Annotated in this window: 52 protein-coding genes, 1 tRNA gene and 1 pseudogene (2 of these 54 cut by a window edge); 32 read left to right on the top strand and 22 right to left on the bottom strand. The window is 63.4% G+C overall.

Annotated elements, in window-relative coordinates; translation table 11 throughout:
* Positions 1 to 847 carry the beginning of a DNA topoisomerase IV subunit A gene (locus tag PSAL_RS10310; RefSeq protein ID WP_119837809.1) on the bottom strand. The gene continues 1523 nt to the left of window position 1, outside the view, so the window shows 847 of its 2370 coding nt (coding positions 1-847); its start codon is at positions 845 to 847; its stop codon lies off the left edge, out of view.
* Positions 848 to 1089: 242 nt separating this feature from the next.
* Here PSAL_RS10310 and PSAL_RS10315 point away from each other — a divergent pair, with 242 nt between their 5' ends.
* From PSAL_RS10315 to PSAL_RS10330, 4 genes are all read left to right on the top strand, one after another.
* A complete protein-coding gene (locus PSAL_RS10315; RefSeq protein ID WP_196222691.1) occupies positions 1090 to 1761 on the top strand; it encodes an SH3 domain-containing protein in 672 nt (223 codons plus the stop codon).
* A 73-nt stretch (positions 1762 to 1834) separates the two neighbouring features.
* Positions 1835 to 2686 carry an SDR family NAD(P)-dependent oxidoreductase gene (locus PSAL_RS10320; RefSeq protein WP_119837807.1) on the top strand — a complete coding sequence of 284 codons (852 nt, stop codon included), beginning with the start codon at positions 1835 to 1837 and terminating at the stop codon, positions 2684 to 2686.
* Between the two features lie 94 nt (positions 2687 to 2780).
* On the top strand, positions 2781 to 2978 hold the full coding sequence (locus PSAL_RS10325) for a twin transmembrane helix small protein (protein WP_119837806.1): 198 nt from the start codon (positions 2781 to 2783) through the stop codon (positions 2976 to 2978).
* A 1-nt stretch (position 2979) separates the two neighbouring features.
* Positions 2980 to 3552, top strand: a complete 573-nt coding sequence (locus PSAL_RS10330) for a cob(I)yrinic acid a,c-diamide adenosyltransferase (RefSeq protein ID WP_119837805.1) — start codon at positions 2980 to 2982, stop codon at positions 3550 to 3552.
* A 15-nt stretch (positions 3553 to 3567) separates the two neighbouring features.
* Here the strand turns inward: PSAL_RS10330 and PSAL_RS10335 are convergent, their stop codons facing one another.
* Both PSAL_RS10335 and PSAL_RS10340 read right to left on the bottom strand, forming a co-directional pair.
* A complete protein-coding gene (locus PSAL_RS10335; RefSeq protein ID WP_119837804.1) occupies positions 3568 to 4374 on the bottom strand; it encodes a hypothetical protein in 807 nt (268 codons plus the stop codon).
* Positions 4371 to 5357, bottom strand: a complete 987-nt coding sequence (locus tag PSAL_RS10340; protein ID WP_119837803.1) for a 2-hydroxyacid dehydrogenase — start codon at positions 5355 to 5357, stop codon at positions 4371 to 4373. Before PSAL_RS10340 ends, PSAL_RS10335 begins: the two co-directional genes overlap by 4 nt.
* A 105-nt stretch (positions 5358 to 5462) precedes the next feature.
* Here PSAL_RS10340 and PSAL_RS10345 point away from each other — a divergent pair, with 105 nt between their 5' ends.
* The 4 genes and pseudogenes from PSAL_RS10345 (at position 5463) to PSAL_RS10355 (ending at position 8513) form a co-directional block, all read left to right on the top strand.
* A complete protein-coding gene (locus PSAL_RS10345) occupies positions 5463 to 6110 on the top strand; it encodes an SH3 domain-containing protein (protein ID WP_408004182.1) in 648 nt (215 codons plus the stop codon).
* A 128-nt stretch (positions 6111 to 6238) separates the two neighbouring features.
* A tRNA-Gln gene (locus PSAL_RS10350) sits at positions 6239 to 6313 on the top strand.
* 166 nt (positions 6314 to 6479) lie between these two features.
* A pseudogene (locus tag PSAL_RS19370) lies at positions 6480 to 6644 on the top strand (DUF6538 domain-containing protein); the annotation flags it as partial.
* On the top strand, positions 6645 to 8513 hold the full coding sequence (locus PSAL_RS10355; RefSeq protein ID WP_196941843.1) for a site-specific integrase: 1869 nt from the start codon (positions 6645 to 6647) through the stop codon (positions 8511 to 8513). It abuts the pseudogene before it with no gap.
* A gap of 9 nt (positions 8514 to 8522) precedes the next feature.
* On the opposite strand, the gene PSAL_RS10360 is transcribed toward PSAL_RS10355, so the two are convergent.
* The 3 genes from PSAL_RS10360 to PSAL_RS10370 form a co-directional block, all read right to left on the bottom strand.
* Positions 8523 to 8774 carry a helix-turn-helix domain-containing protein gene (locus PSAL_RS10360; protein WP_231388483.1) on the bottom strand — a complete coding sequence of 84 codons (252 nt, stop codon included), beginning with the start codon at positions 8772 to 8774 and terminating at the stop codon, positions 8523 to 8525.
* A 401-nt stretch (positions 8775 to 9175) separates the two neighbouring features.
* The gene (locus PSAL_RS10365; protein ID WP_119837801.1) at positions 9176 to 10135 is read right to left on the bottom strand and encodes a hypothetical protein; all 960 of its coding nucleotides are present in this window, start codon (positions 10133 to 10135) and stop codon (positions 9176 to 9178) included.
* Between the two features lie 2 nt (positions 10136 to 10137).
* Positions 10138 to 10878 (bottom strand): hypothetical protein, encoded by a 741-nt coding sequence (locus tag PSAL_RS10370; protein WP_119837800.1) that lies wholly within the window; start codon positions 10876 to 10878, stop codon positions 10138 to 10140.
* Between PSAL_RS10370 and PSAL_RS10375 the strand changes: the two genes are divergently transcribed.
* Positions 10865 to 11944 carry a hypothetical protein gene (locus tag PSAL_RS10375; RefSeq protein ID WP_119837799.1) on the top strand — a complete coding sequence of 360 codons (1080 nt, stop codon included), beginning with the start codon at positions 10865 to 10867 and terminating at the stop codon, positions 11942 to 11944. The two genes, PSAL_RS10370 and PSAL_RS10375, sit on opposite strands and share 14 nt — an antisense overlap.
* A 2-nt stretch (positions 11945 to 11946) precedes the next feature.
* On the opposite strand, the gene PSAL_RS10380 is transcribed toward PSAL_RS10375, so the two are convergent.
* From PSAL_RS10380 to PSAL_RS10390, 3 genes are all read right to left on the bottom strand, one after another.
* Entirely contained in the window at positions 11947 to 12603 is a 657-nt protein-coding gene (locus PSAL_RS10380; RefSeq protein ID WP_231388484.1) for a hypothetical protein, read from the bottom strand.
* A 383-nt stretch (positions 12604 to 12986) separates the two neighbouring features.
* Positions 12987 to 13646 (bottom strand): uracil-DNA glycosylase family protein, encoded by a 660-nt coding sequence (locus PSAL_RS10385; RefSeq protein WP_119837798.1) that lies wholly within the window; start codon positions 13644 to 13646, stop codon positions 12987 to 12989.
* A gap of 65 nt (positions 13647 to 13711) precedes the next feature.
* Entirely contained in the window at positions 13712 to 16846 is a 3135-nt protein-coding gene (locus PSAL_RS10390; protein ID WP_196222689.1) for an AAA domain-containing protein, read from the bottom strand.
* Between the two features lie 1205 nt (positions 16847 to 18051).
* Between PSAL_RS10390 and PSAL_RS10395 the strand changes: the two genes are divergently transcribed.
* A complete protein-coding gene (locus PSAL_RS10395) occupies positions 18052 to 18486 on the top strand; it encodes a hypothetical protein (RefSeq protein WP_119837796.1) in 435 nt (144 codons plus the stop codon).
* 56 nt (positions 18487 to 18542) lie between these two features.
* Here PSAL_RS10395 and PSAL_RS10400 read toward each other — a convergent pair whose 3' ends face one another.
* The 7 genes from PSAL_RS10400 to PSAL_RS10430 form a co-directional block, all read right to left on the bottom strand.
* Positions 18543 to 19556, bottom strand: coding sequence for a YHYH protein (locus PSAL_RS10400; RefSeq protein WP_196222688.1), 1014 nt, complete (start codon positions 19554 to 19556; stop codon positions 18543 to 18545).
* 163 nt (positions 19557 to 19719) lie between these two features.
* Positions 19720 to 20241, bottom strand: a complete 522-nt coding sequence (locus tag PSAL_RS10405) for a metallophosphoesterase (protein WP_119837794.1) — start codon at positions 20239 to 20241, stop codon at positions 19720 to 19722.
* A gap of 84 nt (positions 20242 to 20325) precedes the next feature.
* Positions 20326 to 21261 (bottom strand): LysR family transcriptional regulator, encoded by a 936-nt coding sequence (locus PSAL_RS10410; protein ID WP_119837793.1) that lies wholly within the window; start codon positions 21259 to 21261, stop codon positions 20326 to 20328.
* Positions 21262 to 21275: 14 nt separating this feature from the next.
* Positions 21276 to 22262: an ABC transporter ATP-binding protein gene (locus PSAL_RS10415; protein WP_119837792.1), complete on the bottom strand. Its 987-nt coding sequence runs from the start codon at positions 22260 to 22262 to the stop codon at positions 21276 to 21278.
* A gap of 3 nt (positions 22263 to 22265) precedes the next feature.
* A complete protein-coding gene (locus PSAL_RS10420) occupies positions 22266 to 23957 on the bottom strand; it encodes an ABC transporter permease (RefSeq protein WP_119837791.1) in 1692 nt (563 codons plus the stop codon).
* 5 nt (positions 23958 to 23962) lie between these two features.
* Entirely contained in the window at positions 23963 to 24916 is a 954-nt protein-coding gene (locus PSAL_RS10425) for an ABC transporter substrate-binding protein (RefSeq protein WP_119837790.1), read from the bottom strand.
* 493 nt (positions 24917 to 25409) lie between these two features.
* The gene (locus PSAL_RS10430; protein WP_119837789.1) at positions 25410 to 26327 is read right to left on the bottom strand and encodes a LysR family transcriptional regulator; all 918 of its coding nucleotides are present in this window, start codon (positions 26325 to 26327) and stop codon (positions 25410 to 25412) included.
* 163 nt (positions 26328 to 26490) lie between these two features.
* On the opposite strand from PSAL_RS10430, the gene chvE reads away from it, so the two are divergent.
* The 11 genes from chvE to PSAL_RS10485 all read left to right on the top strand — a co-directional run bounded on the left by chvE (position 26491) and on the right by PSAL_RS10485 (position 39066).
* Positions 26491 to 27537, top strand: coding sequence for a multiple monosaccharide ABC transporter substrate-binding protein (chvE, locus tag PSAL_RS10435; protein WP_119837788.1), 1047 nt, complete (start codon positions 26491 to 26493; stop codon positions 27535 to 27537).
* Positions 27538 to 27631: 94 nt separating this feature from the next.
* Entirely contained in the window at positions 27632 to 29152 is a 1521-nt protein-coding gene (gene mmsA / locus PSAL_RS10440; RefSeq protein ID WP_119837787.1) for a multiple monosaccharide ABC transporter ATP-binding protein, read from the top strand.
* 12 nt (positions 29153 to 29164) lie between these two features.
* Entirely contained in the window at positions 29165 to 30352 is a 1188-nt protein-coding gene (mmsB, locus tag PSAL_RS10445; protein ID WP_119837786.1) for a multiple monosaccharide ABC transporter permease, read from the top strand.
* A gap of 183 nt (positions 30353 to 30535) precedes the next feature.
* Positions 30536 to 32281: an L-arabinonate dehydratase gene (araD, locus tag PSAL_RS10450; protein ID WP_119837785.1), complete on the top strand. Its 1746-nt coding sequence runs from the start codon at positions 30536 to 30538 to the stop codon at positions 32279 to 32281.
* Positions 32281 to 33207, top strand: coding sequence for a Gfo/Idh/MocA family protein (locus tag PSAL_RS10455; protein WP_119837784.1), 927 nt, complete (start codon positions 32281 to 32283; stop codon positions 33205 to 33207). The genes araD and PSAL_RS10455 overlap by 1 nt, the downstream gene beginning before the upstream one ends.
* A 16-nt stretch (positions 33208 to 33223) precedes the next feature.
* Entirely contained in the window at positions 33224 to 34141 is a 918-nt protein-coding gene (locus tag PSAL_RS10460; RefSeq protein WP_119837783.1) for a dihydrodipicolinate synthase family protein, read from the top strand.
* A 13-nt stretch (positions 34142 to 34154) separates the two neighbouring features.
* Positions 34155 to 35672, top strand: a complete 1518-nt coding sequence (locus PSAL_RS10465) for an aldehyde dehydrogenase (NADP(+)) (RefSeq protein WP_119837782.1) — start codon at positions 34155 to 34157, stop codon at positions 35670 to 35672.
* 4 nt (positions 35673 to 35676) lie between these two features.
* On the top strand, positions 35677 to 36585 hold the full coding sequence (locus tag PSAL_RS10470; protein ID WP_119837781.1) for a 2-dehydro-3-deoxygalactonokinase: 909 nt from the start codon (positions 35677 to 35679) through the stop codon (positions 36583 to 36585).
* Positions 36582 to 37190, top strand: a complete 609-nt coding sequence (locus PSAL_RS10475; protein ID WP_119837780.1) for a 2-dehydro-3-deoxy-6-phosphogalactonate aldolase — start codon at positions 36582 to 36584, stop codon at positions 37188 to 37190. Before PSAL_RS10470 ends, PSAL_RS10475 begins: the two co-directional genes overlap by 4 nt.
* Entirely contained in the window at positions 37187 to 38095 is a 909-nt protein-coding gene (locus tag PSAL_RS10480; RefSeq protein WP_119837779.1) for an SMP-30/gluconolactonase/LRE family protein, read from the top strand. Before PSAL_RS10475 ends, PSAL_RS10480 begins: the two co-directional genes overlap by 4 nt.
* On the top strand, positions 38092 to 39066 hold the full coding sequence (locus PSAL_RS10485; RefSeq protein ID WP_231388485.1) for an aldose epimerase family protein: 975 nt from the start codon (positions 38092 to 38094) through the stop codon (positions 39064 to 39066). Before PSAL_RS10480 ends, PSAL_RS10485 begins: the two co-directional genes overlap by 4 nt.
* 361 nt (positions 39067 to 39427) lie before the next feature.
* On the opposite strand, the gene PSAL_RS10490 is transcribed toward PSAL_RS10485, so the two are convergent.
* Complete coding sequence (locus PSAL_RS10490; protein ID WP_231388486.1) at positions 39428 to 40345, bottom strand: aromatic ring-hydroxylating oxygenase subunit alpha; 918 nt, start codon at positions 40343 to 40345, stop codon at positions 39428 to 39430.
* 226 nt (positions 40346 to 40571) lie between these two features.
* Between PSAL_RS10490 and PSAL_RS10495 the strand changes: the two genes are divergently transcribed.
* Positions 40572 to 42776, top strand: coding sequence for an NADP-dependent isocitrate dehydrogenase (locus tag PSAL_RS10495; protein WP_119837778.1), 2205 nt, complete (start codon positions 40572 to 40574; stop codon positions 42774 to 42776).
* Positions 42777 to 43035: 259 nt separating this feature from the next.
* Entirely contained in the window at positions 43036 to 43797 is a 762-nt protein-coding gene (locus PSAL_RS10500) for a GntR family transcriptional regulator (RefSeq protein ID WP_196222686.1), read from the top strand.
* A 60-nt stretch (positions 43798 to 43857) separates the two neighbouring features.
* Here the strand turns inward: PSAL_RS10500 and PSAL_RS10505 are convergent, their stop codons facing one another.
* Positions 43858 to 44544: a GntR family transcriptional regulator gene (locus PSAL_RS10505; RefSeq protein WP_119837776.1), complete on the bottom strand. Its 687-nt coding sequence runs from the start codon at positions 44542 to 44544 to the stop codon at positions 43858 to 43860.
* A 253-nt stretch (positions 44545 to 44797) separates the two neighbouring features.
* Between PSAL_RS10505 and PSAL_RS10510 the strand changes: the two genes are divergently transcribed.
* The 9 genes from PSAL_RS10510 (at position 44798) to PSAL_RS10550 (ending at position 53079) form a co-directional block, all read left to right on the top strand.
* Positions 44798 to 45793 carry an ABC transporter ATP-binding protein gene (locus PSAL_RS10510; RefSeq protein ID WP_119837775.1) on the top strand — a complete coding sequence of 332 codons (996 nt, stop codon included), beginning with the start codon at positions 44798 to 44800 and terminating at the stop codon, positions 45791 to 45793.
* Positions 45794 to 45862: 69 nt separating this feature from the next.
* Positions 45863 to 47134, top strand: a complete 1272-nt coding sequence (locus tag PSAL_RS10515) for an ABC transporter substrate-binding protein (protein WP_119837774.1) — start codon at positions 45863 to 45865, stop codon at positions 47132 to 47134.
* 92 nt (positions 47135 to 47226) lie between these two features.
* Positions 47227 to 48084 carry an ABC transporter permease gene (locus tag PSAL_RS10520; protein WP_119837773.1) on the top strand — a complete coding sequence of 286 codons (858 nt, stop codon included), beginning with the start codon at positions 47227 to 47229 and terminating at the stop codon, positions 48082 to 48084.
* 1 nt (position 48085) lies between these two features.
* A complete protein-coding gene (locus PSAL_RS10525) occupies positions 48086 to 48922 on the top strand; it encodes an ABC transporter permease (RefSeq protein WP_119837772.1) in 837 nt (278 codons plus the stop codon).
* Positions 48922 to 49584 carry an aspartate/glutamate racemase family protein gene (locus PSAL_RS10530; protein ID WP_119837771.1) on the top strand — a complete coding sequence of 221 codons (663 nt, stop codon included), beginning with the start codon at positions 48922 to 48924 and terminating at the stop codon, positions 49582 to 49584. The genes PSAL_RS10525 and PSAL_RS10530 overlap by 1 nt, the downstream gene beginning before the upstream one ends.
* Positions 49581 to 50465, top strand: coding sequence for a polysaccharide deacetylase family protein (locus tag PSAL_RS10535; protein ID WP_119837770.1), 885 nt, complete (start codon positions 49581 to 49583; stop codon positions 50463 to 50465). The genes PSAL_RS10530 and PSAL_RS10535 overlap by 4 nt, the downstream gene beginning before the upstream one ends.
* A gap of 149 nt (positions 50466 to 50614) precedes the next feature.
* The gene (locus tag PSAL_RS10540) at positions 50615 to 51700 is read left to right on the top strand and encodes an NAD(P)/FAD-dependent oxidoreductase (protein ID WP_119837769.1); all 1086 of its coding nucleotides are present in this window, start codon (positions 50615 to 50617) and stop codon (positions 51698 to 51700) included.
* 164 nt (positions 51701 to 51864) lie between these two features.
* Complete coding sequence (locus PSAL_RS10545) at positions 51865 to 52509, top strand: PEBP family protein (RefSeq protein ID WP_119837768.1); 645 nt, start codon at positions 51865 to 51867, stop codon at positions 52507 to 52509.
* Between the two features lie 39 nt (positions 52510 to 52548).
* Positions 52549 to 53079, top strand: coding sequence for a ricin-type beta-trefoil lectin domain protein (locus PSAL_RS10550; RefSeq protein ID WP_119837767.1), 531 nt, complete (start codon positions 52549 to 52551; stop codon positions 53077 to 53079).
* A gap of 57 nt (positions 53080 to 53136) precedes the next feature.
* Here the strand turns inward: PSAL_RS10550 and PSAL_RS10555 are convergent, their stop codons facing one another.
* The 4 genes in view from PSAL_RS10555 to PSAL_RS10570 are tightly spaced (at most 15 nt apart) and all read right to left on the bottom strand, a layout consistent with a single transcriptional unit that may run on beyond the window.
* Positions 53137 to 55368, bottom strand: a complete 2232-nt coding sequence (locus PSAL_RS10555) for an arylsulfatase (protein ID WP_119837766.1) — start codon at positions 55366 to 55368, stop codon at positions 53137 to 53139.
* 15 nt (positions 55369 to 55383) lie between these two features.
* Positions 55384 to 56145 (bottom strand): ABC transporter permease, encoded by a 762-nt coding sequence (locus PSAL_RS10560; protein ID WP_119837765.1) that lies wholly within the window; start codon positions 56143 to 56145, stop codon positions 55384 to 55386.
* A gap of 2 nt (positions 56146 to 56147) precedes the next feature.
* Positions 56148 to 56969 (bottom strand): ABC transporter ATP-binding protein, encoded by an 822-nt coding sequence (locus PSAL_RS10565; RefSeq protein ID WP_119837832.1) that lies wholly within the window; start codon positions 56967 to 56969, stop codon positions 56148 to 56150.
* Positions 56970 to 56973: 4 nt separating this feature from the next.
* On the bottom strand, positions 56974 to 57221 hold the final stretch of the coding sequence (locus PSAL_RS10570; RefSeq protein ID WP_119837764.1) for an ABC transporter substrate-binding protein. It continues 730 nt past the right edge of the window; the window shows 248 of its 978 coding nt (coding positions 731-978); the start codon falls outside the window, past its right edge — the gene reads right to left on this strand; it ends in the stop codon at positions 56974 to 56976.

Raw genomic sequence — 57221 nt, forward strand, 5'->3', positions numbered from 1 at the left:
TCTGCCATGTGCCGCGGCCAAGGTCCTCTTTTTCCCACTTGGCGCGCAGCCGCATGGAGCCGCGCCCCGTGGCATAGGCCCTGGCAATGTTCTCGGGCGCCTCGACCAGCACGCCGCCAGTGGGGAAATCAGGGCCGGGCACGTATTGCAACAGGGTCTCGTCCCGCGCATCCGGGGTCTTGATCAGATGCAGGCAGGCATTGCACAGCTCGGCGATGTTATGGGGCGGGATATTGGTCGCCATCCCCACCGCGATCCCAGAGGAGCCGTTGGCCAGCAGGTTCGGGAAGGACGCGGGCAGCACCACCGGCTCTGTCAGGGTACCGTCGTAATTGTCGCGGAAATCAACCGCGTTTTCGGTCAGCCCCTCCATCAGGGCCTCGGCGACGGCGGTCAGTCGCGCCTCGGTGTAGCGCGAGGCCGCCGGGTTGTCCCCGTCGATATTGCCGAAGTTCCCCTGCCCGTCGACCAGCGGGTAGCGGACGTTGAAATCCTGCGCCAGCCGGGCCATCGCGTCATAGATCGCCGTGTCGCCATGGGGGTGGTAGTTCCCCATCACGTCGCCCGAGATCTTGGAGCTTTTGCGGAACCGCCCGTTCGGCGCCAGCTTCAGCTCTCGCATCGCGTATAGGATGCGCCGATGCACCGGCTTCAGCCCGTCGCGGGCATCGGGCAGGGCGCGGTGCATGATCGTCGACAGCGCATAGGTCAGGTAGCGGTCGCCAATGGCACGGCGCAGCGGTTCGGCCAGCAAGGCTTCGCCACCTCCGGAACCTGAACCGGAGTCGGGGCTGGAACCGGGGCCGCTTGCGGGGCCGATCTTGGGGTCTTCGGGCGTATCCGTCATAGATGGTGTGATACCTGCGGCGTCGGGGCGGGTAAAGCGGCGAGATGGGCCCAACGGGTCTTGCGCCGCATTTTCCGTAGCCATCCCGCCCCGGTGCCGCAACGCGGGCCTTTGCCGGCCTGTGAACCATCGCCTTGAGGCCCCCAGCCCGCAATCGGCGCGCGATGCAGGCGCATTTCCTACGTACTGGCGGGAACCAGCCGAGCCCCAACCGGTTATGTTCACAATCAAGGGAGCCAAATATGCCGCAATTCGCCATCCTCGCTACAGTCGCCTTGTTCGCCGCCTTCTACCAACTGAGCGGAGGATCGGATTTCCAGCCCGGATGGCCCGAAGGCACAGGTCCCGGTTCCATCGGTCCCGCATCCCTCAATCCGGCGGTCGAGACCTTGGCGCAGGCCGATTCTCCGTCCCCGGAAGTCTCCCAGCCCATTAGGGCCGCTACCGCCGCTCCGGTCGCAACCCCGGCCGCCGAACCGGCGATGGTCCAGACCGTTGGCTTCGCCGCTGCGTCCGGCAATGCACAGGTAGTGCAGGCGGTTCAGCACAGCGAAGGGGCTGCACCGGAACAACCCACACTGCAGATTTCGGCCCGCACGCAGGCGATCATCGAACGCCAGAGCCTGGCACGCCGCCAATCCGTGGAACGCGTGCAGGCCGCCGCCGAAGCGGCGCATGAGGCCAAGCTTGCTTCCCAACAAGACGCACCGCAGGGCGCGGACATGCGGCAGGTCAGCGGCGACCGGGTGAACCTGCGCTACGGGCCGGGCACACGGTTTTCGATCCTCACCACGCTTGAAGAAGGCGACAAGGTCGAGGTCATCGCCTCGGAAGGCGATTGGGTGCAGTTGCGCGTGCCGGAAACCGGGCGCACGGGCTGGATGGCCAATTCCCTGGTGACCGACGCGGGCTGACCATAGCGCCCCGCGCCCGCCCTCTTGCCCCTCTCCCCCTTGCCCCGTCGTTCATCGCCATGCACAACGGGGCATGACCCATACCCCCCGGAAGACGATCCTCATCACCGGCTGTTCGTCGGGCATCGGGCACGACGCTGCCCGCGGGCTGAAAGCTCAGGGCTGGCGGGTCTTTGCCTCGGCCCGCAAGGCGGAAGATGTCACGCAGCTGGCCGAAGCGGGGTTCGAAGCTTTGCGCCTCGATTACGCCGATCAGCCGAGCATCGAAGCCGCCGTTGCCGAAGTGCTGAAGCGTTGCGACGGCGCGCTGGATGCTGTGTTCAACAATGGCGCCTATGCGATCCCCGGCCCGGTCGAGGATATCAGCCGCGTCGCCATGCGCGCCCAGTTCGAGACCAATTTCCTGGGCCCCCACGCCCTTACCCGGGCGGTCCTGCCCGCCATGCGGCGGCGTGGGACAGGCCGGATCGTCAATTGTTCTTCTGTCCTGGGGCTGGTCGCCGCCCCGTGGCGCGGACCGTACAATGCGTCGAAATTCGCGCTCGAGGGGCTGACGGATACGCTGCGGGTCGAACTGGAAGGCTCCGGCATCCATGCGATCCTGATAGAACCGGGGCCGATCCGCACCGATTTCCGCAAGAACGCCATCGCCGCCTTTGAAAAATGGGTGGATTGGGAGGCTTCGGAACGGGTGGAGGAATACCGCAACGGTTTGCTCGACAAGCTCTACAAGCGGGGCCCGGGCAGCGAAAAGGCCGATCGGTTCGAACTGGGCCCCGAGGCGGTCACCGCCAAGCTGATCCGCGCGCTGGAAGACCCCCGGCCCCGCGCGCGCTATATGGTCACCACGCCGACCTACGCCGCTGCGGCGATGCGCCGCCTGTTGCCCGCGCGCATGATCGACAGGCTGGTCCGCAACGCCTGAGAGGCGCCGAAAGCCGATCGGACCGGATTTTCCGGTTCGCTTTCACCGCCCGCCCCCTTACATCCGGGGGCAGAGAAAAACCAAGGAGACCGCCATGGGCAATGATCCGCTTTTCCTGGTTGCCGGGGCCGCCGTGCTTCTGGTGGCCGTGATCCTTGTCATGGGGATCGCCAATTTCGCCCGCAGCGGAGACCCCAAGCGGTCCAACAAGCTGATGCAGGCGCGGATCATCGCGCAATTCGCTGCCGTGGCGGGAATCCTGCTGTTCGTGCTGCTGCGCAAAGGGGGCTGACATGGTCGTTCTGTCGAAAATCTACACCCGTACCGGCGACGCCGGGGATACCGCGCTTGGCGATGGCAGCCGGGTGCCCAAACCGTCGCTGCGGGTCGAGGCCTATGGCACGGTGGATGAAACCAATGCGACCCTGGGGCTGGCCCGACTGCATGCCGATGGCGACATGGATGCGGCCCTGGCGCGCATCCAGAACGATCTGTTCGACCTCGGCGCCGACCTGTGCCGCCCGGATATGGCCAGCGACGCCGCCGCCGAATACACGCCGCTGCGCATGGTGGCCTCGCAGGTTGACCGCCTGGAAGCCGAGATCGACGCGATGAACGCCGACCTGTCCCCCCTGCGCAGCTTCGTCCTGCCCGGCGGGTCTGCGCTGGCGGCGCATCTGCACCTGTGCCGTACAGTCTGCCGCCGCGCCGAACGCCTGTCGGTGGCGCTGATGGGCGAAGGCGATTGCAACCCGGCGGCGGTCAAGTACCTGAACCGCCTCAGCGACTGGTTCTTCGTCGCCTCGCGCGCGGCCAATGACGGCGGCGCGGGCGATGTCCTGTGGGTGCCGGGGGCGACGCGCTAGGCGTCCCCCCCCTTTTCAGGCGCCCAGGATACGGCGGGTGATCGCGACCAGCGCCAGCAACAGCACCAGCGGCAGCACCACCATGCGCAGCACGAAGATCCCGACCAGGGTCAGCGAGGCCGCCAGCATCTCGTCCGCCTTGTCCCACAGGTCTCCGGCCGCGTTGCGATAGGCGTCGATCGTCTCGCGCCAGCCACGGTCTTCGATATTGCCGTCGTCGATGCCGACCAGCAGGCGGGCGGTGTCGGCGATATGATCCAGCACGGCGCTGGCTTCGGCCGCCTTGTCGGCGGTCAGGATGTCGCCGCCCCAGACCCCGAGCGCATAGGCGCAGGGCAGCCCGATGGCGAAGGCAAAGCCCAGCATCCCGCAGGACCCGCCGAACCGCCGCAGCCCCGCCGGAGAGCGATGCCAGCCGACCGCCACATCGCAGCCCGACCGGGTCAGCAGCGCCACCCCCAGCAGCACGAACCCGACCGACGCAACGGGGGCCAGCGACATCGACAGCACGCCCGTCAGTACCGCCACGGCGAAGATCGCGGCGGAGATCCGCTCGACCGTGTCGTCGATGGGTTCCAGCCATTTCAGCGGCTGCACGTTGGCCGACAGACCCATGGAGCCGCCGACCTCGACATCCTGCGCGAAGGAAAGCGCGGCGTTGATCGCGCGCAGCGAGATATAGGTGGCCCCGCTGGCGACGGCGATGTCCTGCTGGTATTTCTCGGCCACGGTGACCAGCGGATTGGCCCGCGGGTTCAGCGCCAGGAAGCCGCAAAGCAGCGCCAGCAGCAGGGCAATGGCCCCCGGTCCGGCGCGGCTCACAACATGCCCGGCACGACCTGGTCCGGCGGCCGGTGGCCATCGGCAAAGGTCTTGATGTTGATGATCACTTTCTCGCCCATCTCGATCCGCCCTTCACGGGTGGCCGACCCCATATGCGGCAGCAGGACGACATTCGACATCTCACGCAGGCGCGGGTTGGCATCGCGCCGCCCACCGAAGACATCAAGCCCTGCCCCGGCGACTTCGCCCGCCCGCAGCATCCGCGTCAGGGCGTTTTCATCGATCACCTCGCCGCGCGAGGTATTCACGATCACCGCCTCGGGCTTCATCAGCTTCAGCCGCCGCGCGTTCAGCAGGTGGAAGGTCGACGGCGTATGCGGGCAATTGACCGAGATCACGTCCATCCGCGCCACCATCTGATCCAGACTGTCCCAGTAGCGGGCCTTCAGATCGGCCTCGGTCTCTTCGCGCAGGCGGCGGCGGTTGTGGTAATGCACCTGCATGCCAAAGGCATTGGCCCGCCGTGCCAGCGCCTGACCGATGCGCCCCATCCCGAGGATGCCAAGCTGCTTGCCCGCCACCCGCGCGCCCTGCAGGGCATTGGGGCTCCAGCCTTCCCAGCCTTCGGTCTGCATCCTGGCCAGCCCTTCGGGAATCCGGCGCAGCAGCGCAAGGATCAGCGCGATGGACATGTCGGCGGTGTCTTCGGTCACCACGTCGGGCGTGTTGGACACGAGGATGCCGCGCTGCCGGGCCGTCGCCACATCGATATGATCCACCCCGGCGCCGTAATTCGCGATCAGCTTCAATTGTGGGCCGGCCTGCGCCAGCAGCGACTGGTCGATCTCGTCCCGCAGGTTCGGCACGAGGACCTCGGCGGTCTTGACGGCCGCAACCAGCTCCTCACGGGACATGGGGCGGTCTTCGGGGCCGGTCTGTATATCGAAAAGCTCGGCCATGCGGGCTTCTACCACCTCGGGCAAGCGTCGCGTAACGACAACAGTCAGGCGTCGATATGGCATTCATTGGCTCCTGCATCTTTCCAAACGCTGCGCGCAGGGGCAAAGTGACGCAAACAGCATCGGGGCACAAGAACTCCGGTCGCAAGAGCAGAGCAGGCTATGATCATGGATACTTGGCGAAGGGGCGCATGCGCGCTGGCGTTCTTCCTGTTTTCCGGCACCGGTGTTCTGTCGGCGACCGAGATACCCGGGCAGGAAGGCGCCGATCCGGTGCTGCCCGCCGCAGCCACGGCGCCGAACGCGTCGGGCGACCAAAGCGCCGCGCTGGCGATGCCCTTGCAAGGCCTTGATGCGGTGACCGAAGCCGGGTCCGAGGCAGGCCTGTCGGTCGGCCCCGTAACCAAGCTGCCCCTGCCCCGCTACCTGTCGATGAAATCCAGCCGCGCCAACGTGCGCCGCGGCCCCAGCAAGACCCATCGCATCGACTGGGAATTCCTGCGCAAGGGCCTGCCGGTGCAGGTGGTGGCCGAATACGGCCACTGGCGCCGCATCCGCGATCACGACGGCATGGGCGGCTGGGTGCACTACGCGCTGATCTCGGGGCATCGCACGGTGCTGGTCGAAAAGAACCTGCTCGAACTGCGCTTCCGTCCCGGCCCCGAAGCCCGTGTCGTCGCCAAGCTCGAAGCCGGCGTGATCGCCGACCTTGGTCGTTGCGAACCCGATTGGTGCCGTGTCTCGGTCGCGGGCTATTCCGGCTGGGCCGAGAAATCCGCGCTCTGGGGTGTCGGAGCCGACGAAATCAGAGAGTGACCCAAGGTCCGCTGGGTGGCGCAGGCGCCGCCGGCCGAGACCTTGAAATTTCACTGCGAATTCCGCGCCGATTTCACCGAAAAAGGGCTTGAACCCCGCGCCGACCCGGAGTAATCAGCGCACCACGTTGGGATGTAGCCAAGTGGTAAGGCAACTGTTTTTGGTACAGTGTACCGTAGGTTCGAATCCTACCATCCCAGCCACTTTCTCTTGAAAAGTGAATGTTTTCAGACCCATCGACAACCCGTGTGGGGTGCTTCGAGGGGGAGGTTACACAGGCGTTTACACATGACGTGACACAGCCCTTCGCCGGGCCTGTCGCGCCGTGTCTCAAGCCGGACAAGATGACCGAGTCGGAGAACGGTCGTCATGGGCACCACGCCATACCTCTGCGAAAGAGCAGGTCGTTTCTATTTCCGCCGGAGAATTCCGGGGTTATCCACATCTAAGACACCCCTGATGGTGTCCCTGGGGACTGCGGATCGAAAATTAGCGCATAGAGTCTGTGTCAGGCTGACAGCACAGATGGACCGCATGCTCGACGAGACCCTGCACAAGACCCTGCCCTCGACGGACGTGGCCGCCTTTTTCAAGGCGGAGCTGCGCCGTTGCGTGGCGCAGGTGCGGCAGGTCCGCCTGGTCGAGCGGATGGACGGAAGCCTGACCCACGAAAAGGCGCGTCGGAACCATCTCGAGACGATCGTCCTGCGCGGCATGATCGAAGACGGCCTGCGCGAGGAAATGTCGCCGGAGCGGTTGGCCGGATTTGCCGCCGAGGATCGCGACATCGCGACCGAGATCCACCACGTCCTGTTCCGGGAATTCCTGTCGCCTGCCTTCAACACGGGCGTCAAGGCCCGCGCACAGGTGCAGGGCAAGCTGTCGCAACTCGACACCCTGCACCTTCGTTGGGCCGCCGTGGAAGCGCGGACAGCTGCCCATGAGGCCGCTGAGGCGGTGCCGCTCCATTCCGGGGATCAGGCGCGGGAAGCGGCGGTGTCGATGCTGCGCGAGATGGTTGAGGAAGCAGTTGGTGGTACCTCCACGGTGCCAGCGCCACCATCGCAGCCGTCTGCCGAGGTGGCTTCCGCGCCGGATCAAGCGGCTGTCCACGCGGTCCCGGCGTTGCCACCCCGGACAGGTTTGACACCGGGTGTGTCTCTCATCGAAGGCCGCATGACCGGTGCCGCCATCCTCGCCCAGATCGACGCCGCGCGGGCACAGCCGGAAGAAGCCGATTTCGACGGCTCCACGGCCTCCCTGCAGGTGGATCGCACCTACGGGGACGACATTGCCGGCACCGCCGTCCGCATGACCTGGCGCATGAAGGGGAACGAGAACACCCGCGACCAGAGACTGAGCTCGGTCGCGCTCTTCATGTATCTCACAGGGGTGCAGCGCGTGTCCGAGATCCGGCAACACAATCTCGACAGCTTCGCCAAGCTGATGCGGAACCGCATGCCTGCGAAGTACTGGCGCAAAGAGGCGGACCGCCACCTGACCGGGCCGGAAACCATGGCGCAGGCCAAGCGCCTCGGGCTGCCCTGCGGCCTTGCCGCCGGCACGATCGAGCGGCACATCAACACGGTTTCCGCCTTGCTGCACCATGCGAAAACAGAGGAAAACGTGAAGGACTTCACCCCGAACCTGCGCGGTCTGATCCCGGAAGACACCCGCGCCCCGAGCGAAATGCGCGCCGTGCCCACGCTGACGGAGCTGCAGAGGCTGTTCAGCCATACCTTGTGGCAGGGCTGCAAGTCTCGCGGGCGGCGGCACCAGCCCGGTGATCTGGTGCTCAAGGACCACAACTATTGGATCAGCCTGCTGCTCGCCTATACCGGGGCCCGCAGAAGCGAGATCGCTGGCCTGCTTGTCGATGACTTCGGCGAAGAGGACGGCATTCCCTTCATCGACCTGCGCCCCAATCACCTGCGCGGCTTGAAAAACGCCTCAAGCACGCGCCGTATCCCATTGCATCCGCATATCCTTGAACTCGGTTTTGCCGATCACGTCCGCACTTGTCGCAAGCGAAGCCTGATTGCCCTCTTCCCCGAGGTCTTGTCGAAATCGCGCCGGCATCTGTCACGGACCGCGCGCCCCGGGGAGGTGACCTATGACAAGCAGTTTGGTAACTGCCTGGATCATCCTCTTCGGATGAGTTTCCAGTACAGCCTCAACGGCAACCCTCGCGGCTTGTCGGGTCATGGCTTCCGACACTACGTGAACGACCACCTCGTCAACCTGCGGCGCGCCGACGGCACCACGCACGCCGTTTCAGAGATCGACCGGATGGACCTTCTGGGGCATACGGCTTCCGGGGTGAACCTGACGACCTACAGGCGCCCGGACAGACCGTTGGGGCCGCTCCATGAGGCGATCAAGTCGTTGCCACGGTTGTTCTAGGAGAGGCTGCTACAGGTTTGCCGGCGCATCCCGCCCCAGCAGGTCGATGAGACCTTCGGGCGGTGCGCCGATGCATTTGAGTATGACCAGCAGCTCGACGACATCCAGCCGCCGCTCGCCCAGTTCGTACTTGGCCACAAAGGACGGCGGCTTGCCCAATTGCCCGGCCAGCTGCGCCTGAGACAACCCCGCATCCTTGCGCAGCGCCACCAGCTGCTCCCGCATCAGGCGATAGGTATCTGAATATGCTGCGCCGGCCACCTGTTTCCCGCCTGAGACCACTGGACACGCCGAGGTAGCCCACATAGGCATTCACTCCCAAATTGGGAGTGATTCTCGGATGAGCTGTCACACCCGAGGAAACGAAGCCGAAAGGACCCCGGCATGCCCTCTTCAGACACCTTCCCCCTCATTCAGCCTAAACCTAGGAAGCAGGCCGGTGCGCGCACTCTCCGTATCGTCGAGGCCATACGTGCGGGACACACCGCACAGTGGGCCACGCTCTTCGAGGGCAGCCCCGCCGTGACATTGCTGGCACGCTCAACATAGGATCAGGCTTAGACTTGAAGGGCGGAGAGCCGACCTTCGCTGCGCCAGACACGAATGACCACAGTACGCAGATAGCGGACCGAGCTTTGGTCATGGCCTGAACCGAAGACCGACTAGCGTTTCGGCGGTCTGAGCCGCAGCCTCTTGATCACTGAGAGCTTCGGGCTGCTTGTTTGCGATCCACCTTGCAGGCCATTCCCCAAGTCTAGGGCTAATACCAAAACCCCAAGAATAGCGGCGGCTGCCAGTATTACCGGGCTGGTCATAATTGTGTCCAGCATGTCAGGCCGGATTACTGCCGGGTTCTCAAGGCCATAGTATGCCAAGTGGAGTTCCAGCCGCGCGGCCTCAGAAAGAACTGATATGATCAGGCCAGGTTCATCTTGGTTGAAAGATGGTGTGATGTGCCCGAAAACTGTGGCTTGAACAGCTTTTCCTCTTTGTCCCCATAGCCAGCCACTACGCCAGATTTCGATTGAAGCACCTCGTGACAGCTTTCCCTGTTTCACGGTCTCCATCGTTGGTCGGAACAGAGAAGAGGCTAGGCTCTCCTGTCGCGCCTCCCAATGGCCTGAAAGCAGATAATCGCGTGCGCCTGACGCTATGTTACCGCCAAAGATAATCGCCCCGTTTACGGCGAGGACGCCATGCCGCATCCAAGTTTCGCTAGGAATGACAAGTCGGTCGCCGTCGTCCAAGACCGGCGCAGCTCCAGATATGGCTTCGACCTGAAGGCTGTTGTCGGGTCGCAGCCGCACCGAAACTACGGCGCCTGGCGGCCAATCCAATATTCGAGGTCCGCTTTCAGAAACCGTGAAAATAACCGAGGGACAGTACTCATTTGGTTTGGCTGTAGGATCCGGCGCCTTTGCCTCACAGAGCACAGCGTTTTCAAGTTCCCAAGTGTTCGTGTCTCCGCGCAGTGCCAGAATGGCGCCGAAGGTGCGGGCCTCTACGAGGAAGGTGCGTGTCCAGGACCCCCAGATCACAGCAATACAGAAAGAAACGACAATCAGCCCCGCAATCCAGGCCGTGATCTTGCGCAATAGATTTTTCGGGTTTTGATCACTCATATTCAGGGTCTTGCCGGAACCGCGAGATAGATTTCATCCTGCGAAGTGCTTCCGTTGTCGCGCACCCTAAAAACGCTCAACTTAAGCCGCTCCCCGGGCGGAAGATCAGCCATCTGGCAGAGGGTATCATACGCGGTACGAGCCGGAGCCTCGACTGGTTCGCAAACAGTTGGAAGCTGGGGATTGTCGCCAATATAGACAAAAACCTTGGTGGCTCGGAAGGAATTAACCAGAAGCGAGACCCTGCTGCTATCCTTACCATTCCAAAAAGCCACAGTGGTATCCGACGATTGCCCGGAAGAACAGGAGCCGAGGGATATTTTGATCGCCAGCGAGTCTTTTGGCGCCGTGGCCAAAATCTCCTCGTATTGGGTGTCGAACGGAATTGCGACTTTGGTTTCATCTTCTTCTTGAATACCAAGATAGTCGGAGACACGGTAAGTGTTAACGGCTTCATACAAACCGTTCGCCGAAACAACGCGCGCGCAGATTTCCTTCCCGCGCCAGCTAAGTGGAATATGCGCGCGAAGATCGATGTTTTCAGTGTCCGATTGCTGGACCTGAATGCCTGCGAAAACCGCTCCGGAAATCCGTGCAGCTTCGGTCAATTGCTCCAAGAATGGCACAGTGCCGTTCACTGGCTCGTTCGCCAAGACAACTGTGTTGTCCGAGCTGCCGGTTTGTGCTGCAACAGGCACAGCCAGAGTTGGCAATAGGAGAAGCGAGCATATGGTCCGGATCATTTCAGCCCTCTTGGTGTTAATGCAAATAGCAATAGCCTACCCGACTTTGGGATCTGCGCAAACAGTTCGCGTCCTCAATGGCGACGGCGAACATGGACACGGCTTCATGTTCATGCATCTGGGCAACTGTTATGTCGTTCTGCCGCGCCATGTTGCCGGTGCGGATTACTTTCCAAGGATCAATCTCTCAACGTCTGCGCCGGTCGTCAGCGGAACTGGGACCGTGATCCGCCCTTTCTGGGAAGGCATCGACCTGGCACTCGCCGTAGCCTCCGAAGCGATGCGCCCAAGGTGTACGGCTGAGTTGGAAGATCTGACGCCTTCACGTGCGGCACAAGCTGCTTCGATAGCTCAGCTCCTACGTCTGATGCCTGACGGATCGGAAGAAAGGGTGCAAATTTTGGTCAAAGACCGAAGTTATCTGACCTTTGACGGACAAGTATCCGACACAGACGGCGCCGAGATTGCCCAGGGTACGTCTGGTGCATTCGCCTTCTCCGGGACCGATCCCATCGGCATGGCCATCACCTCGGATGATACGCAACGGGCAACTTTCATGCGTGCCGAGGAAATTCGGCTCAATATCGGGCGCTACCTTTCGCAAAGCGGTAGTGCAACTCGGCCCGAGAGAATTGGAATCCCATCTGAGACCTCTCAGCTCAGCGAGGGGGCTTTGCCTCTTACCTTGGTTTCCGCGAGCGTACCTGCAATTGGGCCATCGCAAGCACCCGAAAATATGCTGAGTGACGGCTTGTTCGTCTTTGCACCGTCTCAGCGCATGATCTTCGATTTTCGATTCGAACCGGATGAAGCACATCCGCTTTCTCGGTTGCGCATAACCTCGCCATCTGATGGCGACTATGCGGTGCCGAAGAACGTGCTGGTTCAGGTCGCGATTGATGCGGAGGGCAGTTCTTTCCGGACATATCAACGCCGCCAGGTAGGACCTGATGGTGTGCTGGATACAGGCAATATCGCGCAGAGATTTGTCCGCCGCCTCAGGGTCATCGTACTGGATGCCTGGGGCGACGGGCTGATCGCTATCGACAACGTGTCGGCCTGGTAGGTTTAGTCGATCAGGCTAATAGTAAAGGGCAAGGGCTCATGTACATTCTGCAAATTGGCAGTGCCCGACAGTGATCCATCATCAGCGACTATGGCCCGGCCATTCATGTAATATGGCGTGAGAAAAATGCCGTCGCTATTAACTGTGACAAAGCAATTTTCTTCGCTGTCTCCCGCGACTCCGTAGCATCGTTTGACTTCATAGTATTGTCCGACAGGGATCCGCCAGTATCCAACCATGTCGGCATCAAGGGTGCCGTTCCAAAGGTCGCGCACGATTCTTGGGAAATCACCATCTTCCACCTTTGACCCGTCGAAACGAATACTGAAGATTGGACCGGTTTGAAGATAGGTTTCAAACGCAACACGCTTGACCGTCGGGTTTGGCGAGAGAATACCGTACTCCAGCGCCATTCGGACGAGTGATTCATCACCAGTTCCAAGCATGATTTCCATCGCCGCGAGGCTTCGCGCAGGATCGGGATTGTTGAGCAATTCCTGATAAGGGTTCATGTCTCTCATCTTCTGATCGACCATGGCCGCAATCTCTTCCGGCGACAGGGTCTGAGACATTGCGCCAATGGGTGAAGAAATGAACAGTGCTGATATAAAAATTCGAAAGTTCAATGCATTGACCTCTTGTTGTGAGTTTACCATCATTGCGAATGGAGCATGCAATTGGCGGCTTGGTCTAGTCAGGACCTCCCCTTTCCGGGTTTTTCTGGGGTTCTTCCTTTCGTTACTTTGCCCGAAGTCAGGCCGCCTAGCCTAGAAGAATACGTTAAGGACATATCTCGTCCCTAAGCAAGAACGGTTCCTTCCGCATCTCGATCCTATCTTGACTGCCTCCAGAGCTGATCCCGCTGGTCTCTTATCTGAAGCGTATTTAAGAGCACGGCTTGCTGCCGATAGTAGAAAAATGTCCACTTCGGGCTGGAACCGGCCAGCCACTGCGCATGGCGCGAAGGGCGGCTTTGGGCCGACTTTCCTTCGCTTGGAGAAGGGCATTCAAAGGTTCACGCCTACGGGAGCTTGTCATCAGGTCAAGTGAGCACTCTGTCGGTATAGAACGAGCTTTGAGGTCGGGTCATGATGCTAAACCGCGATAGATGCGGCAGTCCGACAAGGCGGCCTCCTTCAAACTCGCCGCGGAACGCAGACACTTTGCCCCAGCCCGTTGGATGCTTCTCCAAGTGGCGAATGTCGAGCATTTCTGATAGGATCTTGGTGGTCAATGCGCCCATCGTAACAATCAGCGGTGGCTGTGACGTTTGCAGCGCCTCTGTCCAAAGCTCTTTCCCGAACTGAACAGATTGCTTTCGGCTTTTCAGACTTTTCCAGTCTCGTGAACGGAACGGGACGAGGTTTCCGGCCAAGACCTCTTCTGGCTCTATTTCGAGCTTGGCGAAGAGGGATAAGACCTGCTTTTGTAGCGGGTGCTGGCTAGGTGCGCATCCGGCCCAGCTTTCATGACTGTACGCACTTCCTCGCTCCATTGCGTATCTGCCGTGTATGTCTTCTTCGACCGAACCTCCGGGATTCAGACCTATGAATGCTACTGAGGCTCTCGCTAGAGTTTCGGGAGGGCTGTAGAGAAAGCGCCATCCAAGGGTGTTTCCACTCCGCTGATATGCTTCTTCGATCCGGCCCCTAAAACTCATTGAGATCGTGCCTGTGATTGAAAAGTTATCCTCATGCTGCATAATACACGAATGACCGAAAGGGGAGCCTCGTTGCAAGACTCAAGAATGACGGCTCTGCGCCGAAGTTACCTCGCGCGTCGCACAAGCCCCTCCCGAATGGACTTGATTTCTTCTTCAAGGTGGTTGCCGCGGTAGACAAATGAAGTCTCGTGACGGGCATATTGACCTTTTCTATCCGCGCTAAGCCAATTGAACGATCCGGCGCAGAGAAGATCCTTGTCAATAGTCACAATCTTGCTGTGCAGCTTCGGTACACTGTGCAGCACAACGCCAATTTCGGAAAGCATGCGTTCAACGACTTCCATCTGGCTGAACCCGCCCGCTGCAGCGCCGGTGTTCAGCAACGGGTCGGAAAAGACCTCGATCTCGGCCCCGCGCTGCCGTGCCGCTGACATTGCATCCATTAGACCGGTCCTCTTGATCGTTCCTGCAACGACCCAAGGGCTGACGATCATGTACCTGCGACCTTCACCTCGCAGAGCATCCAGCAAGAAGGTGTCATGCTCGGCGGCCTGCTGAAGCATCTCGAACCTTGCTTCGCCTCGGGCCAGATCTTCGCGGGGTTCCATGGCGAAATCCAACGCCTTGCCATTTGCTGCCAGGAATTCGGATAGCAATGCGCGGGGGGAGCCGCTACGGGCCGTTGCGAGAACATCCAAATCGCCGAAGACGAGGCAGCTGTCCTTGGCCCGCGAAACGGTCACGTTCAGCATGCTGGGCGAGGCGTCGATAAAGCCTCCGTCGGCGTGCTTGGAATAGACTGGCGAAAAGATCACCACGGGCCGTTCGGCGCCCTGCAGCGCGTGTACGGTGCCAATGGTCATGCAGTCGCGACCTGACACGGTGATGCCACGCGCGGCGCAGGCATCGCGGATGGCGCGCATTTGCTGCCCAAATGGGGTGACGACCCCAACAACCTGCTCCAGTGGGCGACCGTAGCGGCCTTCGAGCAATGCTCGGCTTTCCTCGAGCCAGGCAGCGATTGTCTTGGCCTCGACGGGGTTGGCGCGGCTTCCGCCACTCGTGAACGCACGACCTTCGACATGCAGGTAGCCAAGTGCCGGAAGAGGAGCCTCCGCTGGTGCCGGACCACGCATAGGACGCAGCATTCCCTTATAACACAGGGCGTTGCTGAACCCGATGATTTCGTCATGGCAGCGGCGATGTTCGAACAGGTAGAGGCCACGATCCAATTCAGGCCATGGGGAGATCTTGCAAGCTTGTTGCGCGAGACGCATGGCACTGCCGCTTGTCGACCGAATACCACTGACGTCGACCTGGTCCGGCACCTCTTCACCGTCGACCAAGCCATTGTCTTTCAGATTGCCGATATCGACGGGTCCGGGCACGGCCGAGATCGGCTCAATCTGCTGCGTGTCGCCTATGACCAGCGCACGTTTGGCCAGGGCGAAGGAGGCTCCGGCAACCTCGGGCAGAACCTGCCCGGCCTCGTCGACGATCAGCAGGTCGATGAAGTTGTAGAGGCTGTCCTTCGCGAACTTGCCATCTTGGAACCGGCTGCAGGCAAGTTTCCCAGGGAGGCTGGCAAAAGTGGCCACGGCGCAGGGAGTCAGCATCATCCGTCGTTTCCAGCGAGGCTCCACGGCCTTTCGCCCGGTCTTTTCATGCGAGGTGGTGATAGAGCCGAGATCGGCACCCATCGCCATGAGCCACCGTCCTTCCCAATAGTGGGTCGCAAGCAGGAAGAGGTGGAAACGGGTATCGACGTCCACCCGCCGTTCCAGTTCGCCCACATCCTCCGAGCCTCCAAAGAGCTCCGCCGCCTCACGCCACGCAAGTTCGCTGGCCAACGCTTGCTCCCTCAGGCTCTTGGCGCGGGAGAGGTGCTGCTCGGCGATGGACAAAGCTTGCTTGCGATCTCTGAGGCCATGCGCGACACGCGCTTCGAGATCATCGACGTTGGTCGCGCCCCGCAACAGGTTAAGATCCTCTCCGACTGCCAGGCGCGCCCGCATGGCGCGCTTGCGCTTGACCGATGAAATGAACCCGAACAGACCCGTGAGCCAGGACTCCGAGGCGAGGTATCGGGTCAGAGCCATGTGTGCGGCCGTCAGTCGATCGGCTTCCATGCGGCGGGCGTAGACTGTCTTTGTGCGTCGGGCATGCTCCGCTTCCGGATCTTCGCCAAGTTCCGACTTGAGGGCGGCGGCCGAGGATTTGCGTTGGACAAATGCAGTATCGAGGTCACGGAGTTTGTTGGTCTCTTCGGCTAGCCGATGCCGGAGCTTTGCAACAAACCCGGCAACATCCGATCCCTCAAAAGCCGGGAATGCCGTTCCTGCAGCCCCCAGCCAGGCGGCCTTGGCGCGTTCGAAGTAGGCTACGGACTCGCATTCCGCCTGAAAGGCCTCCGTCTGATAGCGCTGCGCAGCTTCCATGCGGCGGGCATGTGACGGCAGGAACAACCCGAAGCTCTTGATGTCCGGCAACCATCGCCCGGCGAACACACCCTCGCCCACCGCGAAGTCTTTGCCGAAGGCGTCGATGATGTTGGTGACCGCCTGGTTGTTGGACGACGCCGCCACAATCACCGGCGGGTCGCCTCCCTTCAGCGCGGCTTTCACCCATAGCCCCGCGACGGCCGAGAGCAGCATGGTGGTCTTGCCCGTCCCAGGCGGACCGTTCACCGCGATCACCTCGCCGGGTTTTGCGACGTCGAGCCATGACAAGACTTGCCGTTGATTTTCCGCCAGCGGGAAATGCGGATTCGAATGTCCGAGACGCCGGGCAAATTCCTGCTCGATCACGTCATCCAGCTTCCCGTCTGACCTGGTAGGGTTGGCAATTCGGCGCAGAAGTGGCGTATCAGGTTCATCAGCCAGAAGACTGTCATAAAGATCCAGTATTCCGCGCACCGTTGCCGCAGCGCCTTCAGACGCTTCGATGAAGCCACTCCCGGAATACAGATAATCTGTTTCCTCCGAGGGCCAGCCCGGCGAAAGGGCGTCGACCATCTGTCGGCAATGCTGGCGGTAGTCCTGCCAGCCGTCGGCGATCGTCATGTCCGGCAGGGGTGTCGTCGTCAGGAATGCGTCAAGCGCCTCCACCGATCCGAGGGCAAAGGCACCGCGGGGTAACGGTGTCAGCAGATCGCGCGCTATGGCATTGCGCGTCGGCACGAGTCTTCCTGCTCGATCCACAAAGCCTTCGGTGACGACAGGCGCGACGATCTCCGGCATGCCATCAGCGCGCGAGGCAGCATGCGAGGCCCTTCGGACAGTCACCAAAGGCCAGAAGCGCACCATAACTGTACCGGCACCATCCTTACCCTGAAACAGCTTTTGAACCAGCGGCCTTGGCAGGCAGCCTGTCCTGAGCGCCTCATTCGGGAGCTCAAGGAAACGCTTTCGATCCGTCGTACGAAACGTCCCCTCGCCGAGTGCGCCATCTGCCAGTGAGGTCCGCCAGTACCGAAGAACGTTTGAAAAAGGTGCGGACATGAGAAAGGGCCTTGAAAACATTTCTGAAAGAAAACTGCACGCCCACCGTAGCTTGCGCACAGTTTTCCTGACTAGTGGCCGTTTGGAAAAAAACAACTAGGGCGGGTCTCTCAGACGAACGACGGTTGCGCCACCTTGTCAGCCAAGGAATCTTCTCAGGAGGCCCCGGCGGCAAGTCAGCGGGATGGCAATATCCGGGTACAGGGCAGTACCGATTGTCCAAGTCTAGTGTGGGCCGGAACGGCTGACGATCGCGACGATCTGAACCCTTGTCGCCATACCGCTCTGTTCGCTTGGCGGACTGACGCAACACGTCTCCGGTTGCCCCGCTTCAAGTCGGCAACCTCCTCGCGGTCCATATTGTTCGGAAGCTTTCGGAGATGGCCGCTGCGGACAGGCGCTCGCTTGACCCTTCGCTGACCGGCGATCTGCGACCCATATCAGGGCACCACCTTGAGGCCAATGGACATAGGATGAACGCCGGACTATCGTTGGCACACGAAGTTGCACAAAAGGTCACACGGCGCATCTTTCCGGACGACAGGAACGACTGCAAGCCACTGAAATTAAATAGCTTCACATCGAGACTCTGGCTGGTGTCGGGTTCCTACCATCCCAGCCATTTTCTCTTGAAAAGTGAATGTTTTCAGACCCATCGACAACCCGTGTGGGGTGCTTCGAGGGGGAGGTTACACAGGCGTTTACACATGACGTGACACAGCCCTTCGCCGGGCCTGTCGCGCCGTGTCTCAAGCCGGACAAGATGACCGAGTCGGAGAACGGTCGTCATGGGCACCACGCCATACCTCTGCGAAAGAGCAGATCGTTTCTATTTCCGCCGGAGAATTCCGGGGTTATCCACATCTAAGACACCCCTGATGGTGTCCCTGGGGACTGTGGATCGAAAATTAGCGCATAGAGTCTGTGTCCGACTGACAGCACAGATGGACCGCATGCTCGACGAGACCCTGCACAAGACCCTGCCCTCGACGGACGTGGCCGCCTTTTTCAAGGCGGAGCTGCGCCGTTGCGTGGCGCAGGTGCGGCAGGTCCGCCTGGTCGAGCGGATGGACGGCAGCCTGACCGACGAAAAGGCGCGTCGGAACCATCTTGAGACGATCGTCCTGCGCGGCATGGTCGAAGACGGCCTGCGCGAGGAAATGTCGCCGGAGCGGTTGGCCGGATTTGCCGCCGAGGATCGCGACATCGCGACCGAGATCCACCACGTCCTGTTCCGGGAATTCCTGTCGCCTGCCTTCAACACGGGCGTCAAGGCCCGCGCACAGGTGCAGGGCGTCAGCCGGCGCGATCAGCGGCGGAAGGAGCGTCATGGTGGCAAGGCCACGCCATGCACAAACCGTCTGGCGGTGTCGCGTTGACGAGCGCGATGTTGCTGCTTGCCTGATCCGGTCTGGCCCTCACGGCTGAGGCACAATCATTCCCTGGGTGGGGGCGGGCCGCGACCTGCATCGGCGGAGGCGTCGCAGACCGCTGTCGGATCCCCCAGGGCGCAGCCGTACTGCGCCGCAAAGCAGCCGATGAACTGGTTCGTCCCTGCCACGTCGGAATGATAGTGATACCCCAGACCCTGCTCGGCATGCCCATTGCAGACGTCCACATCAGTGGTCTCCGCGTCGCTCAGGGCCGCGTAGATATCATACCCGTCCATCGCCACGGCCACGAGGGCTTCGTGGTCGACATCGGATGCCGCGACCTGCGGTTCGCAACCGACCAACCCATGGTAGTGATAGCCTGTGTGGGGATTCACATGCCCCACGCAGCTGTCCATCAGACCCAGCGTATGGTTGCCCTCGATCAGGTCCAGCGGCGCCGGCGCATCCAGCTTCACGCCGTTGAAAGCCAGCCCGACGCCCGGCGCGGGGCCGATACGTGTGGCCTCGCCCTCCAGCCGGACGGGTACAAGCGGGATCACGTAGGTTTCCGAGGTGTCCTCGCTCAGGTACTTGACCTCGCATTCGACACAGTAGTTCGTATAGTCCGCCGCGCTGTCGGGATCGCCCGCCACCTCGCAGCCAAGCTCGCCCTCGACAAGAATGACATCGCCGGTTTCGGGGTCGAACATTTGCCAGGCGTCATCCCGGAACAGGACCGCGAGCCTTTCGACAAAGCTGCCATCGGCGACCACGACTTCGTCATTGTAGAACCATGTACCGGCCTCTTCGGGCGGGGTGTCGATGGATCTGGGGCAGTAGGGACCCGTAGGGTGATTGGACGGGGCCGGCCCCGTGGTGATCCGAATGCAGAGGGATTGTTCACCCCCCGACAGGGTGCAGTCGACCATATCGGGCTCGCCGATCACCCCGGCATCCTTGTAAAGATCGACAAGCTGGTCGAACCGGGCCTGCTGTGCCGCCGTTTGCGCGGCTGCGGGCGAGGTCGCTGTGACAAGGCCGAAGGCCAGCGCCGAGAGGGTAATGGTCCAACGCATCTCGTGCTCCATTCATCGCAGTTTCCAGTCCGTCGCACCCTGAATACTCTACGCGGCTTCAGCAAGGAAGCTGTTCAAGCAGGCAGCTTGCGCAGGCGACCGCCCCCGGAACCGCGGCAACATCCCTTTCAGGTCATCGCTGCGCTGTCTCGGCGCCCCTGGCCTAGCCCTCATCTGCCCGTAGACGCGCCACCAGATCCTCCAACCCGACCGGCTTGTAATCTGTCTGTTCAAGGCTCACGCAAAGGTGCCTCTCTGTCGGTGCGGGCCTGCCATGCAGATGGCCGTGGATGTTGAAATCGAACCGGTCGGCAAGGCCCCTGCCCCGCGACAGGTCAATCGGCACATGCGTCAGGGCGATCTTCTCTGCAACCTCGACGTTCCAGAGAGCAATCGACGTGAAGGCGGCGGCCAGGTTGCCGTCCAGTGGATTGTCGTGATTGCCGAGGATCAGGTGCTTCTGCCCATTCAGCCGGGCCAGCATTTCCCAGCCGGTACCGGTATAGACATCCCCGAGGTGCAGAACCACGTCCCCGGCCGCGATGTGATCGTTCCAGTTGTCCGCAAGGCATTCGTTCATTTCGGATACCGTCGCGAAGGGTCGCGTCGATTTCCCCTCGGCCAGTTCGGTACCCACAAGATTTCTGTCGCCGAAATGCGTGTCCGAGATGATCCATGTTGTCATGTTCGTTTCCTTGTTGGTTTCGACACGCGCTTGCCCGGCACCCTGAATATGGGTCGGACGCTGCCACTGTCGATCATCGGGCTGTCAGCCCTGGGTAGCCTGTGGGGTGGTCTGGCCCGCATCTGCCACGGCGCGTCCGCGCATCCTGTTGCCCAGATACCGGGCCAGCTTGTCGGCCGCCGGGGACAGGGTGCGCCCGTGCAGCTTGACCAGGCGCACGTTCGCCGGCGGCATTTTCCTGATGCGGATCAGCGCGACATTCCCCGCCCCGTCTTCAGTCTGTTCGTAGAGCGACAAACCGAAGGTCACCAGGCCGGCATTGCGGCAGGCACTGGCGATGGAGGCATAGGTATTGCTTTCAACGGCCGGCGTCAGAAAGGTGTTTTCGCGGTTCGCATGTTGGTCCAGCATCAACCGCAACCCTGATCCCTGCGGCGGCAGGACGATCTGATGCCGGGCGATCTCGGCGATACTGACCTCGCGCTCTGCGGCCAGCGGATGGCTGGTCGTGACCACGGCGTAAATTTCCTGATCCGCGTCGCCGAGCACGGAAAGATCCGTATGATCGGACAAGTTCAGACACAGGCCGATGTCGGAATGATACTCCTGCAGGTCCGTCATCGCCCGCGCCGAGGACGAATGATTGATCGAGACCGTGACCTTGGGATTGTTCAGCTGAAACCGCGCCAGGTGGACGGGAAGAAAGCTCTCCAGCACCGATTGACTGGCGCAGATACGGACGTGCCCACTGGTCGTCTTCTTGATCGCCTGCAATTCTCCCCGGACCTTTTCGAACTCGGCAAGCTGGCTGCGGGCATAGACGGTCAGGTATTGCCCCGACCGGTTCAGGCGCAAGCCCTTCGAGGTGCGCTCGAACAGCTCGACCCCGAATTGCGTTTCCAACGCCAGGATCTTCCGGCTCAGGGCAGAGGGGGTCAGGGACATGTGATCCGCCGCCTTGCGGATGGAGCGGAAGCGTTCGATGGCATCGAGAATCTTCAGATCGTTGAGACTTTGCATCGGGACCGCCGCCCTTACGCCGACAGGGGCACGACATTGTCGCGCAGGATGTTCAACTCGACCTGGCCGGTGTCGACCGGGCGGGTTTCCGAAAAGAAGGTCAGATCCTGCCCCTGGACTTCGACCTTGACCTCGAACCTGCCGTCGATGAAGACGACATCCTGCACGCGCGCGGTCACCTCGCCCCGGTCGGGCGCGATCTGCAGGGCGTTGCGGGGCAGCAGAAGCCAGTCGTCAGTCCAGGGCGTGTTGCCCAGAAAGTCGCGCGGCACGATGTTGCCCGCGTTGACGAAACGGGCGATGCCCACTGTGCTGGGCCGGGTAAAGACCTTGAGCGGCGCACCGACCTGCTGGATCTGGCCATCGACCATGACGGCGATCCGGTCGGACAGGATCTGCGCCTCGCGCCGGTCATGGGTCACGTTGATGCAGGTCAGTCCGAATTGCCTGGCCAGCTTGCGGATCTCATGGCCGAGATCATCGCGCAGGTTGGAATCGAGGCTCGCCAGCGGTTCGTCCAGCAGGATCACCCTGGGCGACAGGGCAAGGGCACGGGCGATACCCACCCGCTGCCGCTGTCCGCCCGACAGTTGGCGCGGATACTTGCCCGCATGGGCCGACATCTGGACCTGCGCCAGCACCTCCTGAACGCGGGTCGCCATGTCGGCCTTGCGCCAGCCATCGCTGCGCAGCGGAAAAGCGATGTTTTCATCGATGGTCATATGCGGCCACAGCGCATGATCCTGAAACACAAAACCGAAGCGCCGCGCCTGGGTCGGCACGAAGGTCCTTTTCGCGGCCTCATCAAGGACGGTGCCGTTGCAGGACAGAACACCGCTGTCGGCGCGCTCCAACCCGGACAGGATGCGCAGCAGGGTCGATTTCCCGCTGCCGGATTCGCCCAGCAGGGTGATGAATTCGCCCTCGGCAATGTCGAGGTCGATGCCCTTCAGGATCTGGGTCGTGCCAAAGCTCTTGCGCAGGGACTGGATGGTGATCATGGCTTACTGGCCTTTCTTGAAGCGCAGGCCGTTCAGGTAATTCCCCAGGGCGATGAAGCTGCCCGAGATCATCACCGACACCAGGCTCATGGCCATGGCCGTATTGACCGAGCCCTGGTCGAACTGGTGGAAGACGAAGGTCGAGACGGTCTCGAACCCCGGCGGCGTCAGCAGCAGCGAGGTCACGAGTTCGCGCGAGGCGATGGAAAAGACGATGAAGCCCGAGGCCACCGAAACCCCCAGCAGGGCCGGGCCGTTGACCCGCAGGATCACGCCCAGGTCACTGGCGCCATAGACCACGGCGGCGTCCTGCATCGACATAGGCAACTGGCGCAGCGTGCTGGTGATCATGCGCACCGGATAGGGCAACATGATGCAGGTATAGGCCAGCAGCATCACCCACCAGGTGTTGTAGGGCGACCAGGGCCAGAAGACCTGATTCCACACCAGGATCAGACCCACGGCGACCGTCATCGCCGGCAGCGCGTTCGGCAGCGTCAGCAGGAAATCCAGCGGCCCGGAAAGCACCGAGCGCCAGCGCACGATGAAGAAGGCCGCCAGCACGCCGATTGTCACCGTGACCAGCGCCGTGACGGTCGCCAGGTGAAGGCTGGTGCCGATGGCGCCCAGGGCCTCTTCGTGGGTGGTGAACAGCTCGATGAAGGCATTGAAGTTCAGGTTGGACCAGACAAGCCCGCCCGACATGCGCTGCATCATGGCGCTCAGCAGGATCGACAGGAGCGGCAGAGCGACGGCCACCAGCGCCAGTATGCCAAGGGCCACATGGGACAGAGCGGTGCCGAGGCTGTCGCGCTGCGAGGCACCGGGAGGTGTCTGCACCTCGTCGACCGAGATCGCGGTGCGGCGCATCAGTTGCATGTGCAGGGAATAGGCCCCGAGGGCGATCAGGATCAGGATCAGCGACAGAACCGAGGCACCCGGCAGGTCGATGGGCCAGTCGGTCAGCTTTTCGTGGATATAGGTGACGACGAAATCGATGCCGACCCGGCGCCCGAGGATCTCGGCGGTGCCGAATTCCTCGACCGTCATGATGAAGACCAGCAGGTTGCTGGACACGATGGCCGTCCCCACCAGTGGCAGCAGGATACGAAACAGCCGGCGCATGGGCGTGGCGCCAAAGACCCGCGCAACTTCGTCATAGCGCTGCCCGACGATCTGCAGGGCACTGGAGGTGGTGAAATAGATGATCGGGAACAGGTTCAGCGCCATCACCGCGGCGATGCCGAAGAAGGTATAAAGCACCGCGCTGATGTTGAAGCCGAGGATCTGTTCGATGAACCCGTTGCGCTGGCCCAACTGGATCCAGGCGAAGGACCCGGTGAAGGGGGGGATCAGGAAGGGCACGAGGAAACAGAGGTCCCAGATCGCGCCGCCACGCCCGAGCTTGCCCCGCAGGATGGCGGCCGTGACCGCGAGCAGGGTGGAAAGGGCGCAGACCGAGATCCCCAGCGCGACCGAGTTGAACACCGCCTGTACGAGGCGCGGATCGCCGAGGTGCGGCGTGAGGTTGCCGAAAGCACCGGCAAGGGACAGTTCGTTCAGTTGCGGGAAAATAGCGAAAAGGATGATCGACAGGATGGGCAATGCGACGACCACGAAGGCCAGCCCCATCGTCGCGAAGAAAAGGGAGGCGCGGATGGCGCCTCCCGATGTCTTTGTGACCGATGCGGACATCGCGATTACTCGACAGCGGCCTTGAAGGCGGCCATCGTCTTCTCTGCATCAGCCGCGGCCTGGGCGTCGTCGAATTCGATCAGGGTCAGGTCGTCCCAGCCGGGGCGATCGGCCTTGATGTCGGTGCGCGCGGGCAGGATCATGCGGTCGGCGACCAGCGCCTGACCTTCTTCGGACAGGACGAAGTCGATGAACTTCTTGGCGTCTTCAGCCTGATCGGTGGAGGCCGGGATCATCAGGGCCCGCGGCGTCAGAACGGTACCGGAGGCGGGATAGACGACCTCGATCGCCTCGCCTGCGGCCTTCTGGCCGAGCGCGATGTAATCGACCGCGCCGAAGACCACGCCACGCGCCCCCGAAAGCACCGGGTTCAGGGCAGCACTGTTGGCGCCGGGCACGATCATGCCATTCGCCTTCAGGTCGCGGAACAGGCTCCAGGCGGCATCGCCGTCCTTGCTGACCAGACCCTGCACAAGCGTCAGCGCCGCGCCGGATGCGGCCGGATCGGGCATGGTCACCATGTCCTTGTAGGCCGGATCGGTCAGGTCTGACCATTCGGCCGGTGCCGGCATGTCGAGGCCGGTGTTGTAGACCATGGCAATCGCGGCCGCACCCTGCGCCACGTAGTCGTCGGACTTCAGCGAGGCCGGCACGTTTTCGGCATTGGGCGAGGTATAGGCCAGCAATTCGCCGGCCTCGCTCAGGGAAATGGCGTGGCTCCAGGAAGCCGAGATCAGCACATCGGCATGCGGGTTGGATTTTTCCGCCTCATAGCGGGCCATCACCTTGCCGGAATTCGATTGGAAAAGGTTGACCGTGATGCCGGTCTTTTCGGTGAAGGCTTCTGCCAGCGCGGCCGAGAGCGGCTTTGGTCCAGCGCTGTAGACGGTCAGATCTTCGGCATGTGCGCCACTGGCGGCCAGCAGGGCGAAGGCGGAGATCGCGAGCTTGCGGATCATGAGAAATCTCCTTTGAGATATCGGGAAGGAAGAAGCTTGTGTGGGGTCGTTGCGCCATAGCTATGCGAAACGCCCCCCTTCCTCGCAATGTGCCGCATCAGGGAATTCGGCGCGTATCGTCCCGAAAATCGGGACAGGTCAGCCTGCGCTTAACACGGGAATGTAACCGGAACGCGACAGATGGCTTTCAAAATCCTCAAGAAATGCGTTGATTTTGGGGGCCTTCGCCTGGCTTTTATCGGATGGGGGTGCAGGGGACGCGCAGAAGCGTGCCATTATTTGTGACGGTTTTGTAAAATGTCAGGGGCTGGTGTCATGGGGTTTCGGCCCCCTTCAGATGTGACGCCGGCTTGCGCCGGCTCTCGCAAAGCGGGGGCCTTCCTCAGGGCGCCGGGGCGTCCGCCCTCGATGTGTTTCCGACGGGATGAAGAGGAGGGGTCGCGGCGGCTGTGAGGTCCTGTCCGAGTATTTACGGCCAGATGAGGAGAGCCGTTCAGAGGCGGCGCAGGACCTCCTGCAGGACGCGGTCGGCGATGCGGGGCAATTGCTGGCCGCGATTGTGCAGGACGAAATAGGGCGAGACGCGGATTTCCAGGTCGAGGTCGAGCACGGCGAGCTTGGCGCCAAGGCTTTCATGGGTGAGGATTTCTGCCACCTCCTCGGATTGCGGCGAGATCACATCGGAGCGAGAGAGCAGCGCCAGCACCACCAGCAGGGAGGAGGAATTGTTGACATTGCGCGGCACCGGGCGGCCGATCTGCAGGAAGGCATCCTCGACCGCCTGACGGATGGGCGAGCCGCGTTCCTGCACAACCCATTCGTATCGCGCCACGTCTTCCAGCGACAGGGCGCGGCGCCCGGCCAGCGGATGGGCCGATCGGACCATCAGCGCGACATTTTCGGACCGGGCCGGGTAGACGTGGAATTCGCCATGTTCCTCGGTCGCGGCCAGCCGGGCGATGATGAAATCAAAGCGTCCCTCCTTCAGGCCGCGGACCAGTTGGGTCGAGGGGCCGACCTCGATCGTGGCTTCGACGTCGGGGGATTGTTCCTTGATCCGGCGGATGGCGGGCATGAGGTAGCCCATGGCGGGGCCGGTGACCGCGCCGACGCGGACCTCGCCCGACTGGCCGATGTTGAGGTTCTCGACCTCTGTCTGCAGGCTGTCGAGCTCCGCCAGGATGACCCGGATATGGCGCAGGAAGACCGTGCCGACCGCCGTCGGTTCCATCCAGCGCGGATGGCGGATGAACAGCGGCGCGCCGGCTTCCTGTTCGATCTCGGCCAGCATCCGGCTGGCGGCGGGCTGCGAGATCGCCAGTTCCGCTGCCGCAAGCTGCAACTTTTGTTGCCGGGCGATCTCGGTCACCAGGCGCAGGTGAATGGGTTTCAGGCGGCGGATGAGGTCCATGAGTCATATGATACCATTTTTGGTATGACTTCTAGCTTAAATAGAATTTTACAGTCATGACGATGGCGCATACCCAGTAGGCGGTTGAGGAGACCAGACACCAGGAAACAGCGTGCGTGACCGGCAGATCCCCTGCCCGGATCGCACATAGTGGAGGAGCACTATGATTCTCAGAACTCTCGCGGCCAGCACGGCTGCCGCTCTCATCCTTTCGTCCGGCGCCTACGCCGAGACCGTCGGCATCGCCATGCCCACGAAGTCTTCGGCGCGCTGGATCTCGGACGGGGAATCCATGGTCGCCCAGTTCGAAGAGGCCGGTTACGACACCATCCTGCAGTATGCGGAAGATGACATTCCCAACCAGGTCGCGCAGATCGAGAACATGATCACCCGTGGTGTGGACGTGCTGGTGATCGCGGCGATCGACGGCACCACCCTGTCGAACGCGCTTGAGAACGCCCACTACGCCGACATCCCGGTGATTTCCTATGACCGCCTGATCCGGGACAGCGAATACGTCAGCTACTACGCCACCTTCGACAACTTCCAGGTCGGCGTGCTGCAGGCCTCGTCGCTGGTCGCCGGACTGGAAGACCGCTTTGGCGAGGGCCCCTACAACGTCGAGTTGTTCGGCGGCTCGCCCGACGACAACAACGCCTATTTCTTCTATAACGGGGCCATGTCGGTGCTGGACCCGCTGATCGCGGACGGCACGGTCAACATCGTCTCGGGCCAGACCGGCATGGAAAAGGTCGGCACCCTGCGTTGGGACGGCGCCGTCGCCCAGTCGCGCATGGATAACCTGCTGTCGGCCTATTACACCGACCAGCCCGTGCACGGCGTCCTGTCGCCCTATGACGGCCTGTCCATCGGCATCCTGTCGTCGCTGAAGGGCGTCGGCTATGGCTCGGGCGACATGCCCATGCCCATCGTCTCGGGCCAGGACGCAGAGCTGCCCTCGGTCAAGTCGATCATCGCCGGCGAGCAGTATTCGACCGTCTTCAAGGACACTCGCGTTCTGGCAGGCGTTGCCGTGGATATGGCCGAAGCGGTTCTGGAAGGCACCGACCCCGAGATCAACGACACCGAGACCTACGACAACGGCGTCAAGATCATCCCCTCCTACCTGCTGGAACCGGTCCTTGTGGACAGTTCGAACTGGAAAGAGGTCGTGGTCGAAAGCGGCTATCACGACGCGGAACAATTCTGATCCGAAACAGCGCGGCCCCTTTTCGGTCGCACGACCTGCCCGGTTGCCTTTCCGGGCAGGTCCCTCCCCCCCCAGAAAGCGATAGGGCAAAGCCATGACTACTTTGCTTGAAATGCGCTCCATCACCAAGGAATTTCCCGGCGTCAAGGCGCTCGACAACGTCAACCTGACGGTGGCCGAGGGCGAGATCCACGCGATCTGCGGCGAGAACGGCGCCGGGAAATCCACCCTGATGAAAGTGCTCTCGGGCGTCTATCCCGCCGGATCCTACGACGGCGAGATCCATTATGACGGCAAGCTGGCGCAGTTCAGCAATATCTCGGACAGCGAAGCGCTCGGGATCATCATCATTCACCAGGAGCTGGCGCTTGTCCCGCTGCTGTCCATCGCCGAGAACATCTACCTGGGCAATGAACGTGCCAGCAAGGGCGTGATGGACTGGCGCGAGACCTTCCGCCTGACCGAGGGCCTGCTGGCCAAGGTCGGCCTGAAGGAAGGGGCATCGACCCTGATCGACAGCCTCGGGGTGGGCAAGCAGCAGCTGGTCGAGATCGCAAAGGCCCTGTCCAAGGATGTGCGCCTGCTGATCCTGGACGAACCTACCGCGGCGCTGAGCGAAAGCGACAGCGCGGCCCTGCTGGAACTGATGCTTGAGCTGAAGAAGCAAGGCGTCACCTCGATCATCATCAGCCACAAGCTGAACGAGGTGCGCCATGTCGCCGACAGCGTGACCGTCATCCGCGACGGGGCCACCGTGTCGACGATGGATGCCCATGTCGAGGAGATCACCGAGGACCGCATCGTGCGCGACATGGTGGGCCGCGACATGGCCAGCCGCTATCCGGCACGGCCCCGCGTGGCCGGCGACATGCTGATGGAGGTGCAGGGCTGGAACGTCTGGCATCCCGAACATGCCGACCGCCAGGTGATCCGCGACGCCGATTTCAACGTCCGCGCCGGCGAGGTGGTCGGGATCGCGGGCCTCATGGGGTCCGGGCGGACCGAGCTTGCCATGTCGATCTTCGGGCAAAGCTACGGCAAGAACATATCGGGCAGCGTCAGGATGCACGGGCAGGACGCCGATACCACGGACGTCGGCAAGGCCATTGCGGCCGGGCTGGCCTATGTCACCGAGGACCGCAAGAGCCTTGGCCTGATCCTCGAGGAAACCATTGCCCGGAACGTCACCCTGGCCAACCTGGAGGGTGTTTCTCATCAGGGGGTTATTTCCGAAGGCCAGGAGACCGAGGTCGCGGAAACCTATCGCCGCGCCATGAACATCCGCACGCCGGGTGTCTTCCAGAAGGTCATGAACCTGTCGGGGGGCAACCAGCAGAAGGTCGTCCTGTCAAAATGGCTGTTCTCCGGCCCCGAGGTGCTGATCCTGGACGAGCCGACCCGTGGCATCGACGTGGGCGCGAAATTCGAGATTTACGGGATCATCAACGACCTTTCCGCGCAAGGAAAAGGCGTTGTCATGATCTCTTCTGAGATGCCCGAACTGCTGGGCATGTGTGACCGGATCTACGTGATGAACGAGGGCGCGCTGGTCGGTCAGCTGTCCGCCGAGGACGCGAGCCAGGAGCGCATCATGTCCATGATCGTCACGGAATAGGGAGTGGGACGAGTGGAAACCGCAGAAAACAACAACGAAAGCAAGGGCATCGGCGCCTACCTTGCCGGCCACCTTCGCGAATACGGGTTGCTGGTCGCGCTGATCGCGATCATGGCCTTCTTCCAGATCGTGACCAACGGGGTCCTTCTGAAACCGGTGAACATCACCAACCTGTTCCTGCAGAACAGCTATATCATCATCATGGCGCTCGGCATGCTGATCGTCATCGTGGCGGGGCATATCGACCTGTCGGTGGGGTCCGTCATGGGCTTCGTCGGGGCGCTGGCCGCCGTCATGATGGTCAACTGGGGCTGGCCGGTCTGGCTGGCGATCCCGGCCTGTCTGCTGTCGGGCATCCTGATCGGGGCCTGGCACGGCTACTGGGTCGCCTATTGGAAGATCCCGGCCTTCATCGTGACCCTGGCCGGCATGCTGGTGTTCCGGGGCCTCTCCCTCTGGCTGCTGGAAGGGCAATCCGTCGGCCCCTTCGAGCGCAGCTTCCAGTCCCTCTCCACGGGCTTCATCCCCGATGTCTTCGGCATCGGCCGTCCCAACGGCACGGCGCTGGCCGCCGGGGTCATCGCGGTGATGCTGATCCTCTGGATGGGGCTGAAACAGCGGGCGCGCAATGCCAAGTACGGCATGGATGACGAACCCATGGCCTTCTTCATCGTCCGCAACTTCGTCGTCTGCGGCGCGCTGTTCTACGTCATGTACAAGCTCGCCGGTTTCCGTGGTCTGCCCAACGTCATGATCTCGATGACCGTGCTGACGGTGATCTACGCCTTCATTACCGAGAACACCGTTCTGGGGCGGCGGATCTATGCGCTTGGCGGCAACGAGAAGGCCGCGAAACTGTCGGGCATCAAGACCGAAAAGCTGACCTTCCTCGCCTTCGTCAACATGGGGATGCTGGCGGCCCTGGCCGGGCTGATCTTTGCCGCCCGCCTGAACACCGCGACGCCCAAGGCGGGCTTTGCCGTAGAGCTTGACGTGATCGCGGCCGTCTTCATCGGCGGCGCGTCCATGTCGGGCGGTTCGGGCAAGATCATCGGGGCCGTGGTCGGCGCCTTTATCATGGGCGTGCTGAACAACGGCATGTCGATCATGGGCATCGGCATCGATTACCAGCAGGTCATCAAGGGCCTCGTGCTGCTGGCGGCCGTCTTCTTCGACGTCTACCAGAAGAACAAGGGCTAACGCCCCCTCGGGTGGCCTTCGGGCCGCCCCCCGACCCGGACCGCCGACAGGGGTTCCCCGGATTTCGCGGCACTGCCTGGCCGACCTCCCCGCCTGGCACGCGCCCCGCGCCATGGGCTGGCCAGGCCCCGCGCGCCAACATCGCCGGAAACGGCGACCAGCAAGAGACAAGGCTGTTTCACCATGACGTTCAAACCCGCCCCATGGCCCCGCAAGCTGCGCTCCCAGGAATGGTACGGCGGCAATTCCCGCGACACGATCTATCACCGCGGCTGGATGAAGAACCAGGGCCACCCCCATGACCTGTTCGATGGTCGCCCGGTGATCGGCATCATGAACACCTGGTCCGACCTCACCCCCTGCAACGGCCACCTGCGCGAGCTCTCGGAAAAGGTGAAGGCCGGCATCTGGGAAGCCGGTGGGTTCCCGGTCGAAGTGCCCGTCTTCTCGGCCTCGGAAAACACCTTCCGCCCCACGGCGATGATGTTCCGCAACCTCGCCGCCCTGTCGATCGAGGAACAGATGCGCGGCCAGCCCATCGACGGCTGCGTTCTGATGGTCGGCTGCGACAAGACCACCCCGTCGCTGATGATGGCCGCTGCCTCCTGCGATGTGCCCTCGATCGTCGTCACCGGGGGGCCGATGCTGAACGGCTATTTCCGCGGCGAACGTGTCGGGTCCGGCACGCACCTGTGGAAGTTCTCCGAAGCCGTGAAGGCCGGTGAGATGACGCAGGAAGAATTCCTGGAAGCCGAAGCCGGCATGTCGCGGTCCTCGGGCACCTGCAACACCATGGGCACCGCAAGCACCATGGCGTCGATGGCCGAAGCCCTTGGCATGGCACTGTCCGGCAATGCCGCAATCCCGGCCGTCGACAGCCGTCGTCGCGTCATGGCGCAGATGTCGGGCCGCCGCATCGTGCAGATGGTGAAGGACGACCTGAAGCCTTCGGACATCATGACCAAGGCGGCCTTCGAGAACGCGATCCGCACCAATGGCGCCATCGGGGGGTCCACCAATGCGGTGATCCACCTGCTGGCCATCGCCGGGCGCATGGACGGCGTCGACCTGACGCTGGACGACTGGGACCGTTGCGGCCGCGACGTGGCGACCATCGTGAACCTGATGCCCTCGGGCAAGTACCTGATGGAGGAATTCTTCTATGCCGGCGGCCTTCCGGTCGTCATCAAGCGTCTCGGCGAAGCCGGGCTGCTGCACAAGGACGCCCTGACCGTTTCCGGCGAAACCATCTGGGACGAGGTCAAGGACGTGATGAACCACAACGAGGACGTGATCCTGCCCGCCGACAAGCCCCTGAAGGAACAGGGGGGCATCGCGGTACTGAAGGGCAACCTTGCCCCGCTTGGCGCGGTTCTGAAACCTTCCGCCGCGTCCGAGCACCTGCTTCAGCACCGGGGCCGCGCCGTGGTCTTCGAGGACATCGACGACTACAAGGCCAGGATCGACGATCCTGATCTCGACATCGACGAGACCTGCATCATGGTCATGAAGAACTGTGGGCCAAAGGGCTATCCGGGCATGTCCGAAGTGGGCAACATGGGCCTGCCGCCGAAGGTCCTGCAGAAGGGCATCACCGACATGGTGCGGATTTCGGACGCCCGCATGTCAGGGACAGCCTATGGCACCGTGGTCCTGCACACCTCGCCCGAAGCCGCCGCCGGTGGCCCGCTGGCCGTGGTGCAGAACGGCGATTTCATCGAACTGGACGTGGCCAACCGCTCGATCCACCTCGATGTCTCCGATGCCGAACTGGCCACGCGTCTGGCGGCCTGGACACCCCGGCACGAACAACCCGCCTCGGGCTATGCCTGGCTGCATCAGACCCACGTCGAAGGGGCCGACACCGGCGCCGACCTCGACTTTCTCAAGGGCTGCCGGGGCAATGCGGTCGGAAAGGATGCGCACTGATGGATATCGCCCTTGTAGGGATCGGCAAAATCGCCGTCGATCAGCATGTCCCCAGCATCGCGGCATCGCCCGATTGGGACCTGACGGCGACGGTCAGCCGCCAGGGATCGGTCGAAGGCGTCCCCGCCTTCGACGATTTCGACCGGATGCTGGAGGAAAACCCCGGCATCCGCGTGGTTTCCCTGTGCCTGCCGCCGGTGCCGCGCTTCGACTTTGCCGCACGGGCCCTCAAGGCCGGTCGGCACGTCATGCTGGAAAAGCCCCCCGGCGCCACCCTGTCGGAATGCGGCGAATTGGAAAACCTGGCCCGCGCGCAGGGTCTCAGCCTGTTCGCCACCTGGCATTCCCGCGAGGCCGACAAGGTCGATGCGGCAAAGGCCTGGCTGGCGGACAAGACATTGCGCAGCCTCACCGTCACCTGGCGCGAGGATGTGCGGCGCTGGCATCCGGGTCAGGACTGGATCTTTGAACCCGGCGGCCTTGGCGTCTTTGATCCCGGTATCAATGCCCTGTCGATCGTGACCAAGATCCTGCCCGTCCCGATCCACCTGGCCAGCGCGGTGCTGCGTATCCCCGAAAATCGCCAGGCCCCGATTGCCGCCGCGCTCAGCTTTGCGCATCCGGGCGGGGCCAGGGTCGCCTGCGAATTCGACTTCCGTCAGGAAGGCGAACAGACCTGGACCATCGAGGCTGTCTGCGATGAAGGCACCCTGCTGCTGACCCATGGCGGCGGGCAGATGTATATCGACGGCCAGCCCACCGGCGAGACCGAGGTCGGTCTGGCCGGCGAATACCCCCGCCTCTATGCCGCGATGGCAGCGCTGGTGCGCAAGGGCGGCATCGACATGGACCTCAGCCCGATGCGCCATGTCGCCGACGCTTTCCTGCTTGGCCGCCGCGAGACGGTCGCGCCGTTTGACTTCTGAGAAAAGGACCGGACCCTTGAAATCCCCCCTTACAGGTATCCTGCCTGTCGCCCCGACCCCGTTCCTTGACGATGGCAACATCGACGTCGAGGGCATGAAGAACGTCATCGACTGCCTGATCGACCAGGGCGTCGATGCGATCTGCATCCTGGCCAATTATTCCGAACAATTCGTCATCTCGGACGAGGAACGCGCCCTGCTGACCAAGGTCAGCCTTGACCATTGCGCCGGTCGCGTGCCGGTCATCGTGACGATCAGCCACTTCTCTACCCGGATCGCCATCGAGCGCGCCAAGTATGCGCAAAGCCTCGGCGCTTCCATGCTGATGATGATGCCCCCCTACCACGGTGTCGGCCTCGTCCCGGCGGCCGAAGGCATCTATGAACACTTCGCCGCCGTCTCGGACGCGGTGGACATCCCGATCATGATCCAGGACGCGCCGCTGTCCGGTGTCACCCTGCCGGTGCCGCTGCTGGTGCGCATGGCGCGGGAAATCGAGAATGTTTCCTACTTCAAGATGGAGACGCCCTTTGCCGCCGACAAGCTGGCCCAGCTGATTGCCGAGGGCGGTGATCACATTGTAGGCCCCTTCGACGGCGAAGAAGCGGTCACCCTGCTTGCGGATCTCGATGCGGGTTGCACAGGGACGATGACGTCTGGCATGTTCCCCGAAAAAATCCGACCAATCGTCACAAGTTATCTGGCAGGAGACCAGGAAGCGGCGCTCGAGCATTGGAAACTCTGCATGCCGCTGATCAATCACGAAAACCGCCAATGCGGGCTGCGTGCCTGCAAGACGGTTTACAAAGCTGGCGGCGTGATTAAGTCCGATCATGTACGCCATCCCCTGAAACCGATGTCCCAGCGTACGACGGATCGGCTGCTGCACCTGGCAGAAGAGCTGGACCTGATTGCATTACGCTGGGGCAAGTAAGCGAGTATCGATAATGACTTTTACCCCCCACGGAAAACATCTGATCGCCGGTGACTGGGTCGCCGCGGACGCCAAGTTCACTTCGACCCCGACCAACGGTGCGGGCCAGGAATTCTCGGCCGGGAACGCCGATCTGGTCGATGCCGCCTGCCTCGCCGCAGAAGAGGCCTTCTGGGACTACGGCTATTCCTCGCGCGAAACCCGCGCGGCCTTTCTGAATGCCATCGCCGATGAAATCGAAGCGCGCGGCGATGCGATCACCGAGATCGGCACGCTGGAAACCGGACTGCCCGCCGGACGCCTGCAGGGCGAACGCGGCCGCACCACCGGTCAGCTTCGCCTGTTCGCGACCGAGATCCTGAAAGGCGATTACCTCGACAAGCGCCTGGACGAAGCCCTGCCCGACCGTCAGCCCGCCCCGCGCCCCGAAATCCGCCTGGTGGAACGCCCCATCGGTCCGGTCGCGGTCTTCGGCGCCTCGAACTTCCCGCTGGCCTTCTCGACCGCGGGCGGCGACACCGCCGCCGCGCTGGCCGCCGGGTGCCCGGTGGTCGTCAAGGGTCACGAAGCCCATCCCGGCACCGCCGAAATCGTCGCCGAGGCCATCCATGCCGCGATCAAGTCCTGCGGCCTGCATCCCGGCACCTTCTCGATGATCCATGGCGGCAGCTACGAAGTGGGCGGTGCACTGGTCACCCATCCGCTGATCAACGCGGTCGGCTTCACCGGCTCGTTCCGGGGTGGCAAGGCGCTGTTCGACCTTTGCGCACAGCGCGACGTGCCGATCCCCTTCTTCGGCGAACTCGGCTCGATCAACCCTGTCTTCCTGCTGCCCGAGGCGATGAAGGCCCGCGCGGCCTCCATCGGCGCGGGCTGGGCCGGATCGCTGACCATGGGCGCGGGGCAATTCTGCACCAACCCCGGTGTCGTCGTGACGGTCGAAGGCGCGGAAACCGATGCCTTCGTCGACGCAGCCGTGTCCGAGCTGGCAAACGCCCCGGCGCAGATCATGCTGACCGAGGGCATCGCCGATGCCTATCGCGCCGGCCGCGACAAGATCGCCGCCCATGCAGGTGTCGAGGAACTGCTCGCCAGCTCCTGCGAAAAGCGTGACGCGACGCCCTATGTCTACATCACCACAGGCAAGGAATGGCTGTCCAACAAGGACCTTGCGCATGAGGTCTTCGGCCCGCTCGGCATCGTCATCAAGGTCAAGGACCAGGACGAGATGCTGGCCGTGGCACATGGCTTTGACGGTCAGCTGACCTGCACGCTGCAGATGGATGATGGTGACATGAAGGTCGCGGGCAAGCTGCTGCCGGTGCTGGAACGCAAGGCAGGCCGGATCCTGGCCAACGGCTTCCCCACCGGGGTCGAGGTTTCTTCGGCCATGGTGCATGGCGGACCCTACCCTGCCTCGACCAACTTTGGCGCGACCTCGGTCGGGACCATGGCAATCCGGCGCTTCCTGCGTCCGGTCAGCTACCAGAACCTGCCTGCGGCGATCCTGCCGGCAGACCTGAAGGACTGAGGCGATGCAGCAGGCCAGCTGGATCGCCGTAGACTGGGGCACCTCCAACCTGCGTCTCTGGGCCATCGGCCCCGAGGGGCAGGTGCTGGCCGAGCGCAGTTCTGCTGATGGCATGGGCGGGCTCGAGCCGGACAGGTTCGAACCCGCCCTTCTGGCGCTGGCAGGGGATCTGCTGGCGCCGGAGCGCAAGACCGACGTGCTGATCTGCGGCATGGCGGGGGCACGGCAGGGCTGGGTCGAAGCGCCCTATGCCGCCGTGCCCTGCGCCCCCGCCGGCGGCGCGCCCACCCCGGCCCCCGCCCGGGATTCGCGCCTGTCTGTGCGCATCCTGCCCGGCCTCAGCCAGGCTGGCCCCGCCGACGTGATGCGCGGCGAGGAAACCCAGATCGCCGGCTTCCTTGCCGGTCACCCCGATTTCAACGGTACCCTCTGCCTGCCCGGCACCCATACCAAGTGGGTCCGGGTCGCCGATGGCCGGATCACCCGATTCCGCACCGCCATGACCGGCGAATTGTTCGCCCTTCTGTCCACCGCCTCGGTGCTGCGCCACTCGGTCTCGATCGAAGGCTTCAGCGAGGCGGCCTTTCTCGACGGGTTCGATCAGGCGGCTGCCAGCCCGCTGACCCTGGCGCTGGACCTGTTCTCGATCCGCCCGGCATCGCTGCTGGCCGATACCGCGCCCGAAGCCAGCCGCGCCCGCCTGTCGGGCCTGCTGATCGGGGCCGAGCTTGCCTCGGTCCGGGATTTCTGGGACGGCTGTCCGGTGGTCGTCATCGGCACCGCCGCCCTGTCGCAACGCTACCGCGAAGGGTTGCACCGTCTTGGCGCCGAGGCCGCGATCAGCGACCACCCGGCGCTGGCGCTGGAAGGCCTGCGCGCCGCCCATGCGCGTTTCGCCAAGGAGAAAACATGACCCGTTCCATCGTCGCCATCCTGCGCGGGATCACCCCCGAAGACGCCCTTCCGATTGCCGAAGGGCTGATCGACGCGGGCATCACCATGATCGAGGTGCCGCTGAATTCGCCACGTCCCATGGTGTCGATCCGCGCCATGGCCGAGGCCTTTCACGACCGCGCCCTGATCGGCGCCGGCACGGTGCTGAGCGTCGACGACGTGAAGGACCTGCGCGCCGCCGGGGGCCAGCTTGTGGTTTCGCCCGACATGAACCCGCAGGTGATCGAGGCCAGCAAGGCGCTCGGCATGGTCTCCTACCCCGGTGTGATGACCCCGACCGAATGTTTCGCCGCCCTGCGCGCCGGGGCTGACGGGCTGAAGCTGTTTCCCGGCTCGCTGATCGGACCCGCCGGCCTGAAGGCAATGCGTGCGGTGATCCCGGCCAAGGTGCCGGTCTTTGCGGTCGGCGGTGCCAGCCCGGCCAATTTCGCCGAATGGTTCGCAGCCGGAGCCGACGGGTTCGGTATCGGCACCGCGCTTTACCGCCCGGGCGACACGGCCGATCTGGTCATCCAGCGCGCCCGCGAGATCGTCGCCGCCTATGACGAAAGCGCGCCGGAATGACCGGCGGCCCCGTTCCGGCCGCCCCCCACGATCCTTCGAGCTGCGCCAATAAGCCTATCGACAGCCAGCCCTTCGACACCCGGCCCTGCCATCTGGGAGAAGGCGCCCTTTGGCACCCTGAACGACAGCAGCTTTTCTGGTTCGACATCCTCGAAAACCGGATGCGGTCGCAGAAGGACGGTCAGGCGCTGGAATGGCAATTCGACGAATACCACTCTGCCGCCGGCTGGGTTGATCATGACCGGTTGCTGATCGCCTCGGAACGGGGCCTCTGGCTGTTCGATGTCGACAGGGGGCACCGGGATCTGATCGTCCCGTTGGAAGCCGACATGCCGGAAACCCGGTCCAACGACGGGCGCGCCGACCCGCAAGGCGGGTTCTGGATCGGCACCATGGGCAAGGCGGCGGAGCCCGACGCCGGGGCGATCTACCGCCTCTATCGCGGCAAGCTTGAACCGGTGTTTCAGGACATCACCATCCCCAATGCCATCAGCTTCAGCCCCGATGGCCGCACCGCCTATTTCGCCGATACGGCGCGCCAGGTGGTCCGCCGCCAGACGCTGGACGAAGACGGCTGGCCCCTTGGCCCCGCGACGGTCTTTCTGGATCTTGCCGCCGAGGGGCTGTTTCCCGATGGCGCGGTCGTGGACGGCGAAGGCTACCTGTGGAACGCCCAATGGGGCGCGGCGCGGGTTGCGCGTTATGCCCCGGATGGCAGGCTGGACCGGGTCGTGTCGGTGGGCGGGCGCCATGCCTCCTGCCCCGCCTTCGGCGGACCGGACCTGTCGCGTCTTTTCGTCACCACCGCGCAGGAAGGGATCGCAAATCCCGATGCGGCCCAGGGCCTTGTCTACCAGGCCGGGACCGGCATTCGCGGTCAGGCCGAACACCGGGTGATCCTGTGACGACCTTCGGGACATTGCCGGGCGGCGAGGCTGTTCGGACCGTCACCATCGCGGGCGACGGGCTGCGCGCCGACCTGATGACCTTTGGTGCCAGCCTGATCGACCTGCGCCTCGATGGCGTGCCGCATCCGCTGGTGCTGGGCAGCCCGCGCCTGCAGGATTACCTTGGCCCGCTGCGCTATTTCGGCGCCACGGTGGGGCGCTATGCCAACCGGATCGCAGGCGGGTGCTTCAGCATCGACGGGACCACCTGGCAGCTGGACCGGAACGAAGCCGGGCGCACCACGCTGCATGGCGGCAGCCGGGGCATGGGCGGTGCCAACTGGCACCTGACCGAGGCCCGCGCCGACATGGCCCGCTTTGCGCTGACCCAGCCCGATGGCCACATGGGTTTTCCCGGCGCGCTGGAGGCCAGTTGCACCTACCGTATCGCCAATGCCGTGCTTGAAATCACGATGGAGGCGACCTGCACCGCCGCCTGCCCGATCTCGCTGGCCAATCACGCGTACTTCAACCTTGATGGCAGCGCAGATGCCCGCGATCATACCCTGAAGATCGCGGCCCAGCGCTATACCCCCGTCGATGCGCAGCAGATCCCGACCGGAGACCTGATCCCGGTAGCCGGCACCCCCTTTGATTTCCGCGCGGAACGGCCGATCGGCACCGCCGGTTACGACCACAACTTCTGTCTCGATGGCAGCGGCCTGCGCCCGGTCGCGACGCTGAGGGGGCGCAACGGGGTGTTCATGCAGTTGGAAACCGACGCGCCGGGGCTTCAGGTCTATGATCTGGCGCATCTGTCCGCCGGGACCCAGGGGCATACGGGGATGACCTATGGCCCCCATGCTGGCATCGCGATGGAAACCCAGGAATGGCCCGACGCGATGAACCAGCCCGCCTTTCCCGATCCGGTGAAACCCGCCGGCGCGGCCTATTGCAACACCACACGCCTAAGCTTTTTCGCGGAATGACCCGTCTCGCCGGATGAACCGGCCGGAACGCATTCGGGAGGAGGAGTGAAAGCGCACCGGCCGGTAGGTCTTCGCCCTAAAGGAGGAGGCGGGCAAAGAAGGAGGTCGTCCTGCTGATCCAACTGGATGTCGCATTCGGCAGGCCGAGAACCGGAAATGTCTTGAGGTCATTGATGCCCGAAACCCGTCCTGACCGGAAAGATGCGACGCCACGGAACCTGCCCGGTATGGGGGCAATCTTCGCGCCGGTGCATATTCCGAAGACACTTTTTCGCACCGATGGCGCTATCCTGATCGGTTTGTGGATGATCGCTGCAAACGGATCCAGACAGACGTCTGATGCGCGGCGAAATTCCGGGCCTCAGCCCGCCACCGGCACGACCCCCCAGCCCAGCCCCTTGGAGGCCAGCCAGCGGCGATAGGCGATGGCGCTCTTGTCGGCGCGGATCGGGGTTTCTGCGCGGGGATCCAGCGGCAGACAGCGCGGATACTGGTTTTCCAGGATCGGCTTGTCCTGGGCAAAGATCACCTGCTGAAAGCGCCGGATATCCAGATCGCTGCTGGTCTCGTCGAGGATGCACATGCCCGAATGCGCCCGCACCTGATCTTCGCCCATCGGCTGCACGAAGATAAAGATCGCATCCAGCCGCCCGGCCACCGGGCTGGATTTGTAAAGGATCGCGCAATTGGGGTGCGGCACGCGGTAGGTATATTCGACGTCCATGCCTTCGCTCGACGACACCGCCGCCTGGGGCTGGAAGAAGCGGCAATTGGTCGCCAGCACCTCGTCCCGTGCCTCTGAAACCTCGACATCGTATTCCTTGACCTCGGTATGGGGTTCCTCGCCCAGGATACCGGTGTGGACGTAAGGAAAATGCCCCATGTCGAGGAAGTTCTCGATCACCCGCCCGGCCGAGGCATTGACCCCGAAGACTCCGGTCACCACGAAACGACGGTCGTTTTCCAGGAATTCGGGGAAGGGAAACAGGGGGCGCGGGTCGTCTCCGAAACTGGCCCAGACATAGCCGTAGCGGGTCTGCGACAGCACCGTTACCCCGTCCGAGGTGACCCCGGCGCCGCCGCCCGCCAGCGCGCGGATCTGCACCGCCCGGTCAAGCAGACGAGTGTCGCAGGCGCCGGCGCGTTGCAATTCGTCCAGCGACACCACGGGGTGCCAATAGGACAACATCACGGGATCGGAGCAGGGGAACTGGGTCATCGGGGCCTCGGGTTTCGCAATCAGGCACAGGATCCGCGCCTTGCAGGTCAGCGCAAGCAAAAACGGTCCGGCCGAAGAATCGCTTCGGGTTCACCCATGCGAGTGCGCGCCATATTTCCGCGCCCCACCTCTGCGAGGTTGATATCGGGGCAAAGCCGCCTTAGGGAAAAGGGGACGAGTTTTGACACGGATCCATACGTCACAGGTCTGCAGGGCACACCGCCCGCACCATCAGGCAGTCGCCCCGGCGGCGAAATTTTCCAGAATTCGGAAAGGGTATTGAAACATGGCTGAATCGAACTTCCCCGACATTGTGTATACAAAGGTAGACGAAGCGCCCCAGCTGGCGAGCGCCTCCCTGCTGCCGATCATCCAGGCCTTCGCCGGGACGGCAGGTGTCACGGTCGGCACCAAGGACATTTCGCTGGCGGGCCGGATCATCGCGGTCTTCGCGGATTACCTGAGCGACGACCAGAAGCAGGCCGATGACCTGGCCCTGCTGGGCGAATGGGTCAAGAAGCCCGAAGCCAACGTGATCAAGCTGCCGAACATCTCGGCCTCCGAACCCCAGCTTGTCGCCGCCGTGAAGGAACTTCAGGCCAAGGGCTATGCCCTGCCCGATTACCCCTATACCCCCGAGACAGAAGACGAAAAGGCCGTGCGCGCCCGCTACGACGGCATCAAGGGTTCGGCCGTGAACCCGGTGCTGCGCGAAGGCAACTCGGACCGTCGCGCCGCTGTCGCGGTCAAGAACTATGCCATGGCGAACCCGCATCGCATGGGCGAATGGACCGCCGACAGCAAGACCGAAGTGTCCTCGATGCCCGGCAACGACTTCTTCGCCAACGAGACCTCGGTGACCCTGGCCGACGCGACCAAGGCAAAGATCGTCCTGGAAACCGCCGATGGCGAAACCGTGCTGAAGGACGGCCTGTCCTACCCCGCCGGCACCGTGGTCGACGCGACCTTCCTGTCGGCCAAGGCGCTGGATGCCTTCCTGGCGTCGGAAATCGAAAAGACCAAGGAAGCGGGCACGCTGTTCTCGCTTCACCTGAAGGCCACGATGATGAAGGTCTCGGACCCGATCATCTTCGGCCACGCGGTCAAGGCCTGGCTGGCGCCGGTCTTTGACCAATACGGCGACAAGCTGGCCGAGCTGGGCGTGAACCCCAACGGCGGCCTCGGCGCGCTGCTGGAACGCGTGAAGGGCGAGCCCGAGATCCTGGCGGCCATCGAAGCCGTCAGTGCTGACCGCCCCGACATGTACATGGTGAACTCCGACAAGGGCATCACCAACCTGCACGTGTCCTCGGACGTGATCATCGACGCCTCGATGCCGGCGCTGATCCGTGCGGGCGGCAAGGGCTGGGGTCCGGACAACAAGGAACACGACACCAACTGCGTGATCCCCGACAACTGCTACGCCCCGATCTATGAAGAGACGATCAAGTTCTTCAAGGAAAACGGCAAGCTGAACCCGGCCACCGCCGGCACCGTGCAGAACCTTGGCCTGATGGCCCAGAAGGCCGAGGAATACGGCTCCCACCCCACCACCTTCGAGATCCCCGCCGACGGCGTGGTCAAGATGGTGCTGGAAGACGGCACCGTGATCCACCAGCACGGCGTCGAGACCGGCGACATCTGGCGGTCTTCCTCGGCCCGCAAGGCGCCGATCGAGGACTGGGTGAACCTGGCCATCGAACGCCAGAAGGCGACCGGCTTCCGCGCGATCTTCTGGCTGGATGCCGACCGCGCCCATGACGCAGAGCTGATTTCCTACGTCAAGCCCCTGCTGGAGGCCAAGGGCGTCGCCGACAAGTTCGAGATCATGGCCCCCCGCGAAGCCACCCGCGCCAGCCTCGAGACCATCACCAAGGGCGAGAACACCATCGCCGTCTCGGGCAACGTGCTGCGCGACTACCTGACCGACCTGTTCCCGATCCTGGAACTGGCGACCTCGGCCAAGATGCTGTCCATCGTCAAGCTGATGAACGGCGGCGGCATGTTCGAAACCGGCGCCGGCGGCTCCGCTCCCAAGCACGTGCAGCAGCTGGTCGAGGAAAACCACCTGCGGTGGGATTCCCTGGGCGAATTCTGCGCGCTCGGCGAAAGCCTGAAATTCCTGGCCGACGCCAAGGACAACGCCAAGGCCCGCGTGCTGGGTGATGCCGTCGATGTGGCCACGCAAGGCATCCTCGACAACAACAAGTCGCCCTCGCGCAAGGTGGGTGAGCCGGACAACCGCGACAGCCACTTCTACTTTGCCAAGTACTGGGCCGAGGCGCTGGCCGCCCAGTCCGACGACGCGGACCTGGCCGCCCATTTCGCCCCCATCGCGTCTGCACTGAGCGAAAAGGAGGCGGAAATCACCGCTGAACTGGCCGCGGTTCAAGGCAAGCCGGCCGACCTGGGCGGCTATTTTGCCACCGATGACGCCAAGACCGAAACGACCATGCGCCCCAGTGCAACGCTGAACGCCATCTTCGGCTGACAGGTCGCAACGCCAAGTCTGCAAGGCCGCCGAACCCGTTTCGGCGGCCTTTCCTTTTGCCCAGGGCCTCCCCCCGGGTAGCCGGCTCTGCGGGCCGGCACGTCGCGAAGACCTTGCCCGCCCACGACGCTTCCCCGGCGGAACAGTCAGAAAGCTTTGTATTTTTTTGCATATGGATGCATCATATACGCAAAATTATATTTAGGCGTGCACCTGCGGATTCCCGGCAGGAATGCCGCCCGCATGGGGGTTGGGGACAATGGAAAAATGCGAGGCACCCCGATCACGACGTGGTCGCGTCAAGACCGTGGCACCCGAGCTGACACCGATCAATCCGGCCCGGACCGAGCCTGTCGAACGTCAGGTCTATCGCAGTCTCCGGCAGGCCCTGATGCAGGGCCGGATCCCACCGGGCGGGACCATGACCAGCCGGTCCCTCGCCGAAGCGTTGAATGTTTCGACCCAGCCGGTGCGGGATGCGCTGAAACGGCTGGAGGCCGATGGCGTGCTGGAGGGCCGCCCGCAAAGCGGTTTTTACCTGCGCGAGATCGGCCAGCAGGAATTCACCGAGATCACCGAGATCCGGGTACGTCTGGAAGGCCTTGCCGGGCGGTTGGCTGCAACGCGGATCACGCCTGAACGGCTCGGGCTCCTGCGCGAATTGAACGCCCGCTACCTTGATCGCCCCGATACAAGCTGGAAGCTGACGCTGAACCACAGGTTCCATTTCGCGATCTACCTCAGTGCTGATCGGCCGCATCTTCTGGCGACGATCCGCAACCTCTGGGTACGCGCTGGTCCCGCGCTGCACCAACATCCCTATACCGGCGCCCCCGATACCATCGTCGCCCTGCATGCGACCATGATCGAGGCGCTGGCGCAGGGCGACGGGGCGGCGACCGAGGCCGCGATCCGCGCCGATATCTCTGGCGCGGCGGACCTGATCCGCCCGCAACTCCCCCATCTCGTTCCGCTGCCGTCAGGCGAGACGGGCGACGAGGCCGACGCGCTGTACGGTTAACCGTCTGGGACCCGCGACAGGAAATGCCCGCCGGCAGGAAATGGACGGCGCGGGCCGGGTTCAGCGCCCCAGGGCTTCTTTCAGGCTGGCCGGGATCGAGGTTCTGTTGCGCAGGTCAAGCGAGGCGACGAGGTCAAGCAGGTGGCTTTTCATCAGGTCCTCTGCCAGATCGGCATCACGGGTGCGAAAGGCCTCCATCAGCGCGTGGTGGGCCTGGCTTTCGCACAGGGCAGCGCGACGATGCCAGTATAGCGCGATGATCAGCGAAGAGCGCGAGACCAGTTCCGAAATGAAGGCTTCGATGGTCGATTGATCGGCAATGCGGGCGATCTCGATATGAAAATGCCCCGAGAGGTACAGCGCCCGCCCGGAATCCCCGTCGTCGAGCGCCTGATGTTCGGCGTCGATATGGGCCTGCAGGCGGGCGAAGGCGTCGTCGGTCATGCGTTGGGTGGCAGAGCGCGTGGTGCGCGGTTCCAGCATGGCGCGGGCTTCAAAGACCTCGCGGGCCTCGCGTACCGTCGGCTGGGCGACGAAGGCCCCGCGATTGCGCTTCAACTCGACCAGCCTTCGGTGCGCCAGCGCCTGCAGCGCCGCGCGCACGGTAGTTCGGCTGGTGGTATAGGCCTCGGCGATCTCATCCTCGCCCAGCTTGGTGCCGGGCGGCAGGCGATGTTCGTGAATGGCCTGCTCCAGATCGGCCGCCACCCAGTCGCTCGTCCCTTTTTTCGCTGCCGTCTTCGCCATGATCCCCGTTCTGTTCCGTTGCCCGGACACGTATTCGTTCTGTGGCATCTGGCGCGCTGATGCAAGGTTTCGCCACGGCGGATCTGCCCGGCCATTATTGTATACAACTTTGCATGTAAATTTGTGCACGCGACTGTCGAAACTGCTTCAATTTTGCCCATACCATGTTTTTCGCGCGCTGAGGGTCGAAAAAACTCTGCGGGAATCGCCGCCCGCCGGGACAGAGTTTCCGGGACATTGGGGATAGGACATCATGCGGACAGGCTACGATCTGGAACTGGTTCACCTGACCAAGCGCTATGGCGATGCGCTGGCGGTGAAGGACCTGAACCACGTCTTCGCGCCGGGCAGCTATGTCTGCCTGCTGGGGCCATCGGGCTGCGGCAAAAGCTCTACCCTGCGGATGATCGCGGGACATGAAGAGGTCAGCGAAGGCTCCATCCTGATGAGCGGGCAGGACATTTCCCCCCTGTCCCCGGCCCAGCGTGGCACCGCGATGATGTTCCAGAACTATGCACTTTTCCCGCATCTGAACGTGCGTGACAACGTCGCCTTTTCCCTGCGGATGAAGGGCATCGACCGCACCACCCGCCACGGACGCGCCAATGAACTGCTCGAACTGGTCGACATGACCAGCTATGCCGACCGCCTGCCTTCGCAGCTTTCGGGAGGCCAGCAGCAACGGGTCGCCCTGGCGCGGGCGCTGGTGACCAACCCCAAAGTTCTGCTTCTGGACGAGCCGCTTTCGGCGCTGGACCCTTTCCTGCGGATTCGAATGCGCAGCGAGCTGAAGAAGTTGCAGCGCGAGCTGGGCATCACCTTCATCCATGTCACTCATGGCCAGGACGAAGCCCTGGCGCTGGCTGACGAGATCGTCGTCATGAACGACGCGGTGATCGAACAGGCCGGGGCTGCGCGCGATGTCTGGGCCGCGCCGCGGACCGAATTCGTCGCCCGCTTCATCGGCGGCCATAACGTCATTGCGCTTGAGGGCGGCAAGGCCACCGTTCGCGCCGATGCGGTCCGGATCAGCGAAGACACCCCCGCCGCCACAGGTCACGGCCTGCCCGCCACGGTGGTCGCGGTCGAATATCAGGGCGCCTCCGTCGCGGTGACCACCCGGACCGAGACCGGGACCGAGGTCCTCGCCCTGCTGCCCGAAGAGCAGTTCTATGCGTCTCCCCAAAACCCCGGCGAGACCGTGCGTCTCAGCTGGGACGAGGGGCGGCTGCACCGCCTCCTGGCCTGACCGGCCCCCCCAAACCAGTCGGGTCCGCGCGAAGGCCCCGAAATCTGCACCAACAGAGAGGATTCCACGATGGCTAAACCCAAGGTAGGCTATTCCCGCCGCACCCTGCTGAAGGCTGGCGGCGCCGCGCTGGCCGCGTCCACCCTGCCCGCCCCGATGCTTTGGGCGCAGGACACAAAGGACATCGTCCTGCGCCAGTTCGGCACCGGCGTGTCGAACCTGAACGACGTGGCCAAGAAGGTGAAGGAAGACCTGGGCATCACGTTGGAAATGACCGCGCTGGATTCCGACAGCGTGACCCAGCGCGCCGCCACCCAGCCCGACAGCTTCGACATTGCCGACATCGAATACTGGATCTGCAAGAAGGTCTGGCCGACCGGCAACCTGCAGGCCATGGATGTCAGCAAGATCGATAACTACGACAAGATCGTCGGCATCTTCAAATCCGGCAAGCTGACCCCCGAGACAGACATCGCGCAGGGCACCGCCCCCCATACCGTCGGCTTCATCGAGGAACCGGGCGCCAAGACCTTCGCCTCGGAACAGACGAACTGGATGACCCTGATCCCGACGATCTACAACGCCGACACCCTGGGCATCCGCCCGGACCTGATCGGCCGCCCGATCGACACCTGGGCCGAGCTGCTGAACCCCGAGTTCAAGGGCAAGGCCAGCATCCTCGACATCTCGTCGATCGGCATCATGGACATGGCCATGGTCTGCGAAGCCATGGGCGAAGTCGCCTATGGCGACAAGGGCAACATGACCAAGGAAGAGATCGACAAGACCATCGCGATCTTCATGGAAGCCAAGAAAGCCGGCCAGTTCCGCGCCTTCTGGAAATCCTTCGACGAAAGCGTCAACCTGATGGCGTCGGGCGAAGTCGTGATCCAGTCCATGTGGTCTCCCGCGATCACCGCCGTGAAGTCGCGCGGCATCGACTGCGTCTACCAGCCGCTGAAGGAGGGCTACCGCTCCTGGGGCGGCGGCCTGGGCCTGTCGTCCTCGCTGTCGGGGATGGAGCTGGACGCGGCCTACGACTACATCAACTGGTACCTGTCCGGCTGGGTCGGCGGCTACCTGATGCGTCAGGGCTATTACTCGGCCGTGCCGGAAACCTCGAAGGAATTCATGTCCGAAAACGAATGGGGCTACTGGTTCGAAGGCAAGCCGGCCACCGATACCATCACCAGCCCCACCGGCGACACGCTGGCGGCTGCGGGCGATGTGCGCGACGGCGGTGATTTCTACGAACGCATGGGTTCTGTCGCCTGCTGGAACGCCGTCATGGACGAGAACCAGTACATGGTCCGCAAGTGGAACGAATTCATCGCAGCGTGATGACTTGGGGCGGGGGCTGCGGTCCCCGCCCGACCCCCTCGGGCGGCCCCGCGCCGTCCCCCTTTTTCGCGGACAGGTAGGACCCAAGGGCCATGCAGATCAGAAACCGCCATCTTCTTGGCTGGCTGGAAGCCGTCCCGCTGACGCTGGTCCTGGTTGCTTTCCTTGTCGCCCCCATCGTGATGATCGTCATCGTCAGCTTCTGGGGCGCGACCGAGTTTTCGATCTACCCGGCCTTCCAGTTCGACAACTACGCCTACCTCTTCGGCTCGAAGGTGGTGCTGAGCGTCTTCATCTCGACCTTCAAATACGCGCTGATCACCTGGATCTTCACCTTCGCCATCGGCTTCACGGTGGCCTATTTCCTCGCCTTTCACATCCGCAGCCTGACCATGCAGGTCGCGCTGTTCCTGATCTGCACGATCCCGTTCTGGACCTCGAACATCATCCGGATGATCTCTTGGATCCCGTTCCTGGGGCGCAACGGCATCGCCAACCAGACGCTGATCTCCTGGGGCGTGATCGACGAGCCGCTGGAATGGCTGCTCTATTCCGACTTCTCGGTGATCCTGGCCTTCGTGCACCTTTACACGCTGTTCATGGTGGTGCCGATCTTCAACACCATGATGCGGATCGACAAATCCCTGCTGGAAGCCGCCCGCGACAACGGAGCCTCGGGCTTTCAGACGCTGCGCCACGTGATCCTGCCGCTGACCAAGCCCGGCATCATGATCGGCACCATCTTCGTCGTGACGCTGGTCATGGGCGATTTCATCACCGTGCGCTTCATGTCCGGCAGCCAGAGCGCCAACGTCGGGCGGCTGATCTCCAACGACATCGGGTTGCTGCAATACCCGTCGGCGGCGGCCACGGCGGTGGTACTGCTGTGCACCGTGCTGATCGTCATCGCGATCCTGCTGCGCTTCGTGAACATCCGGAAGGAGCTTTGACATGGATCGACGCCCCCCCAGCTTCTACTTCCTTTCCGCCTTCTTCGTGCTGTTCCTGCTGTTCCTTTACGGCCCGACCTTCACCATCGGCATCCTCAGCTTCCAGGGGCCGCAGGGCGGGCTGACCTTCCCGATGCGCGGGGTCTCGATGCACTGGTTCGCCGACCTGTTCCAGGAACAGGCCGTGGGTGACATCTGGGGGGCCTTCCGGCGCAGCTTTGCGCTTGGGCTGATGGTCATGGTGACAACCGTCGTCGTGTCGGTCATGGCGGGGCTGGCGTTCCGCAAGCGCTTTGCCGGGTCGGCGGTGCTGTTCTACCTCGCGATCACGTCGCTGGTGATCCCGTCGATCCTGATCTCGCTTGGCGTCGGGCTGATCTTCAACCAGCTGGGGCTGAAGATCCACTGGGCCACATCCGGCTTCGGATCGCAGCTGACCTGGACGCTGCCCTTCGGGTTGCTGATCATGTTCGCGGTCTTCAACCGCTTCGATCGTAGCTTCGAGGAAGCCGCCCGCGACCAGGGCGCGACCGCCTGGCAGACCCTGCGCCACGTGGTGCTGCCGATCATCGCGCCGTCGCTGATCGGGGTGGCGCTGTTCGGTTTCACCCTGTCCTACGACGAATTCGCCCGCACCTTGCTGACGGCAGGCAGCTACAACACCCTGCCGCTGGAGATCTTCGGGATGACCACCAATGTCACCACCCCGGTGATCTATGCGCTTGGCACCCTGACGACGCTGTTTTCCTTTGCCGTCATCGGCTCCTGCCTGCTGCTGGTCTGGTTGATGGGCAAACGCCGGGCCCGCTTCGGGTCCGACGCGGGCAAGGGGCTTTGATGAAACTGCTCTACATCAACCCCAACTCGACCGAGGCGATGACCCGCGGCTTGGTCGCCGTTGCGCAAGCCTGCCTGCCCGGGCACGAGGTCATCGGCCTTACCAACCACGACGGCCCGCCCGCCATCGAAGGGCCCGAGGACGGCGAAGCCACCCTGCCCGGCCTGCACAAGCTGATCGCCGCCAACCGGGACGCCGATGCCATCGTGATCGCCTGTTTCGACGACACCGGGCTGGCGCAGGCGCAGGCCGCCGCGCCCTGCCCCGTGCTGGGGATCGGGCAGTCCGCCTATGTCATGGCGACATTGATGGGGCGGCGGTTTTCCGTGGTCACCTCGCTTGCCGTGTCAATCCCGGTGATCGAGGGCAATATCGCCGCGCAAGGGTTCGCCGGGACCTGTGCCTCTGTCCGGGCCAGCGGCCTGCCGGTGCTGACCATCGACGAAGGCAGCGAGGCCACCCGCACGACGCTGGCCAAGGCGATCCGCGCCGCAAGGGACGAGGACGGCGCCGAGGCCGTCGTGCTCGGCTGCGCCGGGATGGCCCCGCTGCGCGCCGACCTTGCCGCCCGGTCGGGCGTGGCGCTGATCGACGGGGTCGAGGCTTCGGCCCATCTTGCGCTGGCCGCTGCCGGCTTTGCCGCAGGGACGCGCGCTGCATGACCCTGCCCGACCACGGGCGCTACGCCTACTCCCCGATCACCAGGCGCGCCGATTACAGCTGGCCCGAGGGCAAGCGGCTGGCGGTCTACCTTGGCGTGAACCTTGAACACTTCGCCTTTGGCGAGGGCCGCGGGGCTGCACTTGCCCCCGCCACCAATGAACCGGACGTGCTGAACTACGCCTGGCGCGACTACGGCAACCGGGTCGGCGTCTGGCGGATGCTGGCCCTCCTGGATCAGCTGGACCTGCCCGCCACCGTGCTGGCCAACAGCGCGATGTACGACTACGCGCCCGACCTGATGCAGGCCTTCCTGGCGCGCGGAGACGAGATCGCCGGCCACGGCGTCACCAACAGCGAAGCCCAGGGCGAGATGACGGAGCCCGAAGAACGCGCCATGATCGCCGCCGCGACGGACCGGATCGCGGCAGCGGGCATGGCACCGCAAGGTTGGCTCAGCCCCTGGATCTCGGAAAGTCGGGTGACGCCGGACCTGCTGCAGGAGGCGGGCTATGCCTATACGCTCAACTGGTGCATGGACGACCAGCCGGTCTGGATGACGACCCGCGCCGGGCGCATCCTGTCGATCCCCTATCCGCAGGAGCTGAATGACATCCCCGCCATCGTGGCGCGCAAGGACAGCGCGGCAGACTTTGCCGGAATGATCATCGACACCTTCGACGAGATGCTGGACCAGTCCAACGACCAGCCGCTGGTCATGGGCATCGCCCTGCATCCCTATATCGTCGGCCAGCCCTACCGGCTGCGCCACCTGCGCCGCGCGTTGTCCCATATCGCCGCGGCGCGCGACCGGGTCTGGATCACCCGCGCAGGCGAGATTTCCGCATTGTGCCATGGCGGATTGGCCGGGCAGATCTCCTGAACGCCGCGCTCGCTCCGTCGTGACGCATCCGTGCCCTGACCCAGCCCGGGCGAAGATTAAAGGCTTCGACCCGACGCACAGGCCTGATACCCCAAGGGCACCCCCGCCAGGCGCGGGAGGCGGGACCGCAACAGCAAGGGGCGACAGACATGTCCAGACGCATCGTCATCATCGGTGGTGGTTATATCGGCGCACCCCTTGCCCGGTCGCTGGAAAACAGCGCCGATGTCACCCTGGTCGAACCGCGCAGCCATTTCGTGCATACCCCGGCGATGATCCGCGCGGTGGTGGATTCGACGCTGCTTGACCGGGCGCTGATCCCCTATGACCGGCTGCTGGAAAAGGGGCGGTTGATCCCTGCCCGCGCCACCGGGGTGGACGGGGATGGTGTCACGCTGGAAGACGGCACGCGGGTCGAGGCGGACTGGATCGTCGTCGCGACCGGTTCCTCCAACGCGATGCCCTTCAAGCCCGAGGGCGCGGATATTGCAGGCCTGCGCGCGGACAACCAACGCATCCACGCGCAGCTCAGGTCCGCAAGCACAATTGCCATCGTCGGGGCCGGCGCGGTCGGCACCGAGCTTGCCGGGGAAATCGCCAGCGCCATGCCCGACAAGGCGGTCACCCTGATTTCCGCGGACAAGGCGCTGTTCCCCGGCGTGCCCGGCCGACTGGGCCGCGCCCTTGCAGACAAGCTGCGCGAACAGGGGGTGAAGCTGATCCTGGGCACGCGGGCCGAGGGCCTTGCCAGCCTGACCGAACCCCATGCAGGCCGCCTGAACATCGGCGAAAAGGTGCAGAGCTTCGACCTGATCTTCCCGGCCATCGGCTCTCGGGCCAGTTCTGCGCTATTGGAAAACCTGCCCGAGACGCAGAAATCCTTCGCCGGTCGCGTCCGGACCGACCCGTGGATGCGCCCCTCTTCGCTGCCCAATGTCCTTGCCGCAGGCGACGTGGGCGATGCGGGCGACGCCATGACCATCGTCGCGACAAGCCGCCAATTGCCCTGGCTGGAAAGGACGCTGCAGGCCCTCGTGGCAGGCGAAACCATCGAAAATATGAAGCCCTATAAACCCTGGGAGGCCAGGGCACCCATCCTGGTGCCGCTGGGGCCAGAACGCGGCAATTCCTTCCTTGTCGCCCTTACCGCAGGCGACTGGATCACCCGCAAGATGAAGGGCGAAGACTTGTTCCTGTCGAAATACCGCAAGCTTCTCAAGGCGGGCCGACCATGACCGATGCACCGAACAGGGCGTAGTCAAATCGCCTGACCCCGCGCCGGCCCAACTGTGTAGACGAGACGTCATTCGACGAGGTGCCAGGATGACCGGGCAGAATTTTCGACGGGAATACCGACCAGCCGCGTAGTATCAGGAACATCGTTCCCCCCGGAGTTGCCATGATCCCCTGTTTCGCCATCGCCACCGCACTTGCCGCGCTTGCCTCCTCGGCCGTCAGCGCCGAAACCTTTTCGGCCGATGTCTGGGCCGACAATTGGTTCGAGATGCGCATCGACGGCGAACTGGTGGCCGAAGACAGCGTGCCGATCACGACGGAACGCTCCTTCAACGCCGAAAGCTTTGTCTTCGAGGCCGACCGCCCCTTCGTGATCGGTCTTGTCGCCAAGGATTTCCGGGAAAACGACACCGGGCTGGAATATATCGGCTCGCGGCGTCAGCAGATGGGCGATGGCGGCGTGATCCTTCAGATCAAGGATGCGTCCGGTCAGGAGGTCGCGGTCAGCGATGATGCCTGGCAATGTCTGGTCACCCATACGGCGCCGCTCGACAAGTCCTGCGAGGATGCCAGTGATCCGGTCGCGGGCGACGACGTCTGCTCCTTTGACATATCCGAGGAGCCCGAGGGCTGGGACACGGAGGATTTCGACGCCTCCGTCTGGCCGCAGGCCAATGTCTATACCGAGACCGAAGTCGACCCGAAGATGGGCTATGACGAGATCGCCTGGTCGGAGGACGCCAAGCTGATCTGGGGCCCCGACCTTGAGCAAAGCAACACGGTGCTTTGCCGCCTGACGGTCGACTGACCGCTCGCCCCGACACGGTCAATTCAAGGACACGTCACGATGAACGCGAAAAAGATTTCCCTGACCCTCGCCACCCTCATGATCGCCGGGGCTGCGCAGGCCCAAAGCGTCGAGGTCTACGCCACCGACACGCTCGACAATATCCAGAACGGTTATTGCATCGACATCTCCGGCGGCCAGGGCGCGCAGGCCGATCCCGCCGACGGGCTGCAGGGCCATACCTGCTACAGCCCCCAGGGCGACATTTTCGTCGATCAGGCCTTCGACAGCGCGCAATTCGCCGATGGCGTCTTCTACATGGTTGATTTCGATGTCTGCATGCAGGCCGCCTCTGACACAGCCGGGGCCGCGCTGGAGCTTGCGGACTGTGATGGATCGGCGGCGCAAAGCTTTGCCTTTGCAGGCGAAGGCACGATCACGCTCGCTTCTGCGCCAGAGCTGTGCCTGACCCTGGGCGATGACACCCGCTTTGGCCGCAGCGAAACCAACCAGATCAAGTCGCTGACCCTGGCCGAATGCGCCACCGATGCGGCGGCCTCTCAGACCTGGGCCTACCGCACCGCCGACTGACGGGCGGAGACACGGACAGAAACGGGGGGCGGCCGGTAACCGCCCCCGGATCGCCGGTCAGTCGACGTCCAGCGTGTCCGGCATCGCGCCCTCTGTCCGGTCGATGGAAAAGGTCACCTCGTCGATCCTGCCGTTGAAATCCATGCCCGTGACCTGCACGGGATCGACCGGCGGCAGGTTCGCCCGCCCGACCGAGAAGCCGGTCAGCGAGACGCGCAGCAACATGCCGGTCAGGGACACCGTTCCGGCAGCGGCCCCGTCAACGAACAGGCTTGCCTGACCGGCAAAATTCCCGGTCCGCTCGAAGACGAACGACAGATCGCAGCGCCCGGCGGGCAAGGGCAGATCGGATTCCAGCCGCGTCACGGAAAGACCTGCGTGATTGTAGACATAGATCAGCCGGTCCCCCCGGATCTCGATCGCGTAACCGCCCGCGTAATTGCCGAAGGACAGCAGCGTGCCTTCCTCTGTCCCCTCGGGACGCGTGACGGCAAAGTCGATCCGGTGCGAGGCATCCTGCGTCAGCGGTGCGGCCTCTGCCGGGATCTGCGAGATCGGCGGATAGAAGGTCACGCAATCACGCCAGCGCGGCGCACCCGGGCGCGGCGGCGGCGCGAACAGCGCGTCACTGTCGTCCAGCGGCATGGCCCCGTATCGCCCGGCCTCGGCCCACCAGCGGTGCTTCATTTCCTGAAGACGCTCGGGCTCCTCTCCGGACAGGTCGCGCAATTCCGAGAAATCCTGATCCAGGTGATATAGCTCCCAGTGCTCGGTGGTGAAATCCTCGCCGGGGGCATGTTTGGTCACCGCCTTCCAGCCCTGATGCCAGACGGATCGGTGCCCGTACATTTCGAAATACTGCGTCTGTTTGCGCGTCGGCGCCTCGGGTTCATCCAGCGAATAGGCAAAGCTGGTGCCATGGATCGGCATCTGCGCCACGCCCTTGATCGTCGTCGGGGCGTCAATCCCGCAGACGTCGAGGATCGTCGGGGTGATGTCGGTGACATGGGCAAACTGGTGGCGCATCCCGCCCGGCGCGGCAATGCCACTGGGCCATGAGATCACCATCGGGTCACGCACCCCGCCGCCGTGGGTGAAGCTCTTGAACAGCTTCAGCGGCGTGTTGGACGCCTGCGCCCAGCCCCAGGGGTAATTGGTGGCGCTGCGCGGTCCGCCGATCTGGTCCATCGCAGCCGCCGCGTCCTCGTAGCCTTCGGGGATCTGGTTGAACCAGCGCAGCACGTTGGTGGTGCCCGGCGGATCGCAATCGACCGAGGCGCCGTTGTCGGAAATCAGCACAATGATCGTATTGTCGCGCTGCCCGGTCCGGTCGAGGAAGTCGTGCACCCGGCCAAAGCTGGCATCGGCATGGTCCAGCAAGGCGGCATAGGCTTCCTGCAGGCGTTCGGCGACCTCCTGCTGGGCGGGGGTCAGGCTGTCCCATGGTTCGACACCGGGGTTGGAGGGCGGAAGCGCGGCATTGTCTGGCACCAGCCCCATGGCCTTCTGGCGGGCAAGGCGCATCGTGCGTTCCGCGTCCCAGCCGCCCGAGAACCGGCCGCGATACTTGTCGAGATAGGATTGCGGCGCCTGGTGCGGGAAATGCCCTGCCCCGTAGCACAGGTAGAGGAACCAGGGCTTGTCGGGCCAGATCGCATGTTTGTCCGACAGGAAGCGGATCGCCTTGTCGGCAAGATCGTCGGACAGGTGATAGCCCTCTTCCGGGCTGGCAGGGGCGGCAACCTGGTGGTTGTCCTCGAAAAGCTCGGGATAGAACTGATCCGTGGAGCCATTCATGAAGCCGTAGAACCTGTCGAAACCCCGCCCGAGGGGCCATTGGTCAAAGGGCCCGGCGGCATTGGCGCGTTCGGTCGGGGCCAGGTGCCATTTGCCGACGGCATAGGTGGCGAAGCCCTGGGCTTGCAGGATCTCGGCCAGGGTCCCGGCGCGGTGATCGATTGCCCCGCGCCCCGATGGCCAGCCCATGTCGGTATTGGCCAGATAGCGCATGCCGACGGAATGGTGGTTGCGCCCGGTCAGCAGGCAGGCCCGCGTCGGCGAACACAGCGTGGTGGTGTGGAAGTTCGAATAGCGCAGCCCGGTTTCGGACAGGCAGTCGAAATTGGGCGTTTCGATGGAAGACCCGAAGCAGCCCAGATCGGAATACCCCACGTCGTCCAGCACCACGTAAAGGACGTTCGGCTGGCCTTCGGGTGCCGACGGGAAGGCGGCAAAGCGGCGCTCGGATTCATGGTGGGTCAGCCCGATGCGCTGTGTCGTGTCGGTCATGGAAGTCTCCGGGGATCAATAGGTCGTCATGCCGCGCAGATAGCGGCTGAGCAGGGTGCGGCCAATGTGACGCCAGGCCCTGTCGGTGGCAAAGCCCAGCAGACCCAGCACCACGATGGCGGCGAACATCCAGTCGACCTGGAAATACAGACGCGAGGTCCAGATGATGTAGCCAAGGCCGGAATCCGCCGCCAGCATCTCGGCCGCGACGATGACCAGGAAGGAAGACGCCAGCGCCAGCCGCATCCCGACATAGATCGCCGGAAGCGCTGCCGGGATCACCACCCGCAGGAAGACCTGATTGGCCGAGGCCCCGAGGCAGCGCGCCGCATTCAGCTTGTCCGCCGAGATCGCGGCGACGCCGCTGGCAGTGTTCACGGTCACGATGAAGGCGGTGGCATAGGCGATCAGCAGGATCTTCGAGACCTCTCCGACGCCGAACCAGACGATGAACAGGGTCACCAGCGCGATGGCGGGAACGAAGCGGAAGAAGTGGACGAAGGGATCCACCACCGCCCGCATCACGCGCGAGGAACCGACCACCAGGCCGACCGGGATCGCCACGGCGCTGCCGATGATCCAGCCGGCAAGGATGCGCATCATCGACACCAGCACAGAGGTGATCAGCGTGCCGTTCAGCAGCAGCGTCCAGCTTGCCGAAAGCACCGCCAGGGGCGAGGGCAGGAAGGTGTCGTCGACCAGCCAGGTCGAGGCGATCTGCCAGAGCACCAGCACGACGGCCACGCTGATGGCGGACAGGGTGAATTCCGATTTCATGCTCAGTCCCATTGGCTTGAGGATTCCCGTTCGATATCCGCCTCGATGGCGCGGACGGCATCGGCAAAGCGCCCGTCCAGATCGTCGCGCGGATAAGGCAGGTCGATGTCGTAACTGCGGGTGATATTGGCGCGTGGGCCACGGCTCATGACAGCGACACGCTGACCAAGGATCACCGCTTCGCGGATGTCGTGGGTGACATAGACCATGGTGCGCCCGGTGGCCTGCCAGATCGCGATCAGCTCCTTCTGAAGCACGCGGCGGGTCAGCGCATCGAGCGCGGCAAAGGGTTCGTCGAACAGCACCAGGTCGGGTTCGGCGGCGAGGGTGCGGGCGATCTGCACGCGTTGCTTCATGCCGCCCGACAGTTCGTGGGGAAACTTGGTTTCATGCCCCTTCAGCCCGACCAGGGCGATGTATTGCGCGGCGATCTCGCGGCATTGGGCGCGGGTCTTGCCGGCGACCGAGGGGCCGAAGCCCACGTTCTGCGCGACGGTCAGCCATTCGAAAAGCGGCTCGTCGATGGATTGAAAGACCATGCCGCGCTGGCGGCTGGGGCCTTTCACCGGTGCGCCATGGGTGCTTACCTGCCCTTCCGTCTGGGTCTCTGTGCCCGCGACGATCTTGAGCAGGGTGGATTTGCCCGATCCGCTGGGACCGACCAGGACAAAGAATTCCCCGTCCCGGATGTCCAGGGACAGATCGGCCAGGATCAGGTCGCTTCCCTCGGACTGGCCGGGATAGGCCATGCCGACCTTTTGGAAGCTGACGGCAGGAGACGGCGCCGCAGCGCCGCCGTTCAGGGTATCAGGTGCCAGAGCCATCAAATCACTGGCCCAGGTCGACGGCAGAGGGCATGGCCTCGGTCAGGAATTGCGGCGCGACGACCGTGTCGAAGGAGACATCGGCCCCCATGCTTTGCGCCACGAAATCGGAAATCGCGGTAAAGCCGGTCCGCTCATAATCCGTCAGGGCAAGCTGGAAGGTGTTGAAATCCAGAAGCTTGCGTACCGCATCCGCGGGGGCGCGGGTATTGCCGGCGATGATCGTGGCCGCCTCGTCAGGATGATCGGCGA

The sequence above is a fragment of the Pseudooceanicola algae genome, assembly GCF_003590145.2.
GTDB lineage: Bacteria > Pseudomonadota > Alphaproteobacteria > Rhodobacterales > Rhodobacteraceae > Pseudooceanicola > Pseudooceanicola algae.

Bases quoted from the DNA above. Each gene is read 5' to 3' on its own strand.
- PSAL_RS10315 (WP_196222691.1), top strand. From the start codon at position 1,090: ATGCCGCAATTCGCCATCCTCGCTACAGTCGCCTTGTTCGCCGCCTTC.
- PSAL_RS10320 (WP_119837807.1), top strand. From the start codon at position 1,835: ATGACCCATACCCCCCGGAAGACGATCCTCATCACCGGCTGTTCGTCG.
- PSAL_RS10325 (WP_119837806.1), top strand. From the start codon at position 2,781: ATGGGCAATGATCCGCTTTTCCTGGTTGCCGGGGCCGCCGTGCTTCTG.
- PSAL_RS10330 (WP_119837805.1), top strand. From the start codon at position 2,980: ATGGTCGTTCTGTCGAAAATCTACACCCGTACCGGCGACGCCGGGGAT.
- PSAL_RS10340 (WP_119837803.1), bottom strand. From the start codon at position 5,357: ATGCCATATCGACGCCTGACTGTTGTCGTTACGCGACGCTTGCCCGAG.
- PSAL_RS10345 (WP_408004182.1), top strand. From the start codon at position 5,463: ATGGATACTTGGCGAAGGGGCGCATGCGCGCTGGCGTTCTTCCTGTTT.
- PSAL_RS10355 (WP_196941843.1), top strand. From the start codon at position 6,645: ATGCTCGACGAGACCCTGCACAAGACCCTGCCCTCGACGGACGTGGCC.
- PSAL_RS10365 (WP_119837801.1), bottom strand. From the start codon at position 10,135: ATGAGTGATCAAAACCCGAAAAATCTATTGCGCAAGATCACGGCCTGG.
- PSAL_RS10375 (WP_119837799.1), top strand. From the start codon at position 10,865: ATGGTCCGGATCATTTCAGCCCTCTTGGTGTTAATGCAAATAGCAATA.
- PSAL_RS10370 (WP_119837800.1), bottom strand. From the start codon at position 10,878: ATGATCCGGACCATATGCTCGCTTCTCCTATTGCCAACTCTGGCTGTG.
- PSAL_RS10380 (WP_231388484.1), bottom strand. From the start codon at position 12,603: ATGATGGTAAACTCACAACAAGAGGTCAATGCATTGAACTTTCGAATT.
- PSAL_RS10385 (WP_119837798.1), bottom strand. From the start codon at position 13,646: ATGCAGCATGAGGATAACTTTTCAATCACAGGCACGATCTCAATGAGT.
- PSAL_RS10390 (WP_196222689.1), bottom strand. From the start codon at position 16,846: ATGCCGGAGATCGTCGCGCCTGTCGTCACCGAAGGCTTTGTGGATCGA.
- PSAL_RS10395 (WP_119837796.1), top strand. From the start codon at position 18,052: ATGGACCGCATGCTCGACGAGACCCTGCACAAGACCCTGCCCTCGACG.
- PSAL_RS10400 (WP_196222688.1), bottom strand. From the start codon at position 19,556: ATGCGTTGGACCATTACCCTCTCGGCGCTGGCCTTCGGCCTTGTCACA.
- PSAL_RS10405 (WP_119837794.1), bottom strand. From the start codon at position 20,241: ATGACAACATGGATCATCTCGGACACGCATTTCGGCGACAGAAATCTT.
- PSAL_RS10410 (WP_119837793.1), bottom strand. From the start codon at position 21,261: ATGCAAAGTCTCAACGATCTGAAGATTCTCGATGCCATCGAACGCTTC.
- PSAL_RS10415 (WP_119837792.1), bottom strand. From the start codon at position 22,262: ATGATCACCATCCAGTCCCTGCGCAAGAGCTTTGGCACGACCCAGATC.
- PSAL_RS10420 (WP_119837791.1), bottom strand. From the start codon at position 23,957: ATGTCCGCATCGGTCACAAAGACATCGGGAGGCGCCATCCGCGCCTCC.
- PSAL_RS10425 (WP_119837790.1), bottom strand. From the start codon at position 24,916: ATGATCCGCAAGCTCGCGATCTCCGCCTTCGCCCTGCTGGCCGCCAGT.
- PSAL_RS10430 (WP_119837789.1), bottom strand. From the start codon at position 26,327: ATGGACCTCATCCGCCGCCTGAAACCCATTCACCTGCGCCTGGTGACC.
- chvE (WP_119837788.1), top strand. From the start codon at position 26,491: ATGATTCTCAGAACTCTCGCGGCCAGCACGGCTGCCGCTCTCATCCTT.
- mmsA (WP_119837787.1), top strand. From the start codon at position 27,632: ATGACTACTTTGCTTGAAATGCGCTCCATCACCAAGGAATTTCCCGGC.
- araD (WP_119837785.1), top strand. From the start codon at position 30,536: ATGACGTTCAAACCCGCCCCATGGCCCCGCAAGCTGCGCTCCCAGGAA.
- PSAL_RS10455 (WP_119837784.1), top strand. From the start codon at position 32,281: ATGGATATCGCCCTTGTAGGGATCGGCAAAATCGCCGTCGATCAGCAT.
- PSAL_RS10465 (WP_119837782.1), top strand. From the start codon at position 34,155: ATGACTTTTACCCCCCACGGAAAACATCTGATCGCCGGTGACTGGGTC.
- PSAL_RS10470 (WP_119837781.1), top strand. From the start codon at position 35,677: ATGCAGCAGGCCAGCTGGATCGCCGTAGACTGGGGCACCTCCAACCTG.
- PSAL_RS10475 (WP_119837780.1), top strand. From the start codon at position 36,582: ATGACCCGTTCCATCGTCGCCATCCTGCGCGGGATCACCCCCGAAGAC.
- PSAL_RS10480 (WP_119837779.1), top strand. From the start codon at position 37,187: ATGACCGGCGGCCCCGTTCCGGCCGCCCCCCACGATCCTTCGAGCTGC.
- PSAL_RS10495 (WP_119837778.1), top strand. From the start codon at position 40,572: ATGGCTGAATCGAACTTCCCCGACATTGTGTATACAAAGGTAGACGAA.
- PSAL_RS10500 (WP_196222686.1), top strand. From the start codon at position 43,036: ATGGAAAAATGCGAGGCACCCCGATCACGACGTGGTCGCGTCAAGACC.
- PSAL_RS10505 (WP_119837776.1), bottom strand. From the start codon at position 44,544: ATGGCGAAGACGGCAGCGAAAAAAGGGACGAGCGACTGGGTGGCGGCC.
- PSAL_RS10510 (WP_119837775.1), top strand. From the start codon at position 44,798: ATGCGGACAGGCTACGATCTGGAACTGGTTCACCTGACCAAGCGCTAT.
- PSAL_RS10515 (WP_119837774.1), top strand. From the start codon at position 45,863: ATGGCTAAACCCAAGGTAGGCTATTCCCGCCGCACCCTGCTGAAGGCT.
- PSAL_RS10520 (WP_119837773.1), top strand. From the start codon at position 47,227: ATGCAGATCAGAAACCGCCATCTTCTTGGCTGGCTGGAAGCCGTCCCG.
- PSAL_RS10525 (WP_119837772.1), top strand. From the start codon at position 48,086: ATGGATCGACGCCCCCCCAGCTTCTACTTCCTTTCCGCCTTCTTCGTG.
- PSAL_RS10530 (WP_119837771.1), top strand. From the start codon at position 48,922: ATGAAACTGCTCTACATCAACCCCAACTCGACCGAGGCGATGACCCGC.
- PSAL_RS10535 (WP_119837770.1), top strand. From the start codon at position 49,581: ATGACCCTGCCCGACCACGGGCGCTACGCCTACTCCCCGATCACCAGG.
- PSAL_RS10540 (WP_119837769.1), top strand. From the start codon at position 50,615: ATGTCCAGACGCATCGTCATCATCGGTGGTGGTTATATCGGCGCACCC.
- PSAL_RS10545 (WP_119837768.1), top strand. From the start codon at position 51,865: ATGATCCCCTGTTTCGCCATCGCCACCGCACTTGCCGCGCTTGCCTCC.
- PSAL_RS10550 (WP_119837767.1), top strand. From the start codon at position 52,549: ATGAACGCGAAAAAGATTTCCCTGACCCTCGCCACCCTCATGATCGCC.
- PSAL_RS10555 (WP_119837766.1), bottom strand. From the start codon at position 55,368: ATGACCGACACGACACAGCGCATCGGGCTGACCCACCATGAATCCGAG.
- PSAL_RS10560 (WP_119837765.1), bottom strand. From the start codon at position 56,145: ATGAAATCGGAATTCACCCTGTCCGCCATCAGCGTGGCCGTCGTGCTG.
- PSAL_RS10565 (WP_119837832.1), bottom strand. From the start codon at position 56,969: ATGGCTCTGGCACCTGATACCCTGAACGGCGGCGCTGCGGCGCCGTCT.